Origin of the sequence: Microbacterium gorillae, assembly GCF_050990725.1 — a bacterium.
In the GTDB taxonomy this organism is placed as follows: Bacteria; Actinomycetota; Actinomycetes; order Actinomycetales; family Microbacteriaceae; genus Microbacterium; species Microbacterium gorillae_A.
Genome location: NZ_CP158844.1, coordinates 228,127 through 284,227 on the forward strand (window position 1 = coordinate 228,127; position 56,101 = coordinate 284,227).

Annotated in this window: 56 protein-coding genes (2 of these 56 running past the window's edge); 23 read left to right on the forward strand and 33 right to left on the reverse strand. The window is 67.9% G+C overall.

Translation table 11 applies throughout. The features are described 5' to 3' along the window. Positions 1-152: the start of an LCP family protein gene (locus ABTV68_RS01070; RefSeq protein WP_433675770.1), read on the reverse strand. Its footprint begins 1,147 nt before the window's first position; 152 of the gene's 1,299 nt are visible here — the first part of the coding sequence; it begins with the start codon at positions 150-152; its stop codon lies off the left edge, out of view. A gap of 141 nt (positions 153-293) precedes the next feature. Between ABTV68_RS01070 and ABTV68_RS01075 the strand changes: the two genes are divergently transcribed. Genes ABTV68_RS01075 through ABTV68_RS01085 form a run of 3 tightly spaced genes read left to right on the forward strand, consistent with a single transcriptional unit; the run spans position 294 to position 2,591 of the window. After that, the gene (locus ABTV68_RS01075) at positions 294-797 is read left to right on the forward strand and encodes a hypothetical protein (RefSeq protein WP_433675771.1); all 504 of its coding nucleotides are present in this window, start codon (positions 294-296) and stop codon (positions 795-797) included. A 7-nt stretch (positions 798-804) separates the two neighbouring features. Then, on the forward strand, positions 805-1,941 hold the full coding sequence (locus ABTV68_RS01080; protein ID WP_433675772.1) for a sensor histidine kinase: 1,137 nt from the start codon (positions 805-807) through the stop codon (positions 1,939-1,941). Beyond that, a complete protein-coding gene (locus tag ABTV68_RS01085) occupies positions 1,938-2,591 on the forward strand; it encodes a response regulator transcription factor (RefSeq protein WP_433675773.1) in 654 nt (217 codons plus the stop codon). The genes ABTV68_RS01080 and ABTV68_RS01085 overlap by 4 nt, the downstream gene beginning before the upstream one ends. Before the next feature lie 29 nt (positions 2,592-2,620). Here the strand turns inward: ABTV68_RS01085 and ABTV68_RS01090 are convergent, their stop codons facing one another. The 4 genes from ABTV68_RS01090 to ABTV68_RS01105 form a co-directional block, all read right to left on the reverse strand. Then, on the reverse strand, positions 2,621-3,394 hold the full coding sequence (locus tag ABTV68_RS01090) for a Pr6Pr family membrane protein (RefSeq protein ID WP_433675774.1): 774 nt from the start codon (positions 3,392-3,394) through the stop codon (positions 2,621-2,623). 74 nt (positions 3,395-3,468) lie between these two features. Further along, complete coding sequence (locus ABTV68_RS01095) at positions 3,469-4,140, reverse strand: peptidylprolyl isomerase (RefSeq protein WP_433675775.1); 672 nt, start codon at positions 4,138-4,140, stop codon at positions 3,469-3,471. 363 nt (positions 4,141-4,503) lie between these two features. Beyond that, positions 4,504-5,733, reverse strand: coding sequence for a lactonase family protein (locus ABTV68_RS01100; RefSeq protein WP_433675776.1), 1,230 nt, complete (start codon positions 5,731-5,733; stop codon positions 4,504-4,506). Between the two features lies 1 nt (position 5,734). Next, entirely contained in the window at positions 5,735-7,021 is a 1,287-nt protein-coding gene (locus ABTV68_RS01105; RefSeq protein WP_433675777.1) for an adenylosuccinate synthase, read from the reverse strand. Between the two features lie 101 nt (positions 7,022-7,122). On the opposite strand from ABTV68_RS01105, the gene ABTV68_RS01110 reads away from it, so the two are divergent. The 3 genes from ABTV68_RS01110 to ABTV68_RS01120 all read left to right on the forward strand — a co-directional run bounded on the left by ABTV68_RS01110 (position 7,123) and on the right by ABTV68_RS01120 (position 9,764). Next, positions 7,123-7,614 carry a DUF1877 family protein gene (locus ABTV68_RS01110; RefSeq protein ID WP_433675778.1) on the forward strand — a complete coding sequence of 164 codons (492 nt, stop codon included), beginning with the start codon at positions 7,123-7,125 and terminating at the stop codon, positions 7,612-7,614. Between the two features lie 22 nt (positions 7,615-7,636). Beyond that, entirely contained in the window at positions 7,637-7,936 is a 300-nt protein-coding gene (locus ABTV68_RS01115; RefSeq protein WP_433675779.1) for a chorismate mutase, read from the forward strand. A gap of 316 nt (positions 7,937-8,252) precedes the next feature. Beyond that, positions 8,253-9,764 (forward strand): glycosyltransferase family 39 protein, encoded by a 1,512-nt coding sequence (locus tag ABTV68_RS01120; protein ID WP_433675780.1) that lies wholly within the window; start codon positions 8,253-8,255, stop codon positions 9,762-9,764. Positions 9,765-10,250: 486 nt separating this feature from the next. Here ABTV68_RS01120 and ABTV68_RS01125 read toward each other — a convergent pair whose 3' ends face one another. The 10 genes from ABTV68_RS01125 to ABTV68_RS01170 all read right to left on the reverse strand — a co-directional run bounded on the left by ABTV68_RS01125 (position 10,251) and on the right by ABTV68_RS01170 (position 21,484). Continuing rightward, on the reverse strand, positions 10,251-11,615 hold the full coding sequence (locus ABTV68_RS01125) for an acyltransferase family protein (protein ID WP_433675781.1): 1,365 nt from the start codon (positions 11,613-11,615) through the stop codon (positions 10,251-10,253). Between the two features lie 277 nt (positions 11,616-11,892). Beyond that, positions 11,893-12,564, reverse strand: coding sequence for a response regulator (locus ABTV68_RS01130; RefSeq protein WP_433675782.1), 672 nt, complete (start codon positions 12,562-12,564; stop codon positions 11,893-11,895). A 73-nt stretch (positions 12,565-12,637) separates the two neighbouring features. Continuing rightward, complete coding sequence (locus ABTV68_RS01135) at positions 12,638-13,858, reverse strand: sensor histidine kinase (protein ID WP_433675783.1); 1,221 nt, start codon at positions 13,856-13,858, stop codon at positions 12,638-12,640. A gap of 37 nt (positions 13,859-13,895) precedes the next feature. Beyond that, positions 13,896-14,507: a rhomboid family intramembrane serine protease gene (locus ABTV68_RS01140; protein ID WP_433675784.1), complete on the reverse strand. Its 612-nt coding sequence runs from the start codon at positions 14,505-14,507 to the stop codon at positions 13,896-13,898. Positions 14,508-14,626: 119 nt separating this feature from the next. Beyond that, positions 14,627-15,472 (reverse strand): IS3 family transposase, encoded by an 846-nt coding sequence (locus ABTV68_RS01145; RefSeq protein ID WP_433674138.1) that lies wholly within the window; start codon positions 15,470-15,472, stop codon positions 14,627-14,629. A gap of 8 nt (positions 15,473-15,480) precedes the next feature. Beyond that, complete coding sequence (locus tag ABTV68_RS01150; protein ID WP_433674139.1) at positions 15,481-15,816, reverse strand: transposase; 336 nt, start codon at positions 15,814-15,816, stop codon at positions 15,481-15,483. Between the two features lie 82 nt (positions 15,817-15,898). Next, positions 15,899-17,131 carry an MFS transporter gene (locus ABTV68_RS01155; protein WP_433675785.1) on the reverse strand — a complete coding sequence of 411 codons (1,233 nt, stop codon included), beginning with the start codon at positions 17,129-17,131 and terminating at the stop codon, positions 15,899-15,901. A gap of 46 nt (positions 17,132-17,177) precedes the next feature. Then, positions 17,178-18,188 carry a DUF2804 domain-containing protein gene (locus ABTV68_RS01160; protein WP_433675786.1) on the reverse strand — a complete coding sequence of 337 codons (1,011 nt, stop codon included), beginning with the start codon at positions 18,186-18,188 and terminating at the stop codon, positions 17,178-17,180. Beyond that, complete coding sequence (locus tag ABTV68_RS01165; protein WP_433675787.1) at positions 18,185-19,429, reverse strand: MFS transporter; 1,245 nt, start codon at positions 19,427-19,429, stop codon at positions 18,185-18,187. Before ABTV68_RS01165 ends, ABTV68_RS01160 begins: the two co-directional genes overlap by 4 nt. An 807-nt stretch (positions 19,430-20,236) precedes the next feature. Continuing rightward, positions 20,237-21,484 carry a glutamyl-tRNA reductase gene (locus ABTV68_RS01170; protein WP_433675788.1) on the reverse strand — a complete coding sequence of 416 codons (1,248 nt, stop codon included), beginning with the start codon at positions 21,482-21,484 and terminating at the stop codon, positions 20,237-20,239. 63 nt (positions 21,485-21,547) lie between these two features. On the opposite strand from ABTV68_RS01170, the gene hemE reads away from it, so the two are divergent. The 5 genes from hemE to hemL are packed head-to-tail and all read left to right on the forward strand — an operon-like array spanning position 21,548 to position 27,547. Beyond that, a complete protein-coding gene (gene hemE / locus ABTV68_RS01175) occupies positions 21,548-22,645 on the forward strand; it encodes a uroporphyrinogen decarboxylase (protein ID WP_433675789.1) in 1,098 nt (365 codons plus the stop codon). Continuing rightward, positions 22,635-24,224 (forward strand): protoporphyrinogen/coproporphyrinogen oxidase, encoded by a 1,590-nt coding sequence (locus ABTV68_RS01180; protein ID WP_433675790.1) that lies wholly within the window; start codon positions 22,635-22,637, stop codon positions 24,222-24,224. The genes hemE and ABTV68_RS01180 overlap by 11 nt, the downstream gene beginning before the upstream one ends. Further along, entirely contained in the window at positions 24,217-25,215 is a 999-nt protein-coding gene (gene hemC / locus ABTV68_RS01185) for a hydroxymethylbilane synthase (protein ID WP_433675791.1), read from the forward strand. Before ABTV68_RS01180 ends, hemC begins: the two co-directional genes overlap by 8 nt. A gap of 44 nt (positions 25,216-25,259) precedes the next feature. Continuing rightward, complete coding sequence (gene hemB / locus ABTV68_RS01190) at positions 25,260-26,231, forward strand: porphobilinogen synthase (RefSeq protein WP_433675792.1); 972 nt, start codon at positions 25,260-25,262, stop codon at positions 26,229-26,231. Next, positions 26,228-27,547 (forward strand): glutamate-1-semialdehyde 2,1-aminomutase, encoded by a 1,320-nt coding sequence (gene hemL, locus ABTV68_RS01195; protein WP_433675793.1) that lies wholly within the window; start codon positions 26,228-26,230, stop codon positions 27,545-27,547. Before hemB ends, hemL begins: the two co-directional genes overlap by 4 nt. 104 nt (positions 27,548-27,651) lie before the next feature. Here the strand turns inward: hemL and ABTV68_RS01200 are convergent, their stop codons facing one another. The 9 genes from ABTV68_RS01200 to mshB form a co-directional block, all read right to left on the reverse strand. Next, on the reverse strand, positions 27,652-28,164 hold the full coding sequence (locus tag ABTV68_RS01200) for a hypothetical protein (RefSeq protein WP_433675794.1): 513 nt from the start codon (positions 28,162-28,164) through the stop codon (positions 27,652-27,654). 153 nt (positions 28,165-28,317) lie between these two features. Continuing rightward, positions 28,318-28,854 carry an OsmC family protein gene (locus tag ABTV68_RS01205; RefSeq protein ID WP_433675795.1) on the reverse strand — a complete coding sequence of 179 codons (537 nt, stop codon included), beginning with the start codon at positions 28,852-28,854 and terminating at the stop codon, positions 28,318-28,320. Between the two features lie 60 nt (positions 28,855-28,914). Beyond that, positions 28,915-29,901: an ROK family protein gene (locus ABTV68_RS01210; protein ID WP_433675796.1), complete on the reverse strand. Its 987-nt coding sequence runs from the start codon at positions 29,899-29,901 to the stop codon at positions 28,915-28,917. 10 nt (positions 29,902-29,911) lie between these two features. After that, the gene (gene argH / locus ABTV68_RS01215) at positions 29,912-31,417 is read right to left on the reverse strand and encodes an argininosuccinate lyase (RefSeq protein ID WP_433675797.1); all 1,506 of its coding nucleotides are present in this window, start codon (positions 31,415-31,417) and stop codon (positions 29,912-29,914) included. Positions 31,418-31,446: 29 nt separating this feature from the next. Beyond that, entirely contained in the window at positions 31,447-33,189 is a 1,743-nt protein-coding gene (locus ABTV68_RS01220) for an ABC transporter permease (protein WP_433675798.1), read from the reverse strand. Further along, positions 33,189-34,274: an ABC transporter ATP-binding protein gene (locus ABTV68_RS01225; RefSeq protein ID WP_433675799.1), complete on the reverse strand. Its 1,086-nt coding sequence runs from the start codon at positions 34,272-34,274 to the stop codon at positions 33,189-33,191. Before ABTV68_RS01225 ends, ABTV68_RS01220 begins: the two co-directional genes overlap by 1 nt. A gap of 3 nt (positions 34,275-34,277) precedes the next feature. Beyond that, the gene (locus ABTV68_RS01230) at positions 34,278-35,408 is read right to left on the reverse strand and encodes an extracellular solute-binding protein (RefSeq protein WP_433675800.1); all 1,131 of its coding nucleotides are present in this window, start codon (positions 35,406-35,408) and stop codon (positions 34,278-34,280) included. Positions 35,409-35,475: 67 nt separating this feature from the next. Next, on the reverse strand, positions 35,476-36,600 hold the full coding sequence (locus ABTV68_RS01235) for an ROK family transcriptional regulator (protein ID WP_433675801.1): 1,125 nt from the start codon (positions 36,598-36,600) through the stop codon (positions 35,476-35,478). Position 36,601: 1 nt separating this feature from the next. After that, positions 36,602-37,510, reverse strand: coding sequence for an N-acetyl-1-D-myo-inositol-2-amino-2-deoxy-alpha-D-glucopyranoside deacetylase (mshB, locus tag ABTV68_RS01240; RefSeq protein WP_433675802.1), 909 nt, complete (start codon positions 37,508-37,510; stop codon positions 36,602-36,604). Between the two features lie 126 nt (positions 37,511-37,636). Here mshB and ABTV68_RS01245 point away from each other — a divergent pair, with 126 nt between their 5' ends. Then, positions 37,637-38,185 carry a DUF6892 domain-containing protein gene (locus ABTV68_RS01245; RefSeq protein ID WP_433675803.1) on the forward strand — a complete coding sequence of 183 codons (549 nt, stop codon included), beginning with the start codon at positions 37,637-37,639 and terminating at the stop codon, positions 38,183-38,185. A gap of 46 nt (positions 38,186-38,231) precedes the next feature. On the opposite strand, the gene ABTV68_RS01250 is transcribed toward ABTV68_RS01245, so the two are convergent. Then, positions 38,232-39,104, reverse strand: coding sequence for a hypothetical protein (locus ABTV68_RS01250; protein WP_433675804.1), 873 nt, complete (start codon positions 39,102-39,104; stop codon positions 38,232-38,234). Between the two features lie 292 nt (positions 39,105-39,396). Here ABTV68_RS01250 and ABTV68_RS01255 point away from each other — a divergent pair, with 292 nt between their 5' ends. Both ABTV68_RS01255 and ABTV68_RS01260 read left to right on the forward strand, forming a co-directional pair. After that, positions 39,397-39,684, forward strand: coding sequence for an HU family DNA-binding protein (locus tag ABTV68_RS01255; protein ID WP_231091026.1), 288 nt, complete (start codon positions 39,397-39,399; stop codon positions 39,682-39,684). A 228-nt stretch (positions 39,685-39,912) separates the two neighbouring features. Then, positions 39,913-41,883 carry a cytochrome c oxidase assembly protein gene (locus ABTV68_RS01260; RefSeq protein ID WP_433675805.1) on the forward strand — a complete coding sequence of 657 codons (1,971 nt, stop codon included), beginning with the start codon at positions 39,913-39,915 and terminating at the stop codon, positions 41,881-41,883. Between the two features lie 78 nt (positions 41,884-41,961). Here the strand turns inward: ABTV68_RS01260 and ABTV68_RS01265 are convergent, their stop codons facing one another. Then, positions 41,962-43,026: a hypothetical protein gene (locus ABTV68_RS01265; RefSeq protein WP_433675806.1), complete on the reverse strand. Its 1,065-nt coding sequence runs from the start codon at positions 43,024-43,026 to the stop codon at positions 41,962-41,964. A gap of 178 nt (positions 43,027-43,204) precedes the next feature. On the opposite strand from ABTV68_RS01265, the gene ABTV68_RS01270 reads away from it, so the two are divergent. Next, entirely contained in the window at positions 43,205-44,557 is a 1,353-nt protein-coding gene (locus ABTV68_RS01270) for an ATP-dependent DNA helicase (RefSeq protein WP_433675807.1), read from the forward strand. Between the two features lie 18 nt (positions 44,558-44,575). Here the strand turns inward: ABTV68_RS01270 and ABTV68_RS01275 are convergent, their stop codons facing one another. Both ABTV68_RS01275 and ABTV68_RS01280 read right to left on the reverse strand, forming a co-directional pair. Then, complete coding sequence (locus ABTV68_RS01275) at positions 44,576-45,229, reverse strand: heme oxygenase (biliverdin-producing) (RefSeq protein ID WP_433675808.1); 654 nt, start codon at positions 45,227-45,229, stop codon at positions 44,576-44,578. A gap of 62 nt (positions 45,230-45,291) precedes the next feature. Next, positions 45,292-45,624, reverse strand: coding sequence for a DUF2470 domain-containing protein (locus ABTV68_RS01280; RefSeq protein ID WP_433675809.1), 333 nt, complete (start codon positions 45,622-45,624; stop codon positions 45,292-45,294). A 52-nt stretch (positions 45,625-45,676) separates the two neighbouring features. On the opposite strand from ABTV68_RS01280, the gene ABTV68_RS01285 reads away from it, so the two are divergent. Next, complete coding sequence (locus ABTV68_RS01285; protein WP_433675810.1) at positions 45,677-46,975, forward strand: serine hydrolase domain-containing protein; 1,299 nt, start codon at positions 45,677-45,679, stop codon at positions 46,973-46,975. Positions 46,976-46,991: 16 nt separating this feature from the next. Next, entirely contained in the window at positions 46,992-47,894 is a 903-nt protein-coding gene (locus ABTV68_RS01290; protein ID WP_433675811.1) for an EamA family transporter, read from the forward strand. A 9-nt stretch (positions 47,895-47,903) separates the two neighbouring features. On the opposite strand, the gene pdxY is transcribed toward ABTV68_RS01290, so the two are convergent. Then, on the reverse strand, positions 47,904-48,755 hold the full coding sequence (gene pdxY / locus ABTV68_RS01295) for a pyridoxal kinase PdxY (protein WP_433675812.1): 852 nt from the start codon (positions 48,753-48,755) through the stop codon (positions 47,904-47,906). A gap of 150 nt (positions 48,756-48,905) precedes the next feature. On the opposite strand from pdxY, the gene ABTV68_RS01300 reads away from it, so the two are divergent. From ABTV68_RS01300 to ABTV68_RS01320, 5 genes are all read left to right on the forward strand, one after another. After that, complete coding sequence (locus tag ABTV68_RS01300) at positions 48,906-49,082, forward strand: hypothetical protein (RefSeq protein ID WP_433675813.1); 177 nt, start codon at positions 48,906-48,908, stop codon at positions 49,080-49,082. A 9-nt stretch (positions 49,083-49,091) separates the two neighbouring features. Beyond that, positions 49,092-50,147 (forward strand): NAD(P)H-dependent flavin oxidoreductase, encoded by a 1,056-nt coding sequence (locus tag ABTV68_RS01305; RefSeq protein ID WP_433675814.1) that lies wholly within the window; start codon positions 49,092-49,094, stop codon positions 50,145-50,147. Between the two features lie 80 nt (positions 50,148-50,227). Then, positions 50,228-50,833, forward strand: coding sequence for a hypothetical protein (locus tag ABTV68_RS01310; protein ID WP_433675815.1), 606 nt, complete (start codon positions 50,228-50,230; stop codon positions 50,831-50,833). Beyond that, on the forward strand, positions 50,833-52,392 hold the full coding sequence (locus ABTV68_RS01315; RefSeq protein WP_433675816.1) for a hypothetical protein: 1,560 nt from the start codon (positions 50,833-50,835) through the stop codon (positions 52,390-52,392). The genes ABTV68_RS01310 and ABTV68_RS01315 overlap by 1 nt, the downstream gene beginning before the upstream one ends. A 480-nt stretch (positions 52,393-52,872) precedes the next feature. Further along, positions 52,873-53,460: a flavin reductase family protein gene (locus tag ABTV68_RS01320; RefSeq protein WP_433675817.1), complete on the forward strand. Its 588-nt coding sequence runs from the start codon at positions 52,873-52,875 to the stop codon at positions 53,458-53,460. Between the two features lie 211 nt (positions 53,461-53,671). Here ABTV68_RS01320 and ABTV68_RS01325 read toward each other — a convergent pair whose 3' ends face one another. The 3 genes from ABTV68_RS01325 to ABTV68_RS01335 are packed head-to-tail and all read right to left on the reverse strand — an operon-like array spanning position 53,672 to position 54,938. Then, complete coding sequence (locus ABTV68_RS01325; RefSeq protein WP_433675818.1) at positions 53,672-54,115, reverse strand: MarR family winged helix-turn-helix transcriptional regulator; 444 nt, start codon at positions 54,113-54,115, stop codon at positions 53,672-53,674. Beyond that, positions 54,112-54,522, reverse strand: coding sequence for an EVE domain-containing protein (locus tag ABTV68_RS01330; RefSeq protein ID WP_433675819.1), 411 nt, complete (start codon positions 54,520-54,522; stop codon positions 54,112-54,114). The genes ABTV68_RS01325 and ABTV68_RS01330 overlap by 4 nt, the downstream gene beginning before the upstream one ends. Next, on the reverse strand, positions 54,519-54,938 hold the full coding sequence (locus ABTV68_RS01335; RefSeq protein ID WP_433675820.1) for an SRPBCC family protein: 420 nt from the start codon (positions 54,936-54,938) through the stop codon (positions 54,519-54,521). Before ABTV68_RS01335 ends, ABTV68_RS01330 begins: the two co-directional genes overlap by 4 nt. Before the next feature lie 59 nt (positions 54,939-54,997). Between ABTV68_RS01335 and ABTV68_RS01340 the strand changes: the two genes are divergently transcribed. Beyond that, entirely contained in the window at positions 54,998-55,804 is an 807-nt protein-coding gene (locus ABTV68_RS01340) for a sulfite exporter TauE/SafE family protein (protein ID WP_433675821.1), read from the forward strand. Between the two features lie 19 nt (positions 55,805-55,823). Here ABTV68_RS01340 and ABTV68_RS01345 read toward each other — a convergent pair whose 3' ends face one another. After that, positions 55,824-56,101: the final stretch of an AMP-binding protein gene (locus ABTV68_RS01345; protein WP_433675822.1), read on the reverse strand. Its footprint extends 1,315 nt past the window's final position; only the last 278 of its 1,593 coding nucleotides appear in the window; the start codon falls outside the window, past its right edge; the stop codon is at positions 55,824-55,826.

Below are 56,101 nucleotides of genomic sequence, written 5' to 3' on the forward strand. Positions count from 1 at the left end.
TAGTTGAAGAGGATCACGCCGGCTGCGGCCAGTACGACGGCAGCCACCCCCGCGACGATCCGCGTCAGGATGCCGCCCAACGCGTTGCGCCGCGGCAGATTGGCGTGCCGCGCAACGGTGCGGCGGCGGGAGCGGCGGGCGGATCGGGCCATGCCGCAACCCTACCCGCGATGACTGAACGATCCGGTGCGACGGATCTCCACCCGATCTCCACCCGCGGGTGGTCGGGCGCGAAACTCCGTGGCGAGAACCTGGATTCACGGCCGACCCGGCCGAATCGGAAAGGTCTGCACATGTCTCCGCAGTTGCTGTTCAACGCACTCGTCATCGTCCTGCTCATCGGCTACATCGGCTACCGCCAGATGCAGTGGCGGGCGTTCGAGCCGGGGCGGATCTGGCGCGGACCGATCATCCTGGCGGTCGTCGGCCTCGGATATCTGGCGTACTCGACCACGGCGATCGGAACCCTCGACATCGCCGTGCTGGTGTTGGAACTCGCGATCTCCGTGGGCATTGGAGCGCTGATGGGAGCGATCGCGACGTTCCGGCCGCTGACAGCGGAGGACCGCGTCCGCGATCCGCGGGCGCAGTGGGCCTCGCGGACCGGTGGCGTGGGCATCGTGCTCTGGGTGACGATGATCGCCGTGCGCATCGGGATCGATGTGCTGGCAGGGATGGCGGGGTCGCATCTGGCCGCCAGCACGGGTGTGATCCTGCTCGTGTTCGCCGCCAACCGCGCCGGCCGTGCGATCACGATGGGCGCGCGGTTGCAGAAGCTGGCCCGCGTCAGCGCATGATGGTCTCATGACCGAGCGTCCCGTGCTGTGGAGCGCCGCAATCACGATCGCCGTCTCGGCGTTCGTGGGGGTGGCGCTCCTGTCTGCGACCTCGCCGACGGGCATCGTCGTGGGACTGATCGCAGTGATCGCGTGGCCGGTGGCGACCATCCTTCTCCGCCTCGACCGATGGCGGACAGGCGCGGCGTTCGCCGTCCTCGGGATGCTGAGCGGCGCGCTGGCCGGCGGACCCAGCGGGGGACTCTCGCTGGTGCCCGCAGCGGTCTGCGCGATGCTGCTGATCGCACGGCTCGAACTGCCCGTGTGGCTGGGATCGACGGTCGCGGGCATCGGCGTCGTGCTGGTGTGCGGCGGCATCGCGCTTCTGGCCCCGAACCTCGGGGTGAGCGCGATGCTCACGATGAGCTTGGGACTGTCGGTGGGCGTGCTCGGCGGTTTCGTGCGCCGGACCACACGACTGTCGGCCCTCGCAGCGGAGAAGGCGCGGGAGGAGCGCATGCTCGCCCGCGAGACCGAGGGGCGCATTGCTCTCGCCCGCGATCTGCATGATGTGCTGGCGCATTCGCTCGGCGGCCTCACGGTGCAGCTGGACGCCATCGATGCGCTCTTGGAAGCAGGGCGGATCGACGAAGCACGAACTCGCGCGACGGAGGCGCGACGACTCGCGGCACACGGTCTCGCTGATGCTCGAACGGCGGTGGCGGCGCTGCGCGAACCTGCGCTGCAGGAAGCGGACACGGATCCCGCGGCCGGCATCGAGGAGCTGATCCGTGCCCACCGGTCGCTCGGCGGGGTCGTGACGGTGTCCGTACACGGTGCGTCGCGCGCGGTGCCGGACATGATCGCGACCGCGGTGGTCCGTGCGGTGCAGGAGTCGCTGAGCAACGCGCGTCGTCACGCTCCGGGTGCGTCCGTCGCGCTCGACCTGGACTGGCGCAATGATCGCGTGGTGATGCGTGTGACCACGCCGCTCCCGGCCGAACCACAGCCGCGCGGTGGCGGGTACGGGCTGACGGGGATGCGAGAGCGGTTCGAATCGCTGCCGTTCGGGGGGAGTGTGCAGGCAGACGCGCGAGATGGAGAATTCCAGGTGGTGGCCGAAGCGGCGCTGATGACGCGTCCCGGGGAGAAGGGCGGACGATGACGACGAAACCGATCCGGGTGGTGATCGCGGACGACCAGGACCTCGTTCGTGACGGCCTGAACACGATCGTTTCCCTGCTCGCCGATGTCGAGGTGGTCGGCCAGGCCGCTGACGGCGCGGAGGCCGTCGCGCTCGTGGTGGCGGAACGCCCTGACGTGGTGCTCATGGACCTGCGGATGCCGGTCATGGATGGCACCGAGGCGACCCGCCGCATCACGGTCGACGCGCCGGACACCGCCGTGCTCGTCCTCACGACGTACGCCGACGACGACTCGATCCTCGGCGCACTTCGCGCCGGCGCTCGCGGCTACCTCACGAAGGATGCGGGGCGCGAGCAGATCGCCGCCGCCATCCGCGCGGTGGCGGGCGGGCAGGCGACGTTCGCCGCCGAGGTCGCGGCACGTGTCGTGTCGGCGACGGCTTCCTCCGCACCCACTCCGGCGGCGGAGCTGCGAGCACGGTTCCCCGACCTCACCCCGCGCGAGGCCGAGGTGCTCGCGCTCGTGGCCGACGGACTCAACAACACCGAGATCGCACACCGGCTGTTCGTGGGGGTGTCGACGGTGAAGACGCACATCAACGCGATCTTCGCGAAGCTCGACATCCGCGACCGGGCCCAGGCGATCACCCGCGTCCGCTCCGGGGTCTGAGCCGCACGCCCCCGCGAGACGAAGGGCGCTCAGGAGGCGGAGGCGGAGGCGATGGGTTCGGGGCAGTTCAGCTGTTCGAGCGGCGCTTCTGCGTCCGCTCGGCGACGCGACCACCAGATCGCCAGGGACGCCACGGCGATGACCGTGATCGAGATCCCGACGACGTAGCCTGCGACCCCGAGATACCCGTTCGGCACCGTGTAGGGGTTGAGGAAGGGGTACGGGTACCACCACGGCTGGCCGGTCGTCGGGCTGGTGATCTGCTCGCCGCGGATCATCGTGTAGATCACCCAGACGATCGGGAACCCGACGACCACCCACAGCGCGCGCCAGCTGATCGGGCGGACGCCGACCCGGAAGATCAGCTCCAGCAGCAACATGGCGGGACCGACGACGTGCAGCACCTCGTTCGACCACGCGACGGTTCCGCCCGGTTCAAGCGGAATTCCGCGGAGAAGCGTGTTGTAGACGATGCCGGTGATCACCATGTAGGTGCCGACGGAAAGCAGCAGCACGCTCAACGCTCGCGGTTGGAACCGGCGGCGACGCCCACGTGTCAGCAGCCAGAGTCCGCAGAGCAGAAGCGTGATCGCGGCGAGGACGTTGGAGAGGATCGTGAAGAAGCTGAAGAAGTTCGTGAGAACCGTGAGGAAGTCACGGTCTTTGTCGATCGCGAAACCGAGCGTCCGGATCAGCTGAGCGACGATCGCGGCCACGATCACCGCGGCCATCGCGAGACGCAACAGCGCCCAGAGCAGGCGCGGGGTGGTCCGAAGGGGCGCGGGGGACGACAGCGGGCTCACACGCTCACACTAATGGAGCGAGCCCGATCCGCAGGAGGATCGGGCTCGCACTCGTTGTCATGTCGTGACGTGCGTCACTGTGCGGCGGCCGCGGACGTGATGGTCACGGCTTCCGCGGGAGCGCCGTCCTGGCGTCCGCCGGCCACGCCCTTCGCCGCGATGGCCTGGACCACGGCGGTGCCGGCCTCGTCCATGTGACCGAAGACCGTGTAGTTCGGTGGGAGGCTGCTGTCCTCGTAGACGAGGAAGAACTGCGATCCGTTGGTGTTGGCCCCTGCATTCGCCATCGCCACGGTGCCGGCGGGGTAAGTCATGTCGGGGCTGGTCTCATCCGCGAACGAGTAACCCGGTCCGCCCGTGCCGGTGCCGGTGGGGTCGCCGCACTGCAGGACGAAGATGCCCTGCGTGGTGAGGCGGTGGCACTTCGTGTTGTCGAAGTAGCCCTGCGAGATCAGGGAGACGAAGCTGTTCACCGTGCACGGCGTCTTGTCGCCGTCCAGCGTGATGGCGATATCGCCCGCCGAGGTCGTGAGCGTCGCCGTCTTCGCTAGCTCGGGCTCGCTGGCCGGTGCTGACGCGGGCTTCGCAGCGGAGCCGGCCGCGGGGTACGAGCATGTGCCGGTCTGAGTCACCGTCGTGCTCGCGCTCGCGGTGGGCTGCGCTTCGGGAGCGGAATTCGGAGAGCACGCCGCCAGGCCGGCGAGCAGCACGGCCACGACGGGAAGCACCAGGAGACGTTTACGCATGGAACGAGCGTAGCCGCCGGCCGGCGATCGCTTCACCTCCGCCGCGTCCCGTCCGCGGGGACGAGTCCGCCGTCGCTTCTCCGCCGTCGCTTCTCCGCCGCCATGAGTCCCCAGTGCCTCGTCCGCCGTCCCCCGTCCGCCGTCCCCCGTCCGCCGTGCGCGCGCGTCGCGTGCTGTGACCCGCGAGACTTCCGTCTGTGGGCGACAATCGCCGCAATGCGTGGATTCTCGCCCACAGACGGAAGTCTCGCGGGATGAGGAACGCCCCGTAGGCCGGGAGCGGACGGCGGACGAGGGACGGCGGGGGAGGAGAGAACCGGGGCGAGGATGCCGGGCGGGGCGCGCCGGTGGGGCGCGCCGCGGTCAGTCGAAGATCGGGAGCAACACGGACGGCGTGGGGGCCGGGGTGCTGTAGCGGCGCCGACCGGGGATACCGGTGCGCTCATCGACGGCCAGCGAGACCACTTCGTTCGAGCGCTGCCCCGCGATGAGCAGGGTGTCGGAGACCAGCACGTGATGCCGCGGCCAGTCCACGTGGCTTTCGACCGTCGCGATCGACTCGACCCGCGAGCCATCGCCCAGCACCCGTAGCGTCGCGATCGCGTTGATTCCGCGAACCCCGGCATAGAGCAGTCCTGCATCCGCCGAAGCCGACAGCTCGCCGGGGAAGTCGGCTCTCACGCTCGCTTCCGGCGACACCGGAGCCGCCGACACGATGCGCCACCGACCGGTGGCATCGGGGGCGAGGACGTAGACCTCGCACGAGTACTCGGTCACCACATACAGGTGTCCGCTCGGGTGCCACACCGTGTGCCGCGGGCCGGTTCCGAACGGCAGCACGACCTCCTGCTGCAGCTGCCCGTCGCGCCAGAACCGCACCAGATCGAAGCCCAGATCGGTGGTGGCCACGAGGCCGCCGGAGACGTGTCGCGCCTGGTGCGCGTGGGAGGTGCGCGCCGCCGCGATCGGCTCAGGATCGGTGAACGTGACGGCCGACTCGATGCCGTCGGGCAGGGTCGGCCGCTCGGGCAGCAGGTGTGCGAACTCCTCACCGACCGCGTCTCGCAATGCCGCTGCGGCGGCCGCGAGATCCGCGGATGCCGCAGCGATCTCCGCCGACTGTGCGGCGCTCACGCCCAGATCGTCCGGCAGACGTGCCGCGGGGGAATCCGCATACGGATCCACCGCCGCCGTCCCGAACACCGGGTCACCGGGCACACCGTCGTCGTCGAGCCGATACCGGGTCACCGTACCGTCGCCGTATCCGGTCGCCGTGAGCCAGCGTCCGTCGGGGGATGCGACGACGTGACACGTCACCTCACCGGCGGGCTGCACCGCGCCGATCGGCGCGAGTGTCGCGGGTCCGGTGCGAGTGAACGCCCGCACACCACCCGCACCCTCGAGCGCCGCGTAGACGACGTCGAGGGTCGGGTGCTGTGCAAGCCAGGAGGGGGAGTCGACCGCGACGGCCGTTCCCGCGAAGCTCAGCGGACCGCCAGCGGACGGGGTGTCGGCATCGCCGGCGAGCAGGACGCCGATGCCGGCGCCGTCTCCATCCATGTCCGCGGTGTATCCGCCGAGCCAGAGTCGCATGTCAGCCGATCAGGTCGTGACGCACGATGACCGCGTCGCGAGACGGGCCGGTGCCGATGACGGAGATGCGTGTGCCGCTCATCCGTTCGAGTGCCAGCACATAGTCCTGCGCGTTCTGCGGCAGGTCATCGAAGGTGCGCGCCGTGGAGATGTCCTCGGTCCACCCCGGGAAGTACTCGAAGATCGGCTTCGCGTGGTGGAAGTCCGTCTGGTTCACGGGCATCTCGTCGAAGCGGACCCCGTCGACGTCGTAGGCCACGCACACGGGGATCTGCTCGATGCCGGTGAGAATATCGAGCTTGGTGAGCACGATGTCGGTCAGACCGTTGACGCGCGTGGCGTAGCGGGTGACCGGCGCGTCATACCAGCCCACACGACGCGGACGCCCGGTGGTGGTGCCGAACTCGAAGCCGCGCGAGCGCAGCATGTCGCCGTTCTCATCGAACAGCTCGGTGGGGAACGGGCCTGCACCCACGCGGGTGGCATAGGCCTTCGCGATGCCGACGATGCGGTCGAGGCGGTTGGGGCCGACGCCCGATCCGGTCGCGGCGCCACCAGCCGTGGCGGAGGAGCTGGTCACGAACGGGTACGTGCCGTGGTCGACGTCGAGCATCGTGGCCTGGCCACCCTCGAACACGACGACCTCGCCGCGCTCGAGCGCCTGATCCAGCAGCAGCGACGTGTCCGCCACCATCGGGCGCAGTCGCTCGGCGTACGACAGCAGCTCTTCCACGATGGTGTCGGGGTCGATCGCCTTGCGGTTGAACATCTTCACCAGCAGGTGGTTCTTCTGGTCGAGAGCGCCCTCGACCTTTTGGCGCAGGATGTTCTCGTCGAACAGGTCCTGGATGCGAATGCCCACGCGGTTGATCTTGTCGGCGTAGCTGGGGCCGATGCCGCGACCCGTTGTGCCGATCTGACGCTTGCCGAGGAAGCGCTCGGTGACGTTGTCGAGCGTGCGGTGATAGGAGGTGATGACGTGCGCGTTGGCGCTGACCTTGAGCTTGGAGACGTCCACGCCACGAGCGGCGAGCGCTTCCAGCTCCCCGAAGAGCACCTCGATGTCGATGACGACGCCGTTGCCGATGACCGGCGTCACGCCGGGCGACAGGATGCCCGACGGCAGCAGGTGAAGTGCGTACTTCTCATCGCCCACCACCACGGTGTGGCCGGCGTTGTTGCCGCCGTTGAACTTCACGACCCAGTCGGTGCGTTCACCGAGAAGGTCCGTGGCCTTGCCCTTGCCCTCGTCGCCCCACTGGACGCCGACGATCACGATTCCTGGCATTTGGGATCACCCCCGTAAAGGGACCCGAGCGGGTCCACCCCATCCTATCGGAGGCCGTTTTCGCTTCCCGATCGTGGTGCGCACCCGGTAGCGTCGGGATCATGCAGCTCGGAATGCACTTCGCCCTGACCGACGCTCTCGCTGAGCGCCTGCGCGCTGCGGCCGGAGATGACGACGCGTTGCGCGCCTTCATCGAGGAGATCGAGGAGGCGGGGGTTCCGTCGTGCGAGACCGACAAGGCGTGGGATCCGATCTCGTGCGCTCTCGCTCCGGCGTCGGCCCCGGATCGTGACCCGGAGGAATGGCCCGCGTACGGAGTGATCCTCGGTGACGAAGACCTCCAGGAGGACGACGACGAGCTCCTCGTCACCTACCTGTCGGCCGAGCACGTGCCGGAGGTTGCCGCATGGCTGGACACGCTGGATGAGGAGACGTTCGCTGCCGCCTACGCTGTGATGCCAGAGGAGCTGCGCAACCCGGAGTACGGCGACGACGAGCGTGACTACGCGTGGGGATACCTCGACGCGCTGCACACGTTCCTCACCGAAGCCGCACGGGCCGGGTCGCACGTGGTGTTCCACGTCGAGAGTTGAACGACCGCTTTATGCTGGGGACATGAGCCAGATCGAGGATCCCACCGCCACGCTGCTGCGGCTGCGGGCGACCATCGACAACATCGATGCCGCGCTGATCTTCATGCTGGCCGAGCGCTTCCGCGCGACGCAGCAGGTCGGCGTGCTGAAGGCCACGCACGAGATGCCCGCGTCCGACCCCATGCGCGAGGAGCAGCAGGTCGCGCGGCTGCGCGAGCTCGCCGAGGCCGCGCATCTGGATCCGGAGTTCGCGGAGAAGTGGTTCAACTTCGTGGTTGCCGAGGTGATCCGCCACCACACGGAGGCCGGCGCCCCGAGCTGACGTCGAGGCTCGGGCTGGGAACTGCGTCAGTGCTTCGATGCGCGGAGCGACCGCGATGGCACTCCCTCGCGAGAAACCCAAGCAAGTCCAAGAAAGCCGGCGATGCGGGGTTTCTCGGACTTGTTTGGGTGTTTCGGGGCATCAGAAGGTTGCGAAGCGAGGGAATCTGGGGCAACGGAGGACGGATCGGGGCCGGCGGGTCTAGATCGGCGACATCGTCCTCGTTTCGTGTCGCGAGCATCGGGGCGGCCGAGACTGACAGGCGTTCATAGCTGATCGCCGTCTCATTTCAAGCGGTGAGGCGTACCCTGACCGCGTGCGTGGCGCGGAGAAGTCAGTACGAGTGCGGTCGTTCGCCGCCCGTGCCGTGCCGCCGGCGGCGCTGCTCACCCTCATCGCCACCGTGGTGAACGCGATCGGGTCGGGGGTTCCGTCGCTGTGGGGAGACGAAGCGGCGACCCAGCTCTCGGCCACGAGACCGTTCCCCAGTCTGATCGCCATGCTGGGCAACATCGACATCGTTCATGGCGTGAATTATGCGATGATGCACCTCTGGGTCGCCGTTGCGGGCACGAGTCCGTTCGCGCTGCGGTTCCCCTCCGCGGTGGCAATCGGGCTGTGCGCTGGGGTGATGGTGTGGATCGGTGCTCGCCTGAGATCGGTGCCGTTCGGGATTCTGGTGGGCGCGTTCACGGCGTTCCTGCCTCGTCTCACCCACGCGGCCGTCGAAGCGCGGGCGTACGCGTTCGATGCCCTGTTCGCCGCCGTGCTGGTGGGGCTCGTGATCGAGGTGCTGCGTCGTCGAGACTCCTCGCGCTGGTCGTGGGTCGCATACGGTGCGATGCTCGCCATCGCGACGACGACCTTTCTCTATGTCGGCCTCATGGCGGCGGCGATCGGCGCCGCGCTGTGGTGGCGACGCGTGGACCGGCGCACCTGGCTGAGGTGGGTGGTGTCGTCGCTTGCGGGGCTGATGATTGCATCGCCGGTGGCCTGGATCGCGCTGCACCAGCGCGGGCAGATCGCCTTTCTGGCGACCGCCGGCCACACGAATCCGTATGCCATCCTCGTCGAGATGTGGTTCGTTGCGGACGCGTACGCCTGGATCGCCTGGGCGATCATCGCCATCGCCATCGTGGGGTGGATTCGGTCTCGGCCGCGGCGAGGCGACTCGATCGATGCTGTGAGCATCGCGCTACCGTGGGCGGTGATTCCTCTCGTGTTGGTACTCGTCAGCGACGCCGTGCATCACGACTACACGCCCCGCTATCTCACGTTCGCCGGCCCCGCGGTGGCGCTGCTTCTGGCATCCGGGATCGCGGAACTCGCGCGACTTCGCCTGCGTCGCATTCCGGTCGCGGCGCTCTGCGCGGTGATCCTGATCGCGTCGGCCACCATCCCGGTGTGGGCGGGGCAGCGGGGACCGTGGTCGAAGCGCGGGTCGGATTGGAACGGCGTTGCAGCGCTGATCTCGGAGCAGGCTCGACCCGGCGATGCGATCGTCTTCGACGAGAGCGTTGACCCGTCGTGGCGGCCTCGGCTGGCGCTGGACACCAACCCGCGTCCATTCGCGCAGGTGCGCGATGTGCAGCTCGTCACCCCGTATTGGCAGAGCCCCACCTGGCACGCGGAGACCCGCACCACTGCCGAAGCCATCGAGGCGGGCGCTCTCGATGACGTGTCGCGCGTGTGGGTTGTGGAAACCGTCATTGACGGTGTGGTGAGCGTCGATGGAATGGCGCAACTGCGCGCGGCCGGGTTCGAGGTGGTCGAGCACGAGAGGCTCAACGTCTCGGACATCTCACTCTTCGCCCGCGGCGGGGGCTGATCTCCCCAGCTATCCACAGGATGTGAGTTATCCACATGGGGATATGTGGATAACTCCGCCTCTCGGATGCAGTCCGCGGAAGAGCGCACGGAACTACGCTCGTGTAATTCCATCCCCAGGTGTGGAAAGTCCTGTGGAGAAGTGGATCTTTCGTTGAAACGGCGCGGAACTTCGCGACCTGATTCTGCCGTTCGGAGATGAACGCGCGTCTTAACGATCGGCGTCGATTGGTCAACGAATCCGGAGCGCCGACGGGAGGCGAGTTAACCGCTGGCGTGTATTGACGTGAGGCGTGGGTGGGGTTAACCACGGGGCGTGGGTGGGGTTAACCGCGGGTGTGTACGGCGTGAGGTCCGTCGAGGGTTAACCACGGACGCGGAACCGTCAGCGAGGTCCCGCGTCACCGAGCAACGGTCGATCCGTTCGCGGCATCGCAACAGGGGCACAGCGAGACGCACCGCAGGATGTTCCGCGGTGCGTCTCCTCTCAGCCCTGGCGTCCGGCCGGTATCGCGGTCTCCGCTGCCGTGCGAGGACCCGCCGCGCGGCTCGCTATCCAGATCGCCAGCGGAGCGAGTGCGGCCGCGATCACCCAGGCCGCTGGAGCGGAGCCGCCGAGCAGCGCCAGCACGACCGCGGCCGTCGCAACCACAGCAGAGGCAGTCGCCCACGGTGCACGTACGCCGTCGATCGGGGAGGGGCGCCGCGCTTCCGTGCGCCCGACGATGGCCACCAGTGCCGCGACGGCGATCATCACGCCCACAAGCCACAGCGGGCGCGTGGCCCACCAGTCGGAACTGAGGGGAGTGGGCAGATCGATCGGGAGGAGAAGCAGCGAGCCGGCCAGCGCGACCACCACCAGCATGTGCCAGGCATAGATCGTCATCGCGCGGGCGTTGATCCAGCCGATGACGGTCGATGCACGTCCGTTCGTGACCCGGCGCAGTGCGGGGCGCAGCAGCAGGAAGAGGGATACCTGGGCGATGCCGAGGAGGACCAGCGCGCCCATCGGCGGGTTCAGAGCGGAAAGCAGATCGGTCGGGTAGAAGCCGGTGAGCATCGTGATCGCCAGCAGAAGCACCGACCCGGCGCCGATCATCACGACTCGGGATCGCGGGATGCGATCGAAGCGCCGGTCGGCCAGGGAGAAGCCGATCTGCTGCATCAGCAACCACACGAAGGCCATGTTGAGGAGGCCGATCGCCGTGAAGCCGGTGGTGACTCGGACGATGTCGACGAGCAGTGCGCCTGCCGCGAGCGCGCCGAGGGTGAGGACGCGGTGCCGCTCGTGAAGGCGCACCATCGCGGGAACCAGAGCGCTGCACACGAGGTAGACCGCCAGGAACCAGAAGGGCTGGCCGATGCGGAAGCCAGCCACGGAGACGACCTCGGGCGGTACGCCCGTCATCACGAGTGCGGCCAGGAAGACAGCGATGGCGCTGATCGCGGCGCCGGCCGGGATCAGCAGTCGCCGGACGCGTGCCGCGATGTAATCGGACGCCGTCGTCCCGCGCTCTCGCAGCCGCGTCCACTGCGTGAAACTCGCGAAGCCGCCGAGCACAAAGAAGAGCGGCATGATCTGCACCACCCACGTGAGGGCGGGGAACCCGGCCCAATGCTCCATCGCGTTCTCCAGCAGCGGCGTACCTGATTCGTCGCGACCGACGCCCACCATGAACGCGTGCAGCAGCACCACGATGCCGAGAAGAACCGCGCGGACGGCGTCGACCGATCCGTCGCGCGTCGACGGAGGTCGGATCGCCCCGATCGCTGCCGCCGTGCTCGCTCGGTGCGAGACGGGGCGCGCCACCGTGACGGACGGAGATGCGATGAAGGGGGAGACGAGTGCCATGAACACACTGTCCGGTGAAGGTGTGAGGTCCCGCGTCCCGCCCCGGTCGCCTTCGACCCCCTACCCCGGTACTACGTTCCGCGCCGACGCGCGCCCGCTACTGCGTTCCGCCCCGACGCGCGCCGCCCGGTCTCAGTTTGCGCTCGTGTTGAGCGTTCGCCGGCCGTCTTCTGAGAGCAGTCCGACGCCTGGTCTCAGTAGTTGACTTCTTCGAGGCCGAGGGCTGCAGTTCGTGAGCCCAGTACCCGGGTGCGTGGCGAGGCGCGGATGCAGCGGGTCAGCCCGCGGGGGAGACGAGCCCGGCGTCGTAGGCGAGGATCACGGCCTGAACGCGATCGCGCAGGTGCAGCTTGCTGAAGATCCGGCTGACGTGGGTCTTGACGGTCTGCTCCGCGAGGAACAGCTGCGCGGCGATCTCGCCGTTGGAAAGCCCCTGACCCACCAGGACGAGGATCTCGTGCTCGCGTTCGGTGAGGTCGTTGAGGCGAAGAGAATGGGTGTTCACCGCCGGACGCGTCGCGGCGAACCGTTCGAGAAGTCGCTTCGTGATGCGGGGCGCGAGGAGTGCATCGCCCGCCGCCACGATGCGCACGGCCTGCACCAGCTCGTCCGGAAGTGCGTCTTTCAGCAGGAATCCGCTGGCCCCCGCGCCGAGCGCGTCATGCACGTACTCGTCGGCGTCGAACGTGGTGAGAATCAGGATGGCGGGGGCGGGCCTGCCGTCACGCTCGGCTGACGCGAGGATCTGACGGGTCGCCTCGATGCCGTCCATGGTGGGCATGCGCACGTCCATGAGCACGACGTCCGGTCGCAGTGATCGCGCCTGCGCCACGCCCTCGGCGCCGTCGCCGGCCTGACCCACGACATCGATGCCGTCCTGCGCCTGCAGAATGGCCGCGAAGCCGGCGCGCACCATCGCCTGGTCGTCCACGATCAGCACACTCGTCATGCGCTTCCCTTCGTCCGTGTCCATTCTGAGTTCATCGCGCGCGAAAGGACCGATCCGTGCGCCGTGTCAGAGATCACGCCCGCGGGAAACTGACGCGGACGCGGAAGCCGCCGTCGACGGGGGAGGCCGACACCGCACCGCCGAGCGCCGAAACGCGCTCGCGCATTCCACGCAACCCCTGCCCTCCGCCGTCGGAGCGAGCCGCTGCGGGCAGTTCGGGGGCCTCGTTCGTGATGGTCACGATGCGCGAATCCTGCTCATCTTCCCAGTCGATCCGCGTCGCGGCACCCGGCGCGTGGCGTGCCGCGTTGCTCAGCGCCTCCTGCACCACGCGATAGACCGTGAGCCCGAACACCGGGTCGGCCTGCTCGGCGTCGTTCAGCTCCCAGCGTCCGCTCTCGGCGACGGGAGCGAGGTCGCGGGCGCGGGCGATCAACGCGCTCAGGTCAGCGAATCCGGGCTGGGGGGCGCGCTGGACCGTCGACTCCTCGTCGCGCAGCAGACCGAGGATCGTGCGCATCTCCGCCATGGAAGTCCGCGCGGTTGCGGCGAGGTCGTCGAACTCCGCGGCTGCCTCGTCCGAGAGCCCTGCCAGTCGATAGCGGGCCGACGCCGCGCGGATCTGGATGGCGGACATCCCGTGCGCCACCACGTCGTGCAGTTCGCGGGCGATGCGCGCCTTGTCTTCCACGGCTTCGCGTCGGGCGTGCTCGGCGGCGGTCATGGCCTGCTGTCGGGTGAGTTCGGCTCGGATGATGGTCCAGTTGCGGAGCATCACCCCGACTCCGACGCCCAGCAGCGACACCGATGCGAAGACCACCAGATCCGCCACCACCGTGCCCACGGCCACGCGTTCGCCGTACTCGCTCGCCGTCATCAGCGCAATGAAGTTCGTGAGCGCCCACCCGCAGGCCGCCACCCACCACCGCGCCCGCAGTCCCACGATGATCCAGGTGAACGTGAGCGCGATCATCGTCGGAACGGCCACGGGCCAGGGTGCCGCCGTGTCCGGTGACGCGAGGGCGGAGAGCGATGCGGCGGCCAGCACTGCGGCGGCGGTCGCCCAGTACGGCGCGATCAGTGCTCCGGGGATCGCCGCGGCGAGCATCGTCGCGAAGATTACGATGGCTCCGGCCGGGATTCGGTACTCGGTCGCGCCCAGCGTCGCGGTGACGGCGAGGAGAGCGATAGCGGCGGCCGCAGCAAGGATCCAGATGATGAGCGCGCGTCGGCCCGGGAGCACACGGTCGGTCATCACGCCCCAGCGGCGGAGGGAAGCAGCGGTGTCGTTCATGCTGCTCCCACGCTAGGCGGCGCGCACCGGCCGCGCATCACCCCGTGGTAGGGGTGGCGTTCTCGCGAGCACGGCGTCCGAGGAGCACAGCAGCGATCACGCCGCCGATGGCACCGAACAGATGCCCCTGCCACGAGATCCCCTGCTGCCCCGGGAACACACCCCACAGCACGCCGCCGTATGCCGCGAGTGCCAGGATGCCCACCACGATCTGCAGCGCGCTGCGGGCGAAGATGCCTCGCAGCACGAGGAACGTGATCCAGCCGAAGATCAGCGAGGAAGCACCGATGTGGACGCTGTTCGGCTGCGCGATGAGCCAGGTCCCCACGCCGGCGACCACCCAGATGATCGCCGTGGCCTCGAGCCAGAGCGTCACGCCGGAGAGCAGGATCACGAAGCTCAGTACAAGCGCGGGTCCGGAGTTGGCGAGCAAGTGCTGCCAACCGCCGTGCAGCAACGGAGCCCAGAGGATTCCCCACAGACCGTTTATCTCACGCGGCTGGATGCCGTAGTAGTCGAGGCTGTTGCCCAGGACGGTGTCGACGATCTCGATCACCCAGAGCAGCGCGACGAACCCCGCGCTGGTGATTGCCGCGGTGGCGATGCGTCCGCGGATCGGTGACCTTCGGGCGGGGGCGAGCTCGCTCATGCAGCCAGCGTAGAGGTCGGACCTCACACAACCCCGAGACTTCCGTCTGTGGGCGAGAATCCGCGCAACTAGCGTGACCCGCGTTTCGTGGAGTTGGTGTCTCGTTTCCTTTCTGCCGGTTACGCGGCGATGAGTTCTGTCAGCTTTTCGGCTGGGGTGGCGTAGTCCAGGCTCTGGTGTCGTCGCGCGGTGTTGAAGTACTGGATGTAGTCCGCGACGGCGTTCGTGGCCTGCGCCCGGGTGGTGAAGCGCTGCCAGCGGAGTCGTTCCTGCTTCAGCTTGGAGAAGAACGACTCGGCGACAGCGTTATCCCAGCACTGGAAGTTCTTGCCCATCGACCTTCGGATGCTGTGCTTGCGGCAGAACCCTGCGAATCGCTTCGACCGGTATTGGGTGCCGTGATCGGAGTGGAAGATCGCGTTCTCCTTGACGTGCCCGCTGCGCAACGCTCGTCGCAACGCTGTCACGACCAGCTCCGCGGTCTGTCTGGCACCCGATGCCCACCCGATCACCGAACGTGAGGCCAGATCGATGACAGTGGCGACATAGAGCCATCCTTCATCGGTACGGACGTAGGTGATGTCGCCGACGAGCACCATTCCCGGCTCCAGCACGTCGGAGAAGTGACGGTCGACGAGGTCCTCCGGGTCGGCGCTCGCCCGGGCCCGGGCCGCGGCCCGCTCGAACGCCGCCTCGGTGGCTCGGGGCATCAGCTTCATCGCCTTCATCGCCTTCAGGACGCTCTTCGGGTTCACGGGCAAGCCGTGATCTATCCTCAGGTCAGCGGCGATCTTGCGGTGCCCAACGGTATACAAGGACCGCACGAACAGGCCGAGCACTTTCGCGTGCAACACCGCCCGCCACTGCGCTGTCGCCGACAGCGGTCGCGTCTTCCAGGCGTGGTACCCCGACTCGGAGACACCGAACTTGCGGCACAGGTACTGGATGGAGAAATCAGCCTTCATTCGATCGATCACCGCGAACCATTCCGCCGGCGAGAGATCTCCTGAACGAAGGCGCGCGCTTTTTTCTCGAAGTCGAGTTCCTTGCGCAGTCGAGCGTTCTCCTCCTCCAACTTCCGCACACGCTTGCGCGCAGCATCCGTCAACGTCCCCGACGGATCCAGCTCGATATCACGAGCCGTCCGCACCCACCGATACAGCGTCTGAAACGGAACCCCGAGATCATCCGCGACCGCACGAATCGTGCGCCCCCTCGACTCCCGATAGATCCGCACCGCCTCCGCACGCTGATCCGGATGCCACTGCTGACCCTTGCGCCGCTCAGGACGCTTCCCCTGCTCTTCCATAAATCACCTGAGACACAGCCTCCACCATCCGCGGGTCACCGCAAACGCGGTGATTCTCGCCCACAGACGGAAGTCTCGCGGGTCATGGGGTGGCGGGAGAGGGGCGGCCGGAGGGTTCGTGACGAAGCGTGGCGACAGCGATGCACATCGCCGCGATCACCAGCACGCCCACGGCGAGGATCACTCCCCACCAGCCGGCGTCCTGGAAGGCCAGACCCACGGCCCAGCCGAAGAGGCTCGATCCGCCGTAGTACGCCAGGTTGTAGAGACTGGACGCCTGAGCCCGGCCGGTGCGCACCAGCACGGGCACCCAGCTGGAGGCCATGGCATGCGCGGCGAAGAAGCCGGCGGTGAACAGCAGCAACCCCACGATCACCGCGGCGAGGGCGGGGATCCCGGTGAGGAGAAGGCCGCCCAGCATCAGGATCGCCGAGCCGAGCAGCACCGCGAACCGGCCCCGTCGCAGCGCGATTCGACCCGACTGCGCGGACGACCAGGTGCCGGACAGATAGGCGAGGAAGAGGAAGGACGACAGTGCCACCGGGAGGGAGAAGGGTGGCAGCTGCAGGCGGAATCCGAGGTAGTTGTACACCGCGACGAACCCACCCATCAGCAGTCCGCCCTGGCAGAACAGGGCGACCAGACGCCGATCGCGCAGGCACGCTAGGAGCTTTCGCCCCAGCGGTACATCGCGCTCCGATCCGCGCACCACGGGGACGAACCCGCGCGGCGCTGGTGCCGTGACGAAGAACACGATGGCGGCCGCGGCGGCCAATAGCGACACCACCAGCATGCCGATCCGCCAGGTGAACACCTCGCTGAGCGGCCCCGACAGGAGCCGACCGAACAGACCGCCGAGCGACGTGCCGGAGATGTACGTGCCACCCGCCACTGCGGCGGCGAGCGGCGAGACCTCCTCCGCGAGGTAGGCGAGCGCCACCGCGGGAATCCCACCGAGCGCCAGGCCCTCCACGAAACGCAACGCGAGGAGCACCTCGAACGTCGGCGAGAACGGCACCAGAATCCCGAGGACCACCGCCGCCACGATCGAGACACGCATCGTGGTGCGTCGGCCCCGCCGATCCGCCAGCAACGACCACGGAATCACCGCGATCGCGAGTCCGAGCGTGGCGAACGACACGGCCAGCGCAGCGTCGGCGGAGGACACCCGCTGATCGGCCGCCAACTCCGGAAGCACGCCCTGTACCGAGTACAGCTGCGAGAACGTCGCGACCCCCGCGGCGAACAGTGCGAGAATCATGCGCCGATAGCCGCTGCTGCCGCGTTCGTGACCGGTCCAGATCGGCCCCGTCACTGGGGGCTCCGCACCACAGACCGCATGGAATCAGGCTAGTGCGCGCTCACCAGCGGTTGTGCACGTCCTCGGCCCACCCGTCGATGCCGTCCAGCTCGATCCACTCGCCCTCGTCCGTTCGCACGCGGCCCCGATAGGTGCCGAAGCACTGGTGTGTTTCGGAGCGGATCACGAGCAGATCGGTTTTGGCGTAGCGATCGTGCATCGGCAGGAACGACAGCTGCATCCGGTCGTTGCGGATGCGCCACGGCGCCAGCCAGTCATCCGCATCGAACTCCCACACCAGCGCCTCCGCGACCTTGTGCACGCGGCCGTTCACGGTGAACGCGTTCTGCGAGATGCCACGGCGGATCGCGAGAGGCCCTCCGCCGCCGAGCTGCAGCCCGATGCGCCGGCCTGCAGACATCCCGGCCCCGGCGCCCCAGTTCCACGACGTGCGATACGGCGCCCGCAGCCGGCCGTGGTCAAGCACCGCCCACGACGATCCCGGCGGCACTTCGAAGCGTTCGCCGTCGATCACCACGGAGCCGTGCACCGGTCGATCGACATCCTTCACCGTGTACTCCACGAGGAAGTTGGAGAACGGAGCTGCGGTGCCCATCGCCTCGTGCCCCGGGAGCCGCTCAGCGACGACATCGATGCTGACGCGCGCGCTCGCGGCCGTGAGTCGGGTGCCGCCGGCGACCTCCGCGAAGGCCAGCCGCATCGCACGTCCTCGAGATGTCGCGTCGCCGTCGCCGAGTGATCCCGGAAGCTGCACGCCCTGTGACAGCGCCGAGATCTCCACTGCGTCCACCTCGATGCCCGTGGCGCGGTCCATGACCCAGATCTGGCGGAGGTTGGCGTAGTCCAGGGCGGCGATCGTCATCGCGAGGAAGTGCGTCGGGGTGATGATGCCCCAGTACTCCCAGCGCTTGTTGCGTCCCCAGCCGTACCAGCCGTGCCCGATGCGCGAGGTGTCGATGAGCTGCCGGCGACTCCACCCGACGGAGGCGGGATTCAGACGACCCTTCTCGTCGCAGAGCGGCACGGGAGCGGTCAGCTCGTGCTCCGTCATCGCACGCTCCGAATCGGGATGACCGTGAGCGCACCGAGGACAGCGAACACGATGCCCGCGATGAACAGGGCCGTGTAGCCGCCGGCGTGCAAAATCAGGAAGCCCGCGATCGCCGGGGTGAGCGCCTGCGGCAGGGCCGTCGCGATGTTCAGGATCCCGAGATCCTTGCCGGCGGCCTCGGACGACGGCAGCACCTGGGTCATCAGGGCCGAGTCAACGCTCATGTACGCGCCATAGCCGATCCCGAACACGGCGGCCAGCGCGAACATCCCGGCGAGCGTGGGGGAGATCAGGGGGATCACCAGGGAGCCCGCCATCACGATCGACGCCACCATCACCCAGATCTTGCGCCTTCCGGTGCGATCGGAAAGGCGACCGACGAAGAAGGTGGTGAGCAGAGCGCCCACCAGCATGATTCCGGTGATCGGCGTGGAGAGTGCGATGGATTCCGCATCCGAGATGCCGATGAAGTCGCGCAGGATGTACAGCAGGTACGACTGCACGGACTGGTAGGCGAGGATCAGGAAGAACCGTCCCGCGAACGCCCACCAGAAGTCGGGGAAGTGCTTCGGGCTGACCCAGAAGCTCGCCGCGAATGAGCGCCAGGAGAAGGGGTCGCGCGGGAGGTCGGTCGAGGCGAAATCTCGATTGAGCGCCACGAACAACACGCACACGATCAGGAAACCGATCCCGAACGCGGTGTAGCCGATGCCGAGGTGCGCGGTGGCGAAGCCGGCGAGCCCGACGCCCGCGCCCATGCCCACGAAGATGCCGAGCGCCACGACGGCGCTCGCCTTGCCGAGGCTCTCCTTCGCGAAGTGGTCGGGGACCACGGCGGATCCCACGGTGGCCACCGCGTTCACGCACAGCATCATGAGGACCCAGTACAGGCACAGCGTCCACAGGTTTGCCGCACCGGCGAGCAGCACCAGGAACAGCACGGTCGTGGCGGCGGCACCGATCATCCACGGTGCCCGACGGCCGAGCCGACTGCGTGTTCGGTCGGAGAGCGCGCCGATCAGCGGATGGATCACGATGGTCATGATGGACGACGCGGTCATGAGGATCGCGAGGTTCGCGACCTTGTTCGCCGGGTCAATCCCCTCGACCTGATCGGGTATCAGGATGACGATGAACGCCGAGTAGATCGTCAGGATCGCGGCGTTCAACAGGAACAGCCAGGTGAGCAGTCGGGTGTGCCGCACGGGCGGGGCGATGGTGCCGGGCGCGGACGCGCTCACGGTGCTCCTTTCACGCGCGACGATGCGCGTTGACGCCCGAGCATCGCTCGGTTTTCGGGATTCCCACCTTACGACTGGACGCCGCGTTGCGAAACCCATAGCTATGGTCTGCGGTGGGGCTGCAGCGCGCGGTGGTCTCAAGAGAGGTTGATGTGTCGCCTCACATGAACACTCTGTGAGACCAGTGACGTCGGTGGTCTCACATAGTGCGGTGGTGGAGTCGGGGATCCGCAGAATCTGAGACCGAGGCCGGTGTGAGGTCGGGCCGGCGGTACCGCGAGGAAGGCTCAGTCGGGGTGTGGGCTCCCTCAGCAGGTGGGTTGGAGCACGCTCAGCAGCCGGTGGGTGAGCGTTCGCTCCCGAACCGGTCGGTGTGGATGTTCGGTCGCGAACCGATGGATGGATGAGTCGTGTTGTCGCGTCGTCGCCCGCGCTGGTCTCAGAACGCGTTGATGTGTCGCGTGGAGTGTGCGTTTTGTGAGACCGACGGCGTGGGTGGTCTCACCAAGCGCGGCGGTCGGGTCGAGGATTCGCAGAAGTTGAGACCGGGGTCAGCGGAGGCCGGGCCGGTGATTTGGCTGGCAGCGGCGACACGTCCTCGCGCTGTCGCGCGCGTGGTCTCAAAGCAGGTTGATGTGTCGCTTGGAGTGTGCGGTTTGTGAGATCAGCGGCGTGGGTGGTCTCAGCACGTGCAGGAGTGCGGTCGAAGATTCGCAGAATCTGAGACCGGCGCCAGTGCGTGGCCGGGCTGGGGTGCCGCGACGACGGCTCAGGGGGTTCGCTCAGCTATTGACCACGGAGTTCGGGCTACAACGGATCGGGGGAGAAGAGAGCCGTGACGGCGGCGGAGGCCTCTGTCGCGGCGCCGGCACGAGCGAGCGCACGCAGTCGCACCGTGGGGCGATGCATCACGCGACCGAGGGCGTGGCGGAGTGCGGCTTCGATCTGATCGGCGTTCTCCGCGTTTCGTCCACGGAGCCGCGCGATCTCATCCTCCATCACCGCGGTGACGAAGGCCCGCATGTTGCGGAGCGCCGGAACCACTTCGCGCTCGGCACGCAGCGCGGCGAACTCTGCTGCAGCGGTGCGCACGATGTCACGTGCCTCCAGCTCGGCCCCCAGTTCGGGAATCGGCGCGTGCAGGGCGATCGTCTCCAGATCCAGCAGCTCGACGCCCGCCTCCTCGCCCACATCCGGCGAGATGTTGCGCGGCAGGCCCATGTCGATCAGGACCCGAGGCCGGGTTGTGCCGCGGAGATGCTCGCGGGTGAGGACGGGGTCATTGGTGCTGCTGCAGGCCACGACGACGTCCGCGCGGCTGAGCTCCGCGACAAGATCGCTGTCGGAGATGGGGCGGAGATCGTGGCTCGCCGCGAACGCCTCGGCACGACCCGAGGGCGAGAACACCGCGATGTTGTCCGCCCCGCGCACACGCAGCGCAGCCAGGCTCGCTCCGGCGTAAGCGCCCGTTCCGATGAGCACGACGCGTGCCGTGCTCCAGTCCGTCACCCGCGCGTCGACCAGCGTGAGCGCGAGCTGCACCAGGGAGCGGCCGCGGGTCTGCAGGCCGGTGCGGTTCTTGACCTCTTTCGACACGGTCATCGCGTGCTGGAAAAGCTGCTCGAGATCGGTGCTGGTACGTCCGGCGGCGCGTGCGGTCTCCAGAGCCCGCCGCACCTGGCCGGCGATCTCTCCCTCGCCCACGGCCGCTGACTCAAGCCCACTCGAGACCGCGAACAGATGCTCGGCGGCGGCGTCGTCGTGATGGATGGTGAAGGTGTCGGCAAGCTCGGCAGGAGTGAGCTGCGCGGCGCGAGCCACCGCTTCCAGTGCGGGTTCCGGCCCGTGATCGGGGGCGTCGACATAGGCTTCGAACCGATTGCAGGTGGCCAGCACCACCACGCCACGGGCGGTGTCGTCACTCAGTGCGGCGGTCACCGTCTCCGCGCGGCGCTCGATGCGTTCGAGTAGTTCGAGATCGGCGGTCCGATGATCGACGGAAAGGCAGAGCAGCATGGTCTTCTCAAGAAAGTCGTGAGCGGGGAGGGGTGGCATCGGGGCGAGGCTGGAGGCATCGTGGATGGAACCCGCAGAACTGTAAGTTAGCATCTTCATCTGATGAACACTCCCCAGGCTTCCCACCCGCTCGTCGACGGCCGCACCGGCAACGCCTCGCTCGTGCGTGCGCTGCGCGGCGATCGACCCGACCGACTCCCGGTGTGGTTCATGCGTCAGGCGGGGCGGTCGCTGCCCGAGTACCGCAGCATTCGTGCCGATCACCGCATGCTCGACGCGTGCGTCACCCCGGAGCTCGCGAGCGAGATCACGCTGCAGCCGGTACGTCGTCACGGAGTGGATGCCGCCGTGTTCTTCAGCGATATCGTGGTTCCGCTCTGGCTGGCGGGCGTCGATGTGGATCTCGTCGCCGGACGCGGCCCCGTGTTCGCGCACCCGATCCGCACCGCATCCGACGTCGCCCGTGCTCGCGCGGAGTTCACCCCCAAGCGACTGCGCGAGGCGCTGGAGCCCGTCCGCGAGGCTGTCCGCCTCACGGTCGCCGAACTCGGCAGCACGCCGTTGATCGGTTTCGCGGGTGCTCCGTTCACGCTGGCCGCGTACCTCGTGGAGGGTGGTCCGTCGCGCGATCACCTGCGGGCGCGAACCCTCATGCACGCGGAACCCGACACCTGGCGCGAACTGTTGGAATGGGCAGCCGATCTCTCCGGCACCTTCCTGCAGGCCCAGGTGGAGGCGGGCGCCAGCGCCGTGCAACTGTTCGACTCGTGGGCCGGTTCGCTGAGCGCCGCCGACTACCGTGCCCTCGTTGCCCCCGCGTCGCGCCGGACACTGGACGCGGTGCGGGACTTCCGGGTGGGCCCGGACGCGGACGCGGGTGTCCCGATGATCCACTTCGCCGTTGGTTCCGGCCACCTGCTGGAGGAGCTCGCGGACATCGCGCCGAGCGCGCTCGGCGTGGACTGGCGCACCCCGCTCGATGACGCCAGCCGCCGACTGGGCGACGCGTTCCCGCTGCAGGGAAACCTCGATCCCGCCTACCTGGGTGCGCCTGCCGCCGTGCGCGAGGCCCATCTCGATGACGTCATCCGTCGCGGCAAGCGCGCCCCCGCACACGTGTTGAACCTGGGCCACGGCGTTCCGCCGGAGACCGACCCCGACGTGCTGACCCGGATCGTGGAACGGGCACATGCTCTCTGACACCGCTCAGCGGTCGGCCTTGTCGGACCCTTCTGCCGAAGGGTCGGGCGCGGTCGTCGTCATCGGTGGTGGAATCGCCGGGATGGTCTCGGCATGGGAGCTCGCGCGCTCCGGCGCTCGAGTTGTGCTGCTTGAGGCCGGCGACGAACTCGGCGGACGGGTGCGCCGAGAGAACATCGACGACGTCACGCTCGACATCGGCGCGGAGTCCTTCGCGACCCGCGGCGGCGCCGTTGCGGCGCTGCTCACCGAGCTCGGGATGGCGGACGAGATCGTGCACCCCGCGTCGCTGGGTTCGTGGGTCGTCACGTCCGATGCCGCCCGCGCGGTACCGCTGCCACCTGCCGGCACGATCGGGATTCCGGCGACGCCGCTGTCGTGGTCCACGGTTCGGGCGCTGGGGGTGGCGGGGGCGATGCGTGCCGCCATCGAGCCCCTGCTCCCGCCGTCGATCGGACGATCGGGAGCGCTCGATGACGTGATCCGCGCGCGCCTTGGAGCCCGCGTGCTCGACCGTCTGGTGCGGCCGGTGGTGCTGGGCATCCACTCCACCGACCCTGCGGATATGACGGTTCGATCCATTCCGGGGCTGGCCGAGGCGTATGCGCGGCGTGGATCGTTGATCCTCGCCGCTCGCGATCTGCGCGCCAGCCGCACAGCTGCCGGCGGCGCGGTCGCGGGTCTTCGCGGCGGGATGGCGAGCCTCGTGTCGCGGCTGCGGGAGGAGCTGGATCTGCTCGGTGTCGCCGTGCATACCGGCACCCGTGTGATCGCGGTGCGGCGTGACGCTGAGGGGCCGGGCGGTGTGATCGAGCCGGGCAGCGCGACGTCTGATCCCGAGGGAGGGCCCCTTCGTCTCGCTTCGCTCGCTCAGGAACCGGGGGGTGGTCTCGCCTCGCGGTTGCTGAGCGAGCCGCTCGGCGAGACGAAGTGCCCTCAGGAACCGGGACTCTGGCGGATTCTGACGGAGGACGCAGAGCTGCGCGCAGATGCCGTCGTGCTCGCCGTGCCGGAGCACATCGCCGCCCCGCTGCTCGGCCGCGCCAACGCGACACCGGCGGAGGTCGAGGTCGTCGCGTTGCTGATCGACGACGCGAGGCTCGACGCCGCCCCGCGCGGCACCGGCGTGCTCATCGCCGAGAGCGCCGGCGCATCCGTGATCACCGCGAAGGCCCTCACCCACGTCACTGCGAAGTGGCCGGAGCGCGCGACCGGACCACATGTGCTGCGCCTCTCCTACGGCCGCCTCGGCCGTGCCCCCGAGACTCTGGGACTGGACGATGCAATGACCACCGCGCTCGCGCTCGCCGACGCCTCGCGCATCCTCGACATCGCGCTGGCGCCCTCGTCCGTCCGCGGCATGCGTCGCCGGGTGTGGACCAATGTCAGCGGTTCGCCCGACACAACCGCAGACGCGCTCCCGCCGGGCCTCGCTCTCGCGGGAGACTGGGTCAGCGGCACCGGGCTCGCCTCCGTGATCCCCGGTGCGCGTCGCGCCGCCGCCGACACCCTCGCAGCACTTCACCGGAGCGTCTCCGGTTCCACACAGACCGGAGAGGTACGTCCGCAGCATGAATGACACCCCGTCTACGGTGAGCATCCACCGATCGGATTCGCCGCTTCCGGCGCGACCGGGACTGCTTCGGATCGGCACGCGCGGCAGCGCGCTCGCGGTGGCGCAGACCACCACGGTGGCAGAAGCCATCGCCGCCGCCACGGGACTCGACGTGGTGCTCGTGCTCGTGACCACCCACGGCGACACATCGCGCGCGCCGCTGTCTCAGCTCGGTGGCACCGGGGTCTTCGTCAGCGCACTGCGCGACGCCCTGCTCGATGGTGAGTGCGATATCGCCGTCCATTCCCTGAAGGATCTGCCCACCGGGTCGTGCGAGGGCATCGTGATCGGCGCGATTCCCGAGCGCGCCGACGCCCGCGACGCGCTGTGTGCCCGCGACGGTCTGTCGCTGGCGGATCTTCCCAGCGGCGCCCGGGTGGGCACCGGCTCACCGCGTCGCGTGGCTCAGCTGCTCGCCCGCCGCCCAGATCTGGACGTGCAGGACCTGCGCGGCAACGTCGACACACGGCTCGCCCGCGTCGGCGCCGATCTGGATGCCGTCGTGCTCGCGTGCGCCGGATTGGATCGCCTGGGTCGCTCTTCCGTGATCACCGAGCGCTTCTCGCTGGAAGACGCCCCCACGGCACCCGGTCAGGGTGCGCTCGCCATCGAAGTGCGAGCAGAAGATGCCGCGGTGGAGCCCTACGCCACCGCGCTCGCGGCCATCGACGACGCCGCCACCCGGGCCAGCGCCCTCGCCGAACGCGCGCTGCTCGCGGCACTCGAGGCGGGCTGTGCCGCTCCGGTGGGTGCGCACGCGTCGATCCATGAGGGTCGTCTCGTGCTGAGCGGCCACGTGTACGCGCTGGATGGGGGCTCGCGTCTCACCGCGACCGCCGAGCGCGACTGGCACCCGAATGACTCCGCCGTGGCGGAGGAACTGGGGCGAGCAGTCGCGGCCGATCTGCTCGCCCGGGGTGCCGCGGAACTCGCGCCCCTGGGTGCCGCACGATGACGTTCGCCGACGTCTCACCGATCAGAGAACAAGAAGGAACTCGCATGACCCCCACCATCCGTCCGCGCCGCCTGCGCACGACCCCGGCGATGCGCCGACTGGTCGCGGAGACCCGGCTGAATCCGGCGGAGCTGATCCTCCCCGTGTTCGTCCGCGAGGGGATCGACCAGGCGCAGCCGATCGGTTCCATGCCGGGCGTCATGCAGCACACGATCGACTCCCTGCGCCGCGCCACCGTCGAGGCGGCCGAGGCGGGTATCGGCGGCATCATGCTGTTCGGCGTCCCCGCTGTCAGGGATGCGCGCGGCAGCGCTGCGGACGACCCGAACGGCATCCTCAACGTGGCGACGCGCGCTGTCGTCGAGGAAGCGGGTGACGCCCTCGTCGTGCAGACGGATCTCTGCCTGGACGAGTTCACCGACCACGGTCACTGCGGTGTGCTGGACGGCACGGGTGCCGTGGACAACGACGCGACACTGGAGCGCTATCGCTCCATGGCCCTCGCGCAGGCCGAGGCCGGCTCTGCGCTGCTGGGTCTTTCCGGGATGATGGACGGCCAGGTGGCATCTGTGCGGGAGGCGCTGGACGGCGCCGGTCATCAGGACACCGCGATCCTCGCCTACTCGGCCAAGTACGCGTCGGCGTTCTACGGCCCGTTCCGTGAGGCCGTCGACTCGCAGCTGACGGGCAACCGCCGCGCCTATCAGCAGGATCCGGCGAACCGGCGCGAGGGCGTTCGCGAGGCCGAGCTCGACATCGCCGAGGGTGCGGACATCGTCATGGTGAAGCCGGCGATGAGCTACCTCGACGTGCTGTCGGACGTCGCCGCGATCAGTCCCGTTCCGGTCTGGGCTTACCAGGTCTCCGGTGAGGCGGCGATGATCGAGGCCGCCGCCGCGAACGGCTGGATCGATCGTCGTCGGGTGATCGAGGAGTCCGTGGTGGGAATCAAGCGTGCGGGGGCCGATGCCGTGCTGACCTACTTCGCCGTCGAGCTTGCGGGGTGGCTGCGATGAGCCTGGACACCACGCGCAGCGCAGAACTGGCCGCCCGCGCATCGCGCGTGATCCCTGGTGGGGTGAACTCGCCGGTGCGCGCGTACGGTTCGGTCGGTGGAACGCCGCGGTTCCTCGTGTCCGGTCGCGGGGCCTACGTCACCGACGTCGACGGCAACGAGTACGTCGATCTCGTGGCATCGTGGGGTCCGGCGCTGCTCGGGCACGCGCATCCCGCGGTGGTCGACGCCGTGCAGCAGGCCGCGAGCCGAGGATTGGGCTTCGGTGCCTCGGTTCCGCAGGAGGCGGAACTGGCGGAGGAGATCATCGCGCGCATGCCCGACGTCGAGCGGCTGCGCCTGGTGTCCACGGGCACCGAGGCGACGATGACGGCGATCCGTCTCGCGCGCGGCGCGACCGGCCGGCCGCTCATCGTGAAGTTCGCCGGTCACTACCACGGACATTCGGACGGTCTGCTGGCGGAAGCCGGTTCGGGTCTGGCGACGCTGGCCATGCCGGGATCCGCGGGCGTGACGGCGGAGACCGCCGGGCAGACTCTGGTGCTGCCCTACAACGATCTCGCCGCGCTCGAGGCGGCGTTCGCTGAGCACGGCGAGCGCATCGCCGCCATCATCACGGAGTCCGCTGCCGCCAACATGGGCGTGGTGCTGCCGCAGCCCGGATTCACCGCCGCGATGATCGAGCTGGCTCACCGCAACGGTGCGCTGGTGATCGTGGACGAAGTGCTCACCGGATTCCGCGCGAGCCGGTCCGGCTACTGGGGCATCGAGCAGGAGCGCGTTCCGGCCGGAGTTGCGCCCGATCTCTTCACGTTCGGCAAGGTGGTCGGTGGCGGTCTTCCGCTCGCCGCGCTCGGCGGTCGTGCCGAGATCATGGACCTGCTGGCGCCGCTCGGCCCGGTCTATCAGGCGGGGACGCTGTCGGGCAATCCGCTGGCGGTGGCCGCCGGCCTCACCACGCTGCGCCACGCGGATGACGACGCCTACCGTGCGCTCGGGCACGCGGCTGACACCGTCGCGGACGAGGTGGCGGGTGCGCTGACCGGTGCCGGTGTCCCGTTCTCGCTGCAGCGTGCCGGCACCCTGTTCAGCGTCGTGTTCGGAGACTTCGCCGAGGCTCCGCGCGATTACGCCACGGTGCAGCAGCAGAACGTGGCACAGCATCGGGCGTTCTTCCACGCGATGCTGGACGCGGGCATCAACCTGCCGCCCAGTGCCTTCGAAGCGTGGTTCGTCACGGCCGCTCACGACGACGCCGCGCTGGAGCGCATCGCGGCAGCGCTTCCCGCTGCCGCCCGCGCCGCCGCCGCGGTCTGATTCCGCGAGACTTCCGTCTGTGGGCGAGAATCGGCGCGAGGACGCGATTCTCGCCCGTAGACGGACGTCTCGTGATCGGGGTCAGCAGCTTGCTGGGCACCGAGCTACGTGAGGTCGTCAGGTGTCAGCTTCTCCGGGAGCATGTCACCCTCATCCGAGGGCACGTGGACGAATGCCTCACCGTCGACCTCGTAGATGCCTGCCGATCCGCCGACCACGTAATAGTCGTCGCCGGCGTCACCCGGTAGTTCCGTGGGAACGAGGAACAACAGATAATCCTGGCCGGGGGTCATGAGCGGATACGGGAGAGCGTCGCCGGATGTGCCCATCTGGCGAACGATGATGGTGTCGTCGAGGGGAACATCAGGCGTCTTGAGACCGGCCGGAGCGTACGAGCCCGTGACCGAGAACGTGGAGTTGGTGGTGTCGCCTGTTTCGATCTGTCCGGTCACCGTGCCGGTGACGACGAACGCGCTTGCGGCCACCAGTTCCTCGACCGACTCGTAGAGCTCGTGACGAGAACCACTGGCGCCGCTGGTGGACGACCTGCATGCGGTCGTTCCCACGAGGGCGGAGGCGCTCAGGAGTCCGGCGATGAGAAAACGCGAGATCTTCACTCTGACCCCTTCGTCGGTGATGGCTACCAGGAGATGTCCGCACGCCCAGAATAGGTTCGCGCGCGGTGCTCCAACAGCGCGCGAGAAACCCAAGCAAGTCCGAGAAACTCCGCATTGCAGGGTTTCTCGGACTTGGATGGGTGTCTCGGCGAATTACGCCGACGTCAGCGTGAGTGACTGGGGTTCGCGCAGCGCCTTCACCACGGGGCACGTCGCCTCGGCCTCCACGATGAACGCGGTCTTCTCCTCGGCGGAGAGCGTGGGGGCATCGAGGTCGACATGGATGCGGATGTCGTGCGGTTGGGTGGGACGGTCGCTGGCGACCCCGAAGAATCCGGCGTCGTTGTTGTTCGCCTGCACGCGCACCTCCACGCGGTTCAGCGGTAGATCCCGCATCGCGGCGAGGCAGAGGAACGTGTGGGTGAGGCAGGTGCTGATCACCCCGAGCAGATACTCCGGGGACGACGGACCGAGGTTCCAGCCGCCGATGTCGGCACCGCCGTCGCCGAGGAAGGAGAACTCGCGAATGGCGAGCTTGCGGACGCCGGTGTGGTCATCAGCGATGCAGCGCGCCTCGATCACCTCGTCCCAGTCCTCCTGCGTGGGGCGGGCGATGGCGGCGGCGCGCATCGCGTGACCCTTCTGCACCAGGTGGGTGGCGAGGGAGCGCTCGGCGGCGAGGTCGGTCATGTCTTCTCCTGGTTCGGATGATCCGTGCCCGCGCCGACACGGCGGGGGCACGGATCGAGGTCATTCGGCGTGTGTCAGCGCGTCGCGGGCGAGGATGCAGGCGCCGATCAGCGCCGCGCGAGCGCCGAAGGCTGACACCACCACCTCGGGCGGATACGGCAGCGCCGATTCGAGCCGGCCCTGCAGCGGTCCGATCAGCGCGCGACCGGCGCGCACCATCCCGCCCCCGAGCGTGACGCGCTGCGGGTCGATGGTCAGCGTGGCGGTGAGGAGGTGACGCGCGAGCTCGTCCACGGCGTCGAGCCAGAAGCGTGTGGCGCTCTCGTGCCCGCTGGTGGAGGAGGCGACCAGCGACGGGACATCGGCGATCCCCAGACCCGAGGCTGCCACGCGACGCAGCAGCCCGCCACCACCGGCATACTCCTCCAACGGCGCACCGCTGCCCGACCAGTCCGGCAGTGGACCGACCACGCCGTAGCCGATCTCGCCGGCTGCGCCGTGCGCACCGCGCAGCACGATGCCGCCGATCACGGGAGCGATCGCGATCCCGGTTCCCAGGTTCACGTACAGCCCCGGATCGACGTCCACGAGCGTGCCCTGGCGTGCTTCGGCGAGAGCTGCGGCTTTCACATCGTTCTCCACGACGATCCGGCCGGCACCGAGCCCATCGCGCAGCCGGTCCGACAGCGACAGGTCGCTCCAGCCCACCACATTGGGTGCGAGGTCGACGCGGTCGTCGAGAACGATGCCGGGGGTCGAGACGCCGACGGCGTCCACCCCACCTGCCACCTCGACCAGTGCTCGAGCGATGTCGAAGGTCCGATCCAGCACGCTGTCGGCAGGTTCGCCCGGCTCGATCTCCAGCCGCACGTCGGCGGACGGCGTGCGGTGCGGAGCATCGGACTCGGGGATGAGGCGCGCGCCCAGGGCGCCGAGTGGAATCGGCGCGACAGAGCCCGACGCCCGCTCGATGCGCAGCTCCACTTTCGTGCCGCCGAAGTCGATACCGAGGACGGTGCCCGCTGCCTCCGGCACGGATGCAGTCACGATGCCGCCGTCAGCCACGCAGTGCGGCGGTCTCATCACGCAGGCGCCGGTCGACGCTCGCGAGGTGACCACGGACATCGTCCAGCCAACCGCGGAACTCGGCGGCGACCTCGGAGCGCTCGGACGCCATGCGCGCGACCTCACTCGGCGCAGCGCCGCCGGTCGAGGTGCGGACGGCGACGAAGTTGTCGGCGTTGAGGGCACGCGCCATATCTGCCGGCGTCAGCGTGACATCGTGACCGACCACCTCGCGCGCGATGGCGTGCACGCGCTCGGGATCGATGGTGCGAACGTCCGTGATTCCCGCGGCGTCCGCTTCACGGACGACACGGGACACGATCGTGTGCGCCTGAGTGAAGGTCAGACCGCCGTCGCGCACCAGGGTGTCGGCGAGTTCCGTCGCGTTGGCGAAGGAGGCGAGCGCGCGCTCGCGCATCACGTCGGTGTTGACCTGGATCGTGCCGAGCACGCCGGTGAGCAGCTGCAGCACGTTGGTGAGAATGTCCACCGCGCGCCAGATGTGCGGCTGCAGGTCGTCCTCGGTGTCGACGATGTCGCCGTAGGGGGTGTTGTGCATCATCGTGAGCACCGTCGCCGCGCTCGCCGATGCCGCGGACAGCAGCGAGCGCGAGTGCTCGATCGAGACCGGGTTGCGCTTCTGCGGCATGATCGACGAGATCTGCACGTAGGGAGCCGCGACGCGGTAGAGCCCGAACTCGGCCGTGCACCAGGTCAGGAAGTCCACGCAGCTGCGTCCCGTGTCCACGGCCATGAGCTGCAGGGTGATCGCGGAGTGCGCGATGTAGTCGGTGGCGGCCACGGCGTCGTAGGAGTTCTCCACGAGGCCGCGGAAGCCGAGCAGCTCGGCCATGTGTTCGCGGTTGATCGGGAAGCCGGTGCCGGTGAGGGCCGCGCCGCCCATGGGCGAGTAGTCCAGCGAGGCATACGCCTGCTGCACCCGACGGATGTCGCGCCCGAGCACGTCGGCGATGGCCAGGAACCGGTGGCCGAGGATCGACGGCTGCGCGGGCTGCGTGTGCGTGTGCTCGAGATTGAGCGTATCGGCGTGCTCGGCACCGAGTCGCACCAGCGTCTCGTAGAGCTCGCCGGCCGCTTCCAGAACGCGCACCAGCTGGTGCCGCATCACCATGCGGTACAGCGTCATGCCCATGTCATTACGGCTGCGCGCGGTGTGCAGGCTGCCGGTCACGTCGCCGCCGATCTCCATCAGACGGTGCTCCACCGTGAAGAACAGATCCTCATACTCCCCGGTGTACTCGCTCGCGGCGAGCGCCTCCAGATCGAGTTCGTCGAGGGAGCGGGCGATGGTGGCCGCATCGGCGTCGGTGAGGATCCCGGCGGTGCGCAGCATGAGGAGGTGGGCGCGGTGGATCTGCATCATCGACGGCAGCAGCATGCGCTTGGCCTCGTCGTAGGCGGGACGGAGCACGGCCGTGGTGTAGCTCGTGCCGGGGAAGACGTCGCCGTCGCGCTGGACGATCTCGTCGCGGTTCATTTCTTGTCCTTCGGTACTTCTGGATCGGTTCAGAGGGCGGCGGGCGCGCCGCCACGGGCGCCCATGCGGTTGGTGACGGCCAGCACGATCAGCACCAGGAACACCTGGATCATGCCGTAGACGGAGCCGACGCCGATGTTGCCCTGGTAGTTCTCGTTGTTGACGGCGATCGACAGCGGCACCCAGTCGGGGGTGTAGATCAGCACGCTGGCGACGAACTCGCCCACGCCGTCGACGAAGGCCAGCAGCGCGCCGGCCATGATGCCGCGGGAGATGAGCGGGAGCACGACCCGCCGGAACGAGTACCACCAGGTGGCCCCGAGGCTGCGGGCAGCGTCTTCGAGGTTGGGATCGAGCTGGCTCAGGGAGGCGAACGTGGAGCGGAAGATGAGCGGGTTGAATCGCACGAAGTACGCGAGCGGCAGGATCGCGAACGTCCCGACCAGCACGTTGCCGAAGGCGAACGGTGACGGGCTGGAAAACGCCGTGATGAGGTTGATCGCCACGACGGTTCCGGGCAGCGCCCACGGCAGCATCACGGCGATGTCGAGCGCCAGCTTGCCGCGGAACTTCATGCGGCTCATGACATACGCGGCACCGGCACCGAGGATGACCGCGCCGCCCACGGCGATCACGCTCATCAGCAGCGAGTTGGTCACCGGACGCCAGAAGTCGAAGCCCGTGAACATCCGCGCCCACCACTCCAGCGTCCAGCCGGTGGGCAGGACGCTCATCAGCCAGCCGCCCTTCGCCGTGACCGAGAGCACGGCGATCATGATGATCGGCAGCACCAGGAACACGGTGACGGGGATCGAGATCACCAGCAGCAGGACTTTCGCCGGTGTGCTGGTCAGTGTGGACCGCTTGCGACCGCCGCCCTTCGACTGCGTCCGGTAGACCTTGCGCTGCTCGTAGGAGCGGATGATCGCGAGGAACGCGATCGAGATGATGGCGAGAGTCGTCGAGATGATCGACGCCAGTCGCATGTCGCCATTGGTCTTGGCGATGACGATCTGCTGCGTCATCACGTCGGTGTATTGGAACAGCAGCGGTGCCGTATAAGAGCTCATCGCCGACATGAAGGTGATGAGGGACCCTGCCACGAGTGCCGGGGTCAGCATCGGCAGGATCACGCGCATCCAGATGCGTGCCTTGCCCGCGCCCATCGACGCCGCGGCCTCCTCGAGCGAGGCGTCAGCATTGGCGAGGGCTGCCGACACCGTGAGGTAGAAGTACGGGTACATCGTCATGGCGTGCACGATGAGCACGCCGGCCATGCCCTGCAGCCAGAACATCTTCTGATCCAGCCCGAACCACTCCTGCATGGCGAACGGGATCCGACCGCCCACTCCGAAGAGCAGCTTGAACGACCACACACCCATGAGCGGGGGAAGGGCGATGGGAAGCATCGCCAGCACCTGCAGGATGCGCCGGCCCGGGAACTCCCACCGCGTGAGAAGGATGGCCACACCGGTGCCGAGCACGCCGGCGCAGATCACAGACAGGACCGACACCAGGATCGAGCCGCCGATGGCCGAGGTCTGTGCCGGGTTGGCGAAGAAGTCACCCCAGGCCTTGAACGAGAATCCGAGGATCGCCGCCTTGTCTTGCGAGACGCTGCGCCGTGCCGTGGCGATCATCGGACCGATGACGTAGCCGAACAGCACGATGAGCAGGACGGCGAGCGTCAGCACCGTGGACCAGCGACGGCGGAACCACGAGGGGCGCTTGCTGGGGCCGGTGACGCGTTGCGCGTGCGTGAGCGAGGTCATCAGTCCTCCGCGGGCACGGTGTAGACGGCGTCGACCGGCAGCACCACGCGCATCGTGTCGCCGCGCTCGGGGCGACGGTGGGAGCCGGTGAGGTCCACCTTGATGCGGCCGAGGTCGCTGTCCAGCTCGCAGGAAAGGGAGTAGCCGATGAAGTCGACGTCGGCCACGGTGCCGTTCACCACGTTCGTGGTCTCACCGTCCGCGGCGACACGAACCGACTCGGCGCGGACGGTGGCCACCACGCGGTTACCGGGGGTGAAGTCGACAGCGGGCGCCGCGTTGGCAGTGCGCGCCTCCAGCATGGAGCCGTTGCCGAGGACCAGCGTGGCCGTGCCATCGGTCACGGTCGCCACGGTCGCGGCCAGGAGGTTGTTGCGGCCGAGGAAGCCCGCGACGAAGGCCGTGAGTGGTCGGGAGTACACCTCGTCCGGGGTGCCCACCTGGTGTACCACGGCGGTGTTCATCACCGCGATACGCGTGGACATCGCCAGCGCCTCCGCCTGGTCGTGCGTGACGTACACCGAGGTGATGCCCGTCTCCGCGTGCAGATCACGCAGCGCACCGCGCATCTCCAGACGCAGCTTGGCGTCGAGGTTGGACATCGGCTCGTCCAACAGCAGCAGCTGAGGACGGAAGACCAGCGCTCGGGCGAGCGCAACGCGCTGCTGCTGCCCGCCCGAGAGCTCGTCGACACGGGCATCGCGCTGCGCCGTGAGGCCCACCTGGGCCAGTACATCGCCGATGCGCCGATCGGCCTCGGCACCCCGCACACCGCGCACGTCCAACCCGAAGCCCACGTTCTTGGCCACGGACATGTGCGGGAACAGCGCGTAGTTCTGGAACACCAGACCCACGTCCCGCTTGTTCGCCGGGGCGAACGTCACATCGCGCTCATCGAAGTGGATCGTTCCCTCGTCCGGCTCCTCGAACCCGGCGATCATGCGCAGGGTGGTCGACTTGCCGCAGCCGGAGGGGCCGAGCAGCGTGAAGAACTCGCCGTCCTCGATCACGAGGTCGAGACCGTTCACGACGGTGCCCGAACGGGCGAATGACTTGTGCAGATTGTGCAGGGTGACCGAGACCATGGATCAGCTGTTGCCCTTGCCCTTGATGTTGTCAGCCCAGTACGTCATCCACTCGTCCTGGTGCTCGGCGAACACCTGCCAGTCGATCTTCGCCTCGTTGATGTTGAAGCCGTCGGCCTTCATCCAGTCGGGCTGCTGATCGGCCGGGATGTCCATCGCCGGGATCTGGTAGTAGTCGGTCGCGAGCTTGGCCTGCATGGTCGGGTCCATCAGGAAGTCCATGAAGTCCTTCGCCGCGGCCTCCTGCTTGTCGTTCTTGATGATGCCGACGCCGTCCACGAGCACCGGAGCACCGGAGGAGGGCATGATGTAGCCCCACGGCCGGTTGTTCTTCAGTGGCTGGATGAGCGCGTCCTGCATGTTCCACACGGTGACCTGGCCGGTGCCCTGGTCGAGCTGCGTGTACATGTCGTCCGGGTTCGCCGCGTACGAGACCGTGTTGGCGTCGATCTGCTTGAGCAGTTCGTAGCCGGCGTCCGGCGAGCCGTCCTTCGCGAAGGCCGAGTACACGATCGATGCATAGATGGTGCGCATCGTGCCGGAGGCCATGACGTCGCGGATGACGATCTTGTCCTTCCACTCCGGCTTGCCGAGGTCGGCCCAGTCCTGCGGGGCGGTGTCCTTGGTGAGCAGGTTGGAGTTGTAGATGATCACCTCCGGCAGCAGCATCTCGGCGATCCACTGGTGGTTCGGGTCCTTGTACTTGTCGGGCACGGCGGAGTCTGACTTCGGCGTGTACGCCGTGAGGAGACCCTCGTCGGCGGCCTGCTCGAACTGCTGCTGCGTGCCGCCCCAGAGGAACCCGGCCTGCGGGTTTCCGGCCTCGGCGCGCATACGGTCGAGGTTGTCCTGCGCACCGGCGATGACGGTCTGGACCTTGCCCGCGTATGCGGGGAACTCCTTCTCGAACTCGCTGACGACCCAGGCGACCTCGTCCTTGTCGCGCCCGGTGTAGATCGTGAGGCCTTCGGAGGGGGCGGTGGTTCCCTCCGGTGCGGCGCTGCTCGCGCCGACATCCGGGGTGCTGGAGTTCTCGGCGGGCGCGACGTCGCCGGCGCATCCGGCGAGGGCGAGACCTGCTGCGGCGGTGAACGCCACGCCTGCGATCAGGCGCGGCAGTCGGTTGAGTGCCATGTGACTTCCCTGTCTTTCGGTTTCTGTTGTCGGGTGAGGAACGGAGGCGGTGCGGGACGGGGTTGTCTCATAGGCCTCCTGCGAGCACGTTCTGCCAGCACCGATCGCGTGCCGCGTCCAGGACGGCCGCGGGGCCGTGCTGGGCGAACATCACCTCGGGGCGGAAGGGCAGGTGGGATCCGAGCGATGCGGCGATCTCGGCGCGCTCGGACTCCCGGAAGGAACGGGCGTGGCCGCCGAGCAGCACGGCCGCCGGGTCGAGGATGGCGGTCATCAGGGTCACCGCGTGAGCGAAGGCCGCGATGATGTCGCGACGCACGGCGACGGCGAACTCGTCTCCCGCGTCGGCGAGTTCGAGGAGCGCCGGGATCACCGCGCCCGTGATCCGGTGGCCGGCCGCATCGAGCCGCGCGGCGATCGCCATGGTCGACACGTTGTCCTCGAAGTCTGAGAGCTCGGCGCCGCCGAGGCCGAGGGGGATGAGACCGATCTCCCCGGCGCCGCCGTGAGAGCCGCGCACGAGTCGATCGCCCGCCACCACACCGGCACCGATACCGCGCGCGCCGAGATAGAGGTACACCGCGTTACGGCGAATCGGATCGGGGAGCGTCTGACGCTCGGCCGTCATCATGAGGTTCACGTCGTTGTCGATCGTGACGGGAACGCGGAAGCGATCCGCCAGCATCGCGCGCAGGGGAACGGTGCCGCTCCAGCCCAGATCCGGGGCTTCTCTCACGTCGCCGGTGTCAGCGTCCACCACGCCGGGAACACCGACGCCGATGCCCATCAGCGACGGGGTGCGGGCGGTCACGGCGCCGATGAGGTCGACCAGCGCCTCGGGGCTGGTCGGCGCGGTGCCCGCCGGTGAGGTCAGCTCGCGCAGGGGCTTGCGGTGCAGGTCGCTGCTGCGGATCTGCACGCCGTCGGAGGTGCAGGAGACGGCGATGAGTGCCCCGTAGCCGCGGGAGAGCTCCAACTGCATCGGCGGACGACCCACGCTCGGTGTCTGTACTCCGAGCTCTCGCACCAGGCCGTCGTCCAGCAGTCCACGCACCACGCGGGTGATGAGCGCGCCGCTGACGCCGAAACGCTCCACCAGCTGTGAGCGGCTCATCCTCCCGTCATGGAGCGCGCCGACCACCGCCGCGCGCTGGGCACGGCGGTCGGCGACGGAGAGGGTGGGGCGGGTCATCTCAGCCCGCCGCGATCACGGAATCGGGAATCAGGACGGTCTCGTACTCTGCCGACGTGCGGTGTCCGCCACGAACCCGGATGAACCACTCGCGGTCCTGGATGCGCATGCCGCGCCCCGATGCGAGGACCCAGTACGGCCCCTTCACCGTGAGCTGCGTGCGGTGGCGGTCGAGGGCCGCGGTCTTGAGGTCGAGCACACCCGAGACGTCGTACTCCACGTCGATGTCGGCGTCATCGTGAACGCCATCGGGGTATTCGGCGGGATCCGGGTCGACCCACAGCCCCAGCTCGTCGGCGTGCTCGGCGAGTTCTGTCAGCTCCGCCACGATGAGTTCCCGCGGCACGGCGGTCCAGTACACCAGGGGAACCCGCCACGGCTCGCCGGCGACGTCGGCGCTCGCGTCCTCGGCCAGCTCGACACCCCGCATGGCGACGCGGTGCGTCTGGATGTGGTCGGGGTGTCCGTAGCCGCCGTTCGTGTCGTAGGTGATGACCGCGTGGGGCCGCGTTTCGCGGATGATCGCCGCCATCATCGCGCCCGCCTCGTCGAGGTCGGCCTGCCAGAAGGCGTCGGGTCGGTCGTTGGCGCCGATGCCCATGCGCCCGGAGTCGCGGAAATGGCCGGAACCGCCGAGATACCGGTGATCGGTGACGCCGAGGGCCGCCATCGCGCCGGCGAGCTCGCGGGCGCGTTCCGGGCCGAGGGCATCGTCCTGATCCACGTGCAGGTGGGCGAGTTCGGGGACCGCGATCTTCCCCTGCTCACCCTGCGTGGAGGTCACCACCGTGACGGCCGCACCCTCCCGAACCAGACGCGCGATGGTTCCGCCGGTCGCGCAGCTCTCGTCGTCGGGATGGGCGTGCGCGAGCAGGACTCGTGCTCGGCCGGCGGCGGTCTGCGGGGACATCAGCATCTCCTTCGATTGGGTGTGAGTTTGATTCTGGCAGAAAGAATGTGGTTAGGGCAGGCGAGAAAATAAAACCCTGACCTGGGTAATCCTCAATCGTTACCAATGGCGCGAGAGAATCGGGACATGGGATTGAGAGACCTCTTCCGCCGGACTCCCGCAGCAGCATCGAGTGCGGAGCCGCCGCAGAACGCGGGTCCGGCCGCCTCCGCGTCGACGTCCCCGAGCGACGCGATATCAGCCGGCGAGAGTCCGGCGTCGCCCACCGACGAGACGCTCACGGGCGAGAGTCCCTCTGTGGCCCGACTGCGGTCCTTCCCGCTGAAGCTCGCCGTGATGCAGCGCCTGATGTATGACGAGGGGGCGACGCTCCCCGCGTTCACCATGCCGGCGAGCCTCCATCCCGGCGCGCCGGTCGAAGACTGGTTCCGCGGATATCAGCTGCCCGCCGCTCTCGTGGCCGAGGTGACCACACTGCATTTCTCCCGCGCGAACGAGGCGCTCCGCCAGCTCGATCCGCACTGGGGCGGCGGCGACGCGCGCTTCGACGTCGATGACCTCACCGAGCGCGATCTCGACCAGCTGCCCGCGCTGGCGGAGGTGGCGGATCCCGAGGGCATGCTCTCGGAGGCCGCGCGGTCGGCGCTGACGGCGCGGGGAATCCGGATCGTCTGACGACGACGGGCCCCGCACTCGCGTACGGGGCCCGTCGTCGGTGAGGTCAGTTGGTGGCGGACGGAGCCGGTGCCACCGGGGTCTCGGAGTCGTCCGTCGTTGGCTCCACCGCGGGAGCCACCTCGCCGGACGGTACGAACGGCGCCTCACCCTTGACCACGGCCTGCCAGTTGTCCGGCAGCACGTAGTCGGTGTAGCCGCACTCCTTCAGCTCCTGCGGCAGCTGCAGGGTGAGGCGGGCCTTGCCGTCGGCCTGAGCCTGGGCGATCGTGCCGGCGTGGATCGTGTTGTCCGCCGACTCCTTGTTCACCGCCGAGGCCTCTTGGCACAGGTGGTAGACCGAGCCGGAGGTGGTCCAGTACACCTTGTCGGCACCCGTGATGTCCTGCACGAGACCCGCCTGGTTCGCGTACTCCTCCTGCGATGCGGGGGAGTAGTCGATGTTCGACGCCACCGCCGCACCGGCGATCACGATGCCGATGATGCCGGCGAGCGCCTTCTGCCCGCCCGTCATGTTCTTGTTCGTGAACACCAGGATGATGAGCGGCAGGAACGCCACGATGGAGATGATCGCGCCGAGCTGGTTCTGGATGAAGAAGCGCACCGGATCCTTGCGGGAGGCGGGATCGAGGTCGTTCGCCTTCTTCCACAGCTGCCCGCCGACGATCGCGAGGGCACCGATCACGACGAACATCACGATGAGCAGCCACATGATGATGGGGTCCTGGCGAAGCACCCAGAAGATCGCGAACGCCTCGCCGGCGATGGCGAGCGCCCACAGGATGGCCGCGATGATGCGGAAGCGGGTGGCCTTGCTCTTCGCCTCGGCCGTGGGGCGCCACGTGGGAGCCGACGCATCCGCGGCGGGGGTCTCGACGGTCGACTCGACGACCTTCTTCTTCGGGCGCTGCTCGGCCACGGGGTCCTCCAGGGCAATGGGACGGGACGCAGGTCATCGATGCGACGACCCTCCACATTGTGCCCGATCGGACGCGAATCCTCGCGGAAGTCCGGCCCAAACGGGCCATCGGAGCGGTTTTGACCCCTCTTTTTTCGCGAATCGCGGAAAAAAGGGGGTGAAACCCGCGTATTTCCGCGTTTTCGGGGGTGCGGTTGATACTCTCATCCCGGTCGAACGACTCTCCGGGGGATTCCGCCTCCGGGGCGAACAACTCACGACGCGGCGGTCCTCGCCGCTGGAGGATCATCACATGGCTGACAAGTCCATCACCAAGACCGAGCTCGTCGCGAGCATCGCCAGCGCCACCGGTCAGAGCCAGGCTGCTGTTTCGGGTGTGCTCGACGCTCTCTTCTCCACCGTCTCCGAGGCCGTCGCCAAGGGCGCCAAGGTCTCGATCCCGGGCTGGATCGCGTTCGAGCAGGTCGACACCGCTGCTCGCACGGGCCGCAACCCGCAGACCGGTGCCGAGATCAAGATCCCGGCTGGCAAGCGCGTCAAGGTGACCGCTGGCTCCAAGCTCAAGGCTGCCGTCAAGTAATTCCGTCGAAGGGGTGGGGTGCAATCGCGCACCCCGCCCCTTCGCGTACCCGGGCCGGCGTCGCGCACCAGCGTTGCGTTTCGCGCCGTCGGTCGCGAAAGCATGATGATGCGCCGGAAACATGAGCGATCCACGGATTGCGTCATGGGCTGGCCTCATGATCATGCACTCGCCGCACTCCTGGGTGGCCCGGCAGCGACTCCCAGGCCGCGAGCCTAGGCTGGAGGGGTGGATTCCCGCTCCCTCCGCCTGATTGGCCCGATCATCCTTGCCGCTACGGCGCTCGTCGGCGTGCTGTGGGCCCTCGGATTTGGCGGGGGTGCCGCGCCGCTGCTGCTGGCCGACGCGGGTCCGGTGGTGCGCTGGGGCATCCCGATCGCCAAGCTCGTCGTGAACCTGTCCGGAGCGGGCATGGTGGGATCCGTCGTCGTCGCCCTGTTCGCGCTAAAGCCGGGGCAGAAGTCCTTCGAACGTGCGCTGGATGTCACTTCGATCTCCGCGGCCGTGTTCGCCGCGGCGGCCGCAACCGTCGGCATCCTCAGCTCGGCCAGTGCCGTGGGCGCGCCGATCTCTCTCGATGACACCTTCGGCAGCACGCTGGGACGCTTCCTCGGCAGCGAGGCTGGCCGCACCTGGCTGATCACCACGCTCGCGGGAGCGGCGATCTCCGTGATCGCGTTCGCGGCGCGCGGCTGGTTCATCTCGGCCGTGACGGCGGCGCTGGCGATCGCCGCAATGGTTCCGATGGCCACCCAGGGACACTCGGGAGACCTCGCCAACCACAACATCACCCTCACCGCGATGGTGCTGCACACCGTGGGAGCGGCGGTCTGGGTCGGCGGACTGCTGACGCTGGTGATCATCCGCCCGCTGATGCGCAAGCGCATGGTCGACGTGCTCTACCGGTACTCCACCCTGGCGCTGGTGTCGTTCATCGTGGTGACGCTGTCTGGTGTGGTGCGCGCCTATGTCGCGATCGGCGACTGGGCAGCGCTCGCCACTCCGTACGGCATCCTGGTGCTCGCGAAGACGGCACTGCTCGTGCTGCTGGGCGTGGCCGGCGCGATGTATCGCCGCCGTCTCATCGTGCAGAGCGGAGCCGACAGCAAGGGTGGTCCGTTCTGGACCCTGGTGGCCGCGGAGCTCGCTCTCATGGGACTCGCCAGTGGCATCGCGGCCGCCCTCGCCCGCTCCGAACCGCCGACGGGTCTCGCCCCAACCCCGGTGCAGACGCCCGCGCGCATCATGACGGGATCCGATCTCCCGCCCGAGCTCACGCCGATCCGCTGGCTCACGCAGTGGGACGTCGACATCCTCTGGGCGCTCGCCATCATGTTCGGCGTCTTCTTCTACGTGGCGGGTGTGGTGCGCCTGCGCCGCCGGGGGGATTCCTGGCCGATCTATCGCACCATCTTCTGGTTCTTCGGACTGGTCCTGCTGCTGTGGGTGACCTGCGGTCCGGTGAACGCCTACGGCGACTACCTGTTCAGCGTGCACATGCTCGGCCACATGCTGCTGACGATGGCCATCCCGCTGTGCCTGGTGGCCGGAGCCCCGGTCACCCTGGCGCTGCGTACCATCCACAAGCGCACCGACGGCACGCGCGGTGGTCGCGAGTGGATTCTGTGGGCCGTACACTCGCCGTTCTCACGCTTCATCACGCACCCGATCGTCGCGGCGGCGATCTTCGTGGCGTCGCTCTGGGTCTTCTACTTCACGGACCTGTTCCGCTGGTCGCTGTACGACCACCTGGGGCACGAGTGGATGACCGTCCACTTCCTGATCTCGGGATACCTCTTCGTGCTGTCGCTCATCGGCATCGACCCCATCCCGTACCGCTTCCCGCACGCCGGACGACTGATCACCCTGATCGCGGTGGCCGCCATGCACGCCTTCTTCGGCATGGCGATCATGATGAACACCGGGCTGATGGTGGCCGAGTGGTACGGCTCGATGGCGCGGCCCTGGGGCGCGAGCCCGATGGAGGACCAGTACATCGGTGGCGGCATCGCGTGGTCGATCGGTGAGATCCCCACGCTGATCGTGGCCATCACGGTGGCGATCCAGTGGAGCCGATCCGACGCGCGCGCCCAGAAGCGCAGCGACCGTCACGCCGATCGCACCGGCGATCAGGAGCTCGCCGAGTACAACGAGCGCCTCGCCCGTCTCGCCGAGCGCGACGGCGTGAGCCAGAAATAGGAGATTTCGTCGAAACGAGGACGAATCCTGCGTGGTTCACTCACGCAGGCGTGAATCTCCTCGTTTCGTGGCGTGCTCTCAGCGGGTGTCGGGTCCGGTGACCACGATCGACGCCCGTCCGTCCGGGAGGATCGTGATGGTTCCGTTGATCACGAAGGGGACGTCCTCGCTGAGGTGTTCTTTGGTGTCGTCGGCGATCATCGTGACGTCCACCTCGATGTGAGCGGTGCCCTCCGTGTTCGGGATGATCCAGTTGGCGCCCGACGGCAGCACGGTCACCTGCGGCATCTTCACGATGCTCCAGGTGGGCGGTTCGTCGATGCGGTTCTGCACGAAGCGCCCGAACGGGCAGCTGGTGGGCTGCAGCACCTGCTGCTGCGCGCACTGGGTGAGGAATCCGTCCACCTTCTCCTGCACCACCTGCACGAAGCTCTCGGTGGGCTGCGCCTGCACCTCGATCGGCAGCTGCGTCAGCGGAGAGTCGGCGAGCACGGCGACCCCCGGTGTGGCCGCGATGCTCGTGTCGACGGAGATGGAGTACAGCCCCGGGGTGAACACCAGCAGCGGGACCGGAGCCGCAGGATCGGCATCGACACCGTCCGCCGACACCTGGCGTTTGTCCATCGTGAAGCCGTTGACGGTGAACTGCATCGCGCCGAGAACCGTGAGGTCCACCACGGCGAGCGGCGTCTTCGCAAAGCGCCACGACGGCAGGAAGCCGATCCAGCCGTCCTGCTCCACCTCGAACACCGTGCTGCCCGGATGCCCGCCGGCCTGATACTCGACGCTGACGCGGGTGATCGCGCCGTCCGCCTCCTCCTTCACCACGCGCGCGTCGGTGAGGGGTGCGAGTGCCGTACTGCGCAACAGTGCATCGGAAGCGGCGACATCAACGCCCGCCGCTTCCAGATCGGACGAGTCGATTCCGACCCCGGGAACCTGGAGCGCATCGGCCGCGCGCCCGCCGGCGAGCAGATCGAGGTAGTTCACGACGAAGGCGCTGGGACTGTAGAGCGACTGGTACGCGGACCGGTATCCGACCACGCCGGCCGCAGCCACGACCACCACGGCGACAGCGATGAGAGTGAGATCCAGCGCCAGAGGACGCTGGCGTTCGCCATCTCCCCTTACCCGAAATCCCACCCTGCCAGTCTAGGAACGCCCGGTGCGAAACCGCCGTGATGGGACCGTATCGATATCTCCACAGGCCGTCGGGGGCGTGCTGCGGTCGTCGGGATCCTACGATGGAAGGGTCGTCCGGATCGCGGGGCACGGTGATCACCGGCATGCGATACCGCCATCATCGTCACCGAGGAGTCACGTGAGCGTCCCGTCGCTGTCCGCAGAGCAGGAAGCCCTCTTCCGGCTGATCGAGGACACCCGGGAGCACGTGTTCGTGACGGGCCGCGCCGGGACGGGAAAGTCCACGCTGCTGCAGCATCTCGCCTGGAACACCTCCAAGCAGATCGCGGTGTGCGCCCCCACGGGCGTCGCGGCGCTCAACGTGGAGGGGCAGACGATCCACTCCCTGTTCCGCCTCCCGATCGGTCTCATCGCCGACGGGGACATCGAGCAGAACGACGCGACCCGCAAGATCCTGAACGCCATCGACACGCTCGTCATCGATGAGATCTCCATGGTGAACGCCGACCTCATGGACGCGATGGACCGCTCGCTGCGGCAGGCGCGGGGTCGTCGAGGCGAGGCGTTCGGCGGCGTGCAGGTGGTCATGTTCGGCGATCCGTACCAGCTGGCACCGGTGCCGCCTCGCGGCGACGAGCAGCGGTACGTGAACGACCACTACCGTTCGTTCTGGTTCTTCGACGCGCATGTGTGGTCGGGGGAGGATCCGGGCGCGGACGGTCTGCTCGATCTCGGACGACACGGTGCCGACCTGCACGTGCGTGAGCTGGTGGAGATCCACCGGCAGTCCGATGACGGGTTCAAATCGATGCTGAACGCGGTGCGCTACGGGCGGGTGACGGCCGAGATCGCGGGCGTCCTCAACCGCACGGGCGCGCGGGTGCCACCGGAGGACGCCGACGAACCCATCATCACGCTGGCCACCCGCAACGACATCGTCAATCGCATCAACGCCCGACACCTGGCAGCGTTGACGGGGCGGGAGCAGACCGCCGTCGCCGAGATCAACGGCGACTTCGGGCGCGGCGAGGCGAACTATCCGGCCGACGCGGAACTCAAGCTGAAGATCGGCGCGCAGGTCATGTTCCTGCGTAACGACACCCAGGGATTCCCCGAACCGCCGCGGTACGTCAACGGCACCATCGGGACGGTGACCGCCATCTCCGGCGACAGCGTGCGCGTGGACGTCGACGGTGACGAGTTCGACGTCGAGCCCGTGGTGTGGGAGCGCTACAGGTACGTCTACGACCCGGGCTCGAAGAAGCTCAACCGCGAGATCGTCGCCGAGTTCACGCAGTTCCCGCTGCGCCTGGCGTGGGCGGTCACCATCCACAAGTCGCAGGGGAAGACCTACGACCGGGCGATCATCGATCTCGGTTCCGGGGCGTTCGCGCCGGGCCAGACCTACGTGGCGCTGAGCCGGCTGACCTCACTCGACGGACTGTACCTGTCGCGCCCGCTGCGCCCGAGCGACATCCGTGTGGACCCCGACGTCCGGCGCTTCATGATGAACGCCCACCGCGGCAGCTGAAACTCGCGCCCGACCGGCTCAGGCGGCGGCGGATTCCTTCGCGCGCTGCAGGTCGACGAACACGTCGGTGTTGAACTGGTACGCCACGAGGACCTCCTCGATGACGCGCTCCTTCTCCGCGTCATCCCACGGCGCGGCGTCCAGCTGCTCGCGGTAGGTGTCCTTGAAGGCGGCAGGGTTGGCGATGTCGCCGAAGATGTAGAAGCCGATGCCGTTCGTCTCGAAACCGAACTGACGGGCCATCACCTTGCCGATGAACTGGCCGCCCGACAGGTCGCCGAGGTAGCGCGTGTAGTGGTGCGCGACGAAACCGCCCACCCACGTGCTGCCGACCTGGTTGATGCGGTCCACGTAGCGGCGCGTGGCCGGGAGCGGCTCGATCTGCTCGCGCCAGTCCGCGCCGAGCAGGAACTCGAGGTCGGCCTCCAGCGCCGGCATCCGGGTCAGCTTCTCGCTGATGAAGGTGGCTGCGACCGGATCGTGCCGCATGCGCTCGGTGGCCGCCTCCAGCGCCTCGTACATGAAGTAGTGCTGTGCGACGAGGGCGATGTAGTCCTCGCGGGTTCCCTGGCCGCGCATGAGGGCAGACATGAAGCCCGCGCCCTCGCTGTCGGAGTGCGCCCCATGAGAGCGCTCGCGGATGGCGGTGGAGAGGGAGATGATGTCGGCCATACGAAAAGTGTAAGGCAAACCTAAAAACCTTCACATCAGATGAAGGTTGTTCCCAGGAATGATCAGTGCTGGTGCGTGCTCGGGCCGGGTCCCTCGGCGCGGCGGGGCTTCACGCCCATCACCTTGCAGGCGGCGACGTACAGGGCCACCACCTGCTGGCGCACAGCCGGACGCTCATCGATGGGGCCGTCCGGCCAGTCGATGCGCAGCTCGCGGGTTCCGCTCGGTGTCTGCACGCTCCAGTCCGAGCCGTCGCCGTCGAAACCGGTCATCTCCACCGCGGTGGCGTCGGGAGCGCCGAAGGCGTGTGCGATGACCAGGTTGTCGTCGGTGTGGTCGTCGTTCATGTGGGCGAGGACAGCGGTGATGACGGAGGAATCGAACTGGTGGGTCACCCTCTCAGCGTACGCTCGGCCCGTTCACGGGCGGTTGCATAGACTGCTCCTTGTGATCCGTACAGTTCCGCGCGCCCGCGCGATGCGACGCGCCGTGACTGCTGCCCTGGCATCGGTGCTCGCCATGACCGTCCTGGCCGGCTGTACCGCGGGAGATGCTGCCACGGTTGACGTCCCTGCGCTGGCCGACGGCAAGCTCCCGGATGACACGGTCGCCCAGATGACGGACATGGTCACCCGCACGGCGGCGGAGTTCGGCGCCTCGGGTGCGATCGTGGGCGTCTGGGTGCCGTGGTCGGGGAGCTGGGTCGCGGGCATCGGCACGGATTCGACCGGTGCCGACGTGACTACCGACATGTCCTTCCGCATCGGCGGTGTCACGCGCGAGATGACGTGCGACGTTCTGTACGGTCTGGTCGCCGACAGGGTCGTAAAGCTGGATGACTCGGTGAACACGTACGTGGTTGGTATTCCCGGAGCGGCCTATGACGGAATCACCCTCCAGATGCTGTGCGACGGCACCTCGGGAATTCCCAATGTTCCCGGCACGCTCCGCGAAACGAACTTCACCACGCTCGACCGGATCTGGCAGCCGCGTGAGCTTGCGAGCTTCGGTCTCAGTCTCCCAGGCCGAGCCGAGCCCGGCGCCGCCTACAACGGTGCCGACACGGGCTATCTCCTTCTCGGCCTCGCCCTTCAGCAAGCGTCGGGACTCACCGCTACCGAGCTGATCGCGAAGTATGTGGCGACGCCCCTCGCGCTTCCCAGCACCGAGCTGCCCACTGCGACGGCGGCCAAGCCCGCACCTGCACCGTCGCTCGGTGGTCTCTACACGCCGGTGGGTGAGGGCGGCATCAGGGCCTGCGAGGCGTCCATCGACGTGACCAAGTCGTCGTCAAGCATCGGATTCACCGACAGCGGTGCCACCAGCACGATCAGCGATCTCGGTCGTTACGCGCGTGCATTGGCGAGCAAGAGCAACGCACGAACCATGCCGGATTCGCGGTTCTCTGAGCCGATGGTGGTGTCCCCCGAAGGACCGAGCTGGTATGCAGCGAAGGGCGGAGCCTTGTTCGCTGGCAGCCTTGTCGGTCAGGCAGGAGCCACCCCGGGGTACGTGACGGCAGCCTTCTCCGATCCAGCGACAGGATTGACGGTCGCGGTGGTGCTGAACAACGGCACCGGTGGCGGAGATATCGCTCAGAACCTCGCCTTCGAGCTGGCGGATGTCGCCTCCAAGGCTCCTGCCGCCAGCGGGGAGACGGCCCCCGACACGGGGATGCCGTGGACGGCGGATGAGATCGCGCAGTCGCTGACCGCCCGGGCCATGTGCCCGCAGCCGCAGGGGTGAGTCCGCTCACGCGCGGATGCGACGGAGCTTCCGCGATGGCCCGCTCGTGAAGCGCGGCGGATCCAGCTCCGCCATCGCTCTCGTCTGCGTCGGAATGATCGGCCAGGAGTGCGGTGCCGCGATCGCCGTGATGTTGTTCCCGCAGGTCGGACCACTCGGAATGGTGGCGCTTCGCCTGTTCTTCTCCGCTGTCGTCCTGCTGGCGATCGCTCGTCCTTCGCTCCGCGGCCGGAGCGTAGCCCAGTGGCGTGCCGTCGTGTTCTTCGCCCTGGCGCTGGCGTTCATGAACGGCCTCTTCTACTTGGCGCTCGCCGAACTGAGCCTGGGCGTCACGGTCACGATCGAGGTGCTCGGTCCGCTCGCGCTGTCGATCCTGGCCGCGCGGCGAAAGTCGGCGTGGGTCTGGGCCGGCATCGCGCTGCTCGGTGTCGTCGCGCTCGGTGGCGGCGGGTGGGATTCGCTCAATCCGGTCGGCGTGATCTGCGCGCTCGGCGCTGCGGTCAGCTGGGCCTGCTACATCCTCGCGTCCGCGCGCGTCGGCGCGGAGTTCGCCCAGCTCGATGGCCTGGCGCTCGCGATGACCCTCGGCGCGATCATCGCGCTGCCGTTCGGCATCGTGTCCGCGGGCGATGCGCTGCTGCGGCCGGAGGTTCTGGGGCTGGGGCTCGCGGTGGCGCTGCTGAGTTCCACCATTCCGTACACGCTGGAGATGATCGCACTCCGGCGCATCCCGGCATCGGTGTTCGCGATCCTGATGAGCCTGGGACCGGCCACCGCCTCGCTCGCCGGATTCCTGCTGCTCGGGCAGCACCTGAGTCTGCTCGAACTGGTGGGCGTCGTGCTGGTGATCTTCGCCTCGATCGGCGCGGTGATCACGAGTCCGCCGAAGGCGGTGCCTCCGGCGGAACCCGTGGGTTGATCGATCGGATCAGCGGACCTGCGTCACTTCGAACTGCAGGCGCGGGTGGGCGTATGCCTCCTGCGACTCGACGAGCTGGAGCTCGCGCTCCCCGGAGTCCAGCGTGTTCTGCAGCAGGTCGAACACACTCGAGACCGTGCGCGCGAGGGCGGTGGCTGCGGAACGGGTCTCCAGATAGTGCGCGGTGAACAGCGCCGCCGTGACGTCGCCGGACCCGTTGGCCTTCATCGGCAGGTGTGGGGTCTGCACGATCCACGCTCCAGAGTCGTCGACGGCGAGCATCTCGATGGTGCCCTCCGGACGGTCGGGGCGCTCGACGCTGGTCACCAGCACGATCGACGGACCCATCGCACGCGCGGCGTCCACGGAGGCGAGCGTTGATTCCAGCGTGTCCGGTTCGGTGCCGGTGAGGAAGCCGAGTTCGAACTGGTTCGGGGTGATGATGTCCGCCGCCGGCACGACCTTCTCGCGCAGCAGCACGGGGATGGCGGGCGCGACGAAGCATCCCGACTTCGCGTTACCCATCACCGGATCGCACGCGTACAGAGCGTTGGGGTTGGCGGCCTTCACGCGGGCCACGGCGTCGAGGATCACATCGCCGATGCCCTCCCCGCCCTGATATCCGCTCAGCACGGCATCGATGCCGCCGAACACATCGCGCTCTTCGATGCCGGTGATGATCTCACGTACCTGCTCCGGATCCAGCAGCGGTCCGCGCCAGGCACCGTAGCCGGTGTGGTTCGAGAAGTTGACGGTGGGAACCGGGAGGACTTCGACGCCGATCCGCTGCAGCGGAAAGACGGCCGCGGAGTTGCCGACGTGCCCGTAGGCGACCGCGGACTGGATCGAGAGGATCTTCATCCCTCCATGATCCCACCCGCGACGGGCGCGCTGCGCCGGTCTCAGATACGGCGGGTCCGGGCGAGAGGGGCGACTGTTGGTGAGACCACCGCTGGTGATGGTCTCAGAAACAGCACACACGGCCGGGGAAGTCGGCAGAGTCTGAGACCGGTGGCTGGTGGCTGGTGGCTGGTGGCTGGTGGCTGGTGGCTGGTGGCTGGTGGCTGGTCGCTGGCGGCTTGGTGGGCTCGCGGCGGGGTGGGTTTGGTGGGCGTCGGAGCGTCGGAGCGTCGGAGCGTCGGAGCGTCGTGGCGTCGGGTGGCGCAGGTCACGGCGGCGGCGGCGTAGCGTGACGTCATGACGACACGACTGGCCACCCTTCTCGGAATCGAATCACCCATCGTTCTCGGTCCGTTCGGCGGGCTGTCGTCGGTGGACCTCACCGCCGCGGTGAGCAATGCAGGCGGGCTCGGCTCCTACGGGCTGTACGGCTATGACGCCGATCGGATCACACGCACTGTTGCGGAACTGCGCGAGCGGACCGGCCGTCCCCTCGCCCTCAATCTCTGGATTCCGACCGGCGATGAGGTCGTGCCCGACGATGTGGACTGGGACGCCGCAACGACGGCCCTGGCCCCGCTGTTCGACGCCGTGGGGCTGGACATCCCGGAACGGCCGGCGCGGTTCCTGCCCGACATCGACGAGCAGCTCGACGCGGTCATCGCGGCGCGGCCCGCTGTGCTCAGCCTGGTGTTCGGTGTCCCGGAACCCCGGGTGATGGATCGCCTTCATGACGCTGGCATCGTGGTGGTCGGAACCGCGACGACGCCGGCCGAAGCGGTCTTCCTGGAGAGCGCGGGAGTGGATGCCGTTGTGGCGACGGGGTTGGAAGCCGGTGGGCATCGGGTGTCGTTCCTGGCGCCGGCGGAGGAGTCTCTGATCGGCTCGATGGCGCTGGTTCCCGCCGTGGTCGACGCCGTATCCGTGCCGGTGATCGCGGCGGGCGGGATCACGGATCGTCGTGGCGTCGCGGCCGCGTTCGCCCTCGGTGCGGACGGTGTGCAGGTGGGCACGGCGTTCCTCCGCGCGATCGAGTCCGCGGCGCCGGCTTCGCATCGCGCTGCGCTCGCGGCCGTCCCCGAGACCGGAACCGTGCTGACGCGGGCCATGAGTGGTCGTCTCGCGCGTGGCGTCCGCAACGCTGCCGTCGCCGCGATCGAGGACGGCGGTTCCGTTGCTCCGTTCCCGGTGCAGAACTGGCTCACGGGGCGATTCCGCGCGCGTGCCGCCGAGCTCGACCGCGGTGACCTGCTCTCACTGTGGGCGGGTCAGGGTGCGCTGGTGCATTCTTCAACGGCGACCCCCTCTGCTGCCGCCGTGTTCGCCGAACTCGCCGCCGGCCTTCCGCGCTGACCCTCGCTTCGCAAGCAGCAAAAAAGACGAGTGGTCGTCACGCTTGCGGGCAGATCCCGCCGATTCGCTAGTCTACGAGAATGACCCGAATCGAAGGAGAGTCGGCGCAAGCCAAAGGCGCGGACGGAGCTCGAAGAGCGAAGCGCTGGCTTGAGTCAACTACCCGGGTGAATGCGCAATGGGTCAACCCCGACCCTCCCGCCGTCGCAAAGCTTCGTTTCTCATGGCCTCACGGAAACCAGAACTTCTCTTTTGATCTGGGCGGCCTTCTTCGATACGGCGAGTATGACGGCCAGATGTTCTTCGCGGAGTGCAAGAACTATGACAACCCGAACGACCTCCCAACGCACTACTCGAAGTTTCTCGCACAGTGCTACGTCGCGTACCTCGACAAGCCCGGCATGTGCGACAACTTCATGTGGCTCGCATGGAGCCCCCACTCCATTCAGAAGTGGTCGAAGCTCACGAGCGCTGACTACGTGAGGGAGCATGTTCTGGCCCATCGCTCCCGTGTTTTTGGAGTCGAAGATCTCGCTGAAGCTGAGGCGCTGATCGACGAAGCGGCAGTGTCGGCGGTTGCTGACAGACTCTGGTTGATCATCCTCTCCGAGAAGCAGGAGTCGCTGGTGATCTCCGGCGAACACCGAGGCGTCATCGAAAACTATGAGGCAAGGAGGGCTGTCTGATGGGCGACAGATCAAACTTTGCTGCGCAGATTCACGAGGGACTGTTCGACCCATCGCCTCGCGAATCAATCTTCAGGGTCAAGGATGCGGTGGCTCGTGAGCTGGCCGCATTGGACAGCACCGCTCGCGTCCGTTCTACTGACTTCTTCAACCACAGTTTTGCGCCGGACTTCATCCTGACCTGGCCCGACGAGTCGACCCGTCGCGTCTACCTTCGCTTCACATATGACCTCGACTCGCTTGCGGATGATGTGGCCCTTATCGACTCGCCTTCGCCCCTGATCTTTGGGTTGACCAGCGAGGAAGCGGTCAAGGCGCGGCCCGTCGTTGATAAGGCGATTGCGGACACGTCCGCGATGTTCACCGAACCCGCGGCGCTTGAACGACTCATCGATCGAAAGCAATCGGACTCGACGGCGAATATGCTCAGCAATGCGCTTGCGCAAGGCGGACGAGGCTCATTCGTAGCTGACGAAGCAGTTGAACTCGCGGCGGCGGTTTCGCGCGGTTTCGAGGGAGCCGCCCAAGTCCAGCGCGAGCCCACTGCCGAAGCCATTGAGGCCATCAACGATCGACTGGACGGCCCACAGGCATGGCGAATGAACCGAGTTTTGCAGGCGGTATGGGAGGGGAGCGAAGGTTCGCTCTCACACTTCCCCGGCATCGCCGACACCTCTGGGCATCTGAACGCAGAATCACTGCAGTACCTCGTAAAGTACATGCGGACCGCGGATCGAAGATTCTGGAAGCGCGTGGGACGTAGACTGCGCCTCGCAGACCTCGAATCCCTTGATTTCACGACTGACTCCGAGAACATCCAGCATCTGATCCAAGCGAACCTTGACGTCATCCCGGCTCGCGCAGCCATCGTTCGGTCTGACGGGTTTGAACTCGAAAGAGCGACGAACTCACCACTCTTCAGCTGGTCACGGCAAGGCCGCCATCTCGCGTTCAATGCGCCAAGCACCTTCGTGATCGTTGGTGCAGCAAAGAAGGATCTTGAGGGCGTGGAACTGGAGAGCGCTCAGCCGGTGTCCATCGACCAATTCGCTGAGCGATCAATTGGTTTTGACCTAGTCGAGGTCAATCTTAGGTCCGGGCACACCCAATTCATCTCAAAGAACGACGAGGGCAAGATCACCCCGGAGCTTCTTCGCAACGTCTCCGAGGCCGTCGGCGGCTCAGTCGAGGTTGGGCAGGCCATTGTCGCCACCAGATCCGGCCGGGTGACGATCGACCTTCCAACCCAAGAGGGCGCAGGCGTGACGCGCAGCAATCTGCTCATGGCTGACCTGCTCTGCGCGACGTTGCCCCTAGTTTCGCCGATGACCCAGGAACACCGGGACGCGCTCGTGGACCACTTGGGCTACGAAATCGACATCGGGCAGACGCCGATGGACTTCAGCGGCTTAAATGACTGGGATGCAGCGCCTTCATCCGATGCAAATTCTGAGCACGCGTCGACCACTCATTTACTGGAATTCACGGCACATCCTCTCGATGCCACGGACTCGACGAACGTAGTGCGGCCGGCTGAGGGAGATGCCAGCGAAGAGTGATCGGCGGTCGAGGCCGAAACTGTCGCGTCCGGGGGATTTGGTGCCGGGCTCGTCGCAGGCCTGTTGACCCTTGAATTCCGTACTTGTGATTGTGCCGCAGCTATGACCTCCCGGCCACGGACAGCACGTCCGATCTCCGGTCGTCGTTGAGATCGAAACCGAAGAACCTTGTCAGCGTCCGAGCCGTACGTGACTAGGTTTCACCCATACGCAAGCCGTAACACTCCTCAGCGCGACTTGCATGTGAGAGCACTCGGCCTTCGCCTCCTTGCGTCAGCCTGTCCGGGCCATCCTCCATAGTGGCTTGCGCGCTCATGATCTTGCGTAAACCACCTCCCGCGAGACTTCCGTCTGTGGGCGAGAAACGCCGCAACGCGATGATTCTCGCCCACAGACAGAAGTCTCGCGGGTCATGGGTTTCGTGACGCGGTTTGACGTTGCACCGATCCCGGGGTGCTGTCGCGGGGATACGGTCGAAGTATGAGTCCGGACTTCCCCGATCAGCTGCATGCGGACGCGCCCCACGTGGACGCCCAGGTCACGGCGGAGCTGTTCAAGCTCGCGTTCCGCGGGCACCCGGGCGGCGTCGCCGTCATCACGGCGGACGCCGGATCAGGACCGGTCGCGCTGACCGCAACGTCGGTCGCGTCCGTGAACGCCGATCCGCCGCTGCTGATGTTCTCCGTCACCACGCTCTCGTCCGCCACGAAGGTGATCGTCGAAGCCGACACGGTCGTTGTGCACCTGCTCGACGTCCAGGACCTGGAGCTCGCGCAGATCGGAGCGACCAAGGGCATCGATCGCTTCGCCGACACCGAATCCTGGACCCGCCTGTCCACGGGCGAAACGGTGTTCCACGGGGTGCGGGCGTGGCTGCGGTGTCAGATCATCGACACCATCGACGCCGACGGATCCACCGTGATCGCGGCGCGCGTGCTGCAGGTGGGGATGAACCGCGACGTCACGGCGGGCGACACCACCGACTCCCTCGCGTACGTCAACCGTCGCTGGCACCGCCTCGGCGACCACTCCGCCATCGACGCCCCCACCACGCGTCCCACGGCATAGCTGACCGACGCGAACGGAGGGGATTTCCTCGAAACGAGGGCGATTTCCCCGGCTCGGTCAGAATCTCGACGCATCATCCTCGTTTCGTGCGGCACGCCACGCCGGGTCCGCGCGCAGCCACGGGATGCGGCACGCCACGCGCACGGGATTCACGCCGCGCCGCGCGTGCCTGCCGTGTCTCGACGCCCCACCCCTCCCCGCCGCGCCGCGGCTACGGCGCGCGAAGCTCACGCAGTAGCCCGACGAAACGATCGAGACCCGTTGATCCCAGCGTCGAGAAGAACTCCACATCGGCATCTTCCACGGCGCGATTCGCCGCGTTGATCAGCGTCTCGGCCTTGTCCGTGAGCGTCACGAGAACGGCTCGGCGATCGGTCGGATGCGGCAGCCGCGTGACGAGCGAACGCTGCTCCAGGCCCCGCAGCACCTGGGAGGTCATCATCGCGTCGGTCCCCGCGGCATCCGAGAGCTGGCGCTGTGTCACCGGTGCGGGCTGCAAGGACAGCAGCGTTGCGAGCAAGACGAACTGGACATGTGTAAGGTCCTGCGGTGCGAGCGCCGCGCGGACACGCCGCTGCCAGGCGTTCGTGACCTGCCACAGCAGGAAACCGGGGCTGGCGTCGGCTTCCGGGAAGCGAGACTCCAGCCCGCTCATGCGCGCATCGCCTCGCGGATGATCGCCACGTCGCCGGGAACGAGCTCGATCAGCCCGAGCCGGAGCCGATAGCCCCAGTTGGCGCCGGCGGTGAGGTCGAGGTGAGGTCGCAGCTCGTCGAGCGTCACGGGGGAGCCGACCTCGTAGTCGATCCTGCGGCGAAACGGACGGAAGTCTCCCTCATCGGCCTGCCAGATGATGTCATCGGGGAAGGTCCCGATCGCCGTAAAGGACTTCAGGCCGTCGGGTTCCCCGCGGACGGTGGTGGGCGAGTAGTAGATCAGCGTGTCACCGGCTTTCATCCGCGCGAGTGGGGCGCGCTGGCCGTGATTGATCTGCGCGATCCCGAGGTCAATGCCGCGCTGCACGTGCTGGGCGGACACCACGCCGAGCCACCCGCGACTCATGCTGCACTCACCTGCGCCAGCATGCCCTCGAGGTTGCGCCGGGCGGCGGACGCGAACGGGCGGCGCAACACGATCGCCCATAGCGCGCTCAGGGGACCGCTGACGCCGATGGTCACGGATGCGCGACTTCCCGTTTCTTGACGCTCGACCTCGTGCCGAAACGACAGGATCGCCCCCGGCAGACGTGAGGTGGTGGTGAACAGCCGATCGGGATCGACCTGCGTGATGGTGAAAGAGGTGGCGGGCCCCGCGGCAGGGCGCATCCAGCCGCGCGCGCCCTCTCGCGGCTCGCCCATGAACCGGACCTCGGCGACGTCCGGGTCCCAGTGAATCCAATCCTGCGGCGTGGCCCAGAGACGATAGACGGCGGTCGGCGAGTGCGGCGTGTGGCTGTGATGCGTACTGAGGATTCTCACGGGAATAGTATGCGCGCTTATTAACTTCGGAGTCAAGCCGACAGGAATAGGCTCGAGGGGTGCTGGGCGTGGAGGAACTGACCTGGGGAACCCTGATCCTCATCGTGCTCGCGGGGTTCGCCGCGGGTTGGATCGACGCTGTCGTCGGCGGGGGAGGGCTGCTGCAGCTGCCCGCGCTGCTGCTCGTGCCCGGGCTCGCGCCGGTGCAGGCGCTTGCGACTAACAAGCTGGCCTCGATCTTCGGGACCACCACGAGCGCGGTCACGTTCTTCCGGCGCGCGAAACCGGACCTGCGAACGGCGCTGCCGATGGCGTTCGTCGCGCTCTGCGGATCGCTGGGCGGTGCCTTCGTCGCCACCGTGCTGCCGTCATCGGCGTTCAAGCCGATCATCATCATCGCCCTCGTGGTGGTCGCGATCATCACGGCGGTGCGGCCGCAGCTGGGACGTGAGGCGGCGCTGCGCTTCCACGGACACCGCCACTACGCGGTCGCGATCGCCGTCGGCGCGGCGATCGGCTTCTACGACGGGATGATCGGCCCCGGCACAGGCAGCTTCCTCGTGATCGCCCTGGTGGGCCTGCTCGGCTACGACTTTCTGCAGGCGAGCGCGAAGTCCAAGATCGTGAACGTCGCCACCAACCTCGGCGCGCTGCTGCTGTTCATCCCGCACGGTTCGGTGATCTGGGGGCTCGGGATCGTGCTGGGCGTCGCCAACATGCTGGGCGGGTATCTGGGCTCGCGGATGGCGATCGCCCGCGGCACCGGCTTCATCCGGGCGGCGTTCCTCATCGTCGTCTCGGTGCTGATCCTCAAGCTGGGCTTCGACGTGTGGAACGAGAACGTCGCCCCGGCCCTCGCAGGCTGAGGCGACGTTCCGAATCCGATCAGGACGCTGCGCGTTCCCGAGCGCGGAGATCCTTGCGCAGGATCTTGCCGGCGGAGGACTTCGGAACGGCCTCGATGAACTCGACGCGTCGGACCTTCTTGTGCGGCGCGACGTGCTCGGCGACGAAGGCCATCACATCCTCCGCGGTGAGTCCCGAATCCGGTGCCGCGACAACGAACGCCTTCGGAATCTCCTGGTGGTCCTCGTCATCCACGCCGATGACCGCGGCGTCCATGATCTTCGGATGCTGCAGCAGCAGCGCCTCCAGCTCGGCGG

What these genes read in the sequence shown, in the direction of transcription:
- ABTV68_RS01075 (WP_433675771.1), top strand. Translation starts at nt 294, where the DNA reads ATGTCTCCGCAGTTGCTGTTCAACGCACTCGTCATCGTCCTGCTCATC.
- ABTV68_RS01080 (WP_433675772.1), top strand. Translation starts at nt 805, where the DNA reads ATGACCGAGCGTCCCGTGCTGTGGAGCGCCGCAATCACGATCGCCGTC.
- ABTV68_RS01085 (WP_433675773.1), top strand. Translation starts at nt 1,938, where the DNA reads ATGACGACGAAACCGATCCGGGTGGTGATCGCGGACGACCAGGACCTC.
- ABTV68_RS01095 (WP_433675775.1), bottom strand. Translation starts at nt 4,140, where the DNA reads ATGCGTAAACGTCTCCTGGTGCTTCCCGTCGTGGCCGTGCTGCTCGCC.
- ABTV68_RS01100 (WP_433675776.1), bottom strand. Translation starts at nt 5,733, where the DNA reads ATGCGACTCTGGCTCGGCGGATACACCGCGGACATGGATGGAGACGGC.
- ABTV68_RS01105 (WP_433675777.1), bottom strand. Translation starts at nt 7,021, where the DNA reads ATGCCAGGAATCGTGATCGTCGGCGTCCAGTGGGGCGACGAGGGCAAG.
- ABTV68_RS01110 (WP_433675778.1), top strand. Translation starts at nt 7,123, where the DNA reads ATGCAGCTCGGAATGCACTTCGCCCTGACCGACGCTCTCGCTGAGCGC.
- ABTV68_RS01115 (WP_433675779.1), top strand. Translation starts at nt 7,637, where the DNA reads ATGAGCCAGATCGAGGATCCCACCGCCACGCTGCTGCGGCTGCGGGCG.
- ABTV68_RS01125 (WP_433675781.1), bottom strand. Translation starts at nt 11,615, where the DNA reads ATGGCACTCGTCTCCCCCTTCATCGCATCTCCGTCCGTCACGGTGGCG.
- ABTV68_RS01130 (WP_433675782.1), bottom strand. Translation starts at nt 12,564, where the DNA reads ATGACGAGTGTGCTGATCGTGGACGACCAGGCGATGGTGCGCGCCGGC.
- ABTV68_RS01135 (WP_433675783.1), bottom strand. Translation starts at nt 13,858, where the DNA reads ATGAACGACACCGCTGCTTCCCTCCGCCGCTGGGGCGTGATGACCGAC.
- ABTV68_RS01140 (WP_433675784.1), bottom strand. Translation starts at nt 14,507, where the DNA reads ATGAGCGAGCTCGCCCCCGCCCGAAGGTCACCGATCCGCGGACGCATC.
- ABTV68_RS01145 (WP_433674138.1), bottom strand. Translation starts at nt 15,472, where the DNA reads ATGAAGGCTGATTTCTCCATCCAGTACCTGTGCCGCAAGTTCGGTGTC.
- ABTV68_RS01150 (WP_433674139.1), bottom strand. Translation starts at nt 15,816, where the DNA reads ATGGAAGAGCAGGGGAAGCGTCCTGAGCGGCGCAAGGGTCAGCAGTGG.
- ABTV68_RS01160 (WP_433675786.1), bottom strand. Translation starts at nt 18,188, where the DNA reads ATGACGGAGCACGAGCTGACCGCTCCCGTGCCGCTCTGCGACGAGAAG.
- ABTV68_RS01170 (WP_433675788.1), bottom strand. Translation starts at nt 21,484, where the DNA reads ATGCCACCCCTCCCCGCTCACGACTTTCTTGAGAAGACCATGCTGCTC.
- hemE (WP_433675789.1), top strand. Translation starts at nt 21,548, where the DNA reads ATGAACACTCCCCAGGCTTCCCACCCGCTCGTCGACGGCCGCACCGGC.
- ABTV68_RS01180 (WP_433675790.1), top strand. Translation starts at nt 22,635, where the DNA reads ATGCTCTCTGACACCGCTCAGCGGTCGGCCTTGTCGGACCCTTCTGCC.
- hemC (WP_433675791.1), top strand. Translation starts at nt 24,217, where the DNA reads ATGAATGACACCCCGTCTACGGTGAGCATCCACCGATCGGATTCGCCG.
- hemB (WP_433675792.1), top strand. Translation starts at nt 25,260, where the DNA reads ATGACCCCCACCATCCGTCCGCGCCGCCTGCGCACGACCCCGGCGATG.
- hemL (WP_433675793.1), top strand. Translation starts at nt 26,228, where the DNA reads ATGAGCCTGGACACCACGCGCAGCGCAGAACTGGCCGCCCGCGCATCG.
- ABTV68_RS01205 (WP_433675795.1), bottom strand. Translation starts at nt 28,854, where the DNA reads ATGACCGACCTCGCCGCCGAGCGCTCCCTCGCCACCCACCTGGTGCAG.
- argH (WP_433675797.1), bottom strand. Translation starts at nt 31,417, where the DNA reads ATGAACCGCGACGAGATCGTCCAGCGCGACGGCGACGTCTTCCCCGGC.
- ABTV68_RS01220 (WP_433675798.1), bottom strand. Translation starts at nt 33,189, where the DNA reads ATGACCTCGCTCACGCACGCGCAACGCGTCACCGGCCCCAGCAAGCGC.
- ABTV68_RS01225 (WP_433675799.1), bottom strand. Translation starts at nt 34,274, where the DNA reads ATGGTCTCGGTCACCCTGCACAATCTGCACAAGTCATTCGCCCGTTCG.
- ABTV68_RS01230 (WP_433675800.1), bottom strand. Translation starts at nt 35,408, where the DNA reads ATGGCACTCAACCGACTGCCGCGCCTGATCGCAGGCGTGGCGTTCACC.
- ABTV68_RS01235 (WP_433675801.1), bottom strand. Translation starts at nt 36,600, where the DNA reads ATGACCCGCCCCACCCTCTCCGTCGCCGACCGCCGTGCCCAGCGCGCG.
- mshB (WP_433675802.1), bottom strand. Translation starts at nt 37,510, where the DNA reads ATGTCCCCGCAGACCGCCGCCGGCCGAGCACGAGTCCTGCTCGCGCAC.
- ABTV68_RS01245 (WP_433675803.1), top strand. Translation starts at nt 37,637, where the DNA reads ATGGGATTGAGAGACCTCTTCCGCCGGACTCCCGCAGCAGCATCGAGT.
- ABTV68_RS01255 (WP_231091026.1), top strand. Translation starts at nt 39,397, where the DNA reads ATGGCTGACAAGTCCATCACCAAGACCGAGCTCGTCGCGAGCATCGCC.
- ABTV68_RS01275 (WP_433675808.1), bottom strand. Translation starts at nt 45,229, where the DNA reads ATGGCCGACATCATCTCCCTCTCCACCGCCATCCGCGAGCGCTCTCAT.
- ABTV68_RS01290 (WP_433675811.1), top strand. Translation starts at nt 46,992, where the DNA reads ATGCGACGGAGCTTCCGCGATGGCCCGCTCGTGAAGCGCGGCGGATCC.
- pdxY (WP_433675812.1), bottom strand. Translation starts at nt 48,755, where the DNA reads ATGAAGATCCTCTCGATCCAGTCCGCGGTCGCCTACGGGCACGTCGGC.
- ABTV68_RS01305 (WP_433675814.1), top strand. Translation starts at nt 49,092, where the DNA reads ATGACGACACGACTGGCCACCCTTCTCGGAATCGAATCACCCATCGTT.
- ABTV68_RS01310 (WP_433675815.1), top strand. Translation starts at nt 50,228, where the DNA reads ATGACCCGAATCGAAGGAGAGTCGGCGCAAGCCAAAGGCGCGGACGGA.
- ABTV68_RS01315 (WP_433675816.1), top strand. Translation starts at nt 50,833, where the DNA reads ATGGGCGACAGATCAAACTTTGCTGCGCAGATTCACGAGGGACTGTTC.
- ABTV68_RS01320 (WP_433675817.1), top strand. Translation starts at nt 52,873, where the DNA reads ATGAGTCCGGACTTCCCCGATCAGCTGCATGCGGACGCGCCCCACGTG.
- ABTV68_RS01325 (WP_433675818.1), bottom strand. Translation starts at nt 54,115, where the DNA reads ATGAGCGGGCTGGAGTCTCGCTTCCCGGAAGCCGACGCCAGCCCCGGT.
- ABTV68_RS01330 (WP_433675819.1), bottom strand. Translation starts at nt 54,522, where the DNA reads ATGAGTCGCGGGTGGCTCGGCGTGGTGTCCGCCCAGCACGTGCAGCGC.